This window comes from Niallia taxi (genome assembly GCF_004005475.1).
GTDB classification, from domain to species: domain Bacteria; phylum Bacillota; class Bacilli; order Bacillales; family Cytobacillaceae; genus Niallia; species Niallia taxi.
The window spans coordinates 1-57,671 of sequence record NZ_RZTZ01000006.1; the positions used below are offsets into that span (position 1 = coordinate 1).

The following is a 57,671-nucleotide window of genomic DNA, read 5'->3' on the forward strand; positions in this document are numbered from 1 at the left end:
CTGTGAAAATCTTTTTACTCATTATTTTCTCCGTCTCCATGTTTCTCTAGTTGTGTTACATAATTATACAAAAAAATACCCTATAGGTAGACTTTTTTTAAGTGTCTACTCTATAGGGTACATTTTAAAATTCTTCCGGGCTTTTATTTTTTCAAATTTATTTTGGAAAAGAGGATGAATAATATGATTAATCAAAAACCGACACTCACAAAAACCTTAAAGCTCCATCAAGTCGTCTTCATGGGCCTTGCGTGGATGACACCAATGATATTTTTTACTGTTTATGGAGTTGCATTTGAAGCGGCAGATGGCATGATGACTCCTGCTTATTTGATTGCTTTTCTAGCAATCTTTTTTACCGCCTTCAGTTACAGCCGCATGGTTAAGGCTTACCCTATTTCTGGCTCTGCTTATACGTATACAAAAAAATCCATTCATCCGAAGGTCGGTTTTTTAGTCGGTTGGGCCCTTTTATTAGATTATGTATTCTCCCCTATTATCGCTATTTTAACTTTTGGCATCTTTATGAATACAGAATTCCCCTCTATTCCGGTATTCGTTTGGATTATTATCATGAATATTGTGCTAGTTATTGTGAACATCGTCGGCATTAAATCTGCAGCCCGCATCAGCGGTATATCTGTCCTTGTGCAAATTGCCTTTATCGTGTTATTTTGTGCACTAATTGTTAAGGATGTTATTACTGGTGACACTGCTGCTAGCTCGCTCTTTTCCCTTTCACCGTTTTTAAGTGATCATAGTTCATTAAGCGCAGTATTTACTGGTGCTTCCCTAATTTGCTTCTGTTTTCTTGGCTTTGATGCAGTCACTACCATGTCTGAAGAAACAATAAAAGCAGAAAAAACCGTATCGAAAGCAATTTTTCTAATCGTTCTTATTGCGGCTGTCATGTATATTGCTATTTCTTATTTAACACAAGTTGCTTTTCCTAACTTTGCATTTTCGAATCCAGATAATGCTGCATACGCACTTGTTCAGCTTGTTGGTGGTAATCTATTAAGCTCTATCTTTATTATGGTGTTGATAATTGCCACCTTCACTCAAGGCGTTTCCTCCATGACAAGTGTAAGCAGATTTCTGTACGCTTTAGGCCGTGAATCGATTCTCCCTGTGAAGCTGTTTACAGCTATTCATCCAAAATACAAAACTCCTGTTGCTAACATCATCTTTGTTGGAGTAATTTCCTTCGCTGCTGTCTTTTTTGATCTTGATACAGCTGTAACCTTTGTCAGCTTCGGTGCTTTGACTGCCTTTACCTTTGTGAATATTTCTGTGATCGCCCACTACTATATGAAGCAAAAAGAACGGTCCTTGAAGGGAACCTTTGTCTATCTTGTTTTCCCGTTAATTGGCGCTGGTTTCATTTGCTGGCTGCTGACACTGCTTAATAAACAAACACTAATGTATGGATTGGCTTGGCTTATTATTGGCTTTATTTACATGGCCATAAGAAAAGCATGGATAACATCAAAAGATAAAAGCTCCACTACAAGGAAAAAATTGCTGCAACAAAAAACTATGTCAGATAATCTGACAGATTAGTAGTTTTTATTTTCAGAATAGTTATACTTTAGTTTATTAACAATCTAATAAAGGTTTTCACAATCACAATATCGTTGAAAACAAAAAGCTGTCTAGGGTTCCGTTTAAAGAGTTTTCTTTAAAGTCAGGTCCGAGAGAGAGCGTGCAGCACTTGCTGTATACACGGAAGGACAAAAGCCTGGGAGATGAAAATCTCTCTTTCGCTTTTGTCCTTTTATTTTTTTAAGGAGGGTCTATTTATGAATACAGTTATTAACATTCCTGGTGGCGGAAAGTGGTCTGGTGTAATCAGCCGTGGAAAAACGATTAAATTTACAGCAACTGAGGATGGTGCAAATCTTTCCCTGCTTTTGTATTCTGCTGCAGATACTGCTGAAAGGTATAATATGCCAGATACTTTAAAGGCACAGCATACTTCTCACTTAACGAAGGGAAATGTGCTGATGAGTGATAACGGCCGCGTCCTTGCAAGCATTATTGACGATTCATTGGGCTGGCATGACACTATATCAGGCTATATCTCACGCCGACTTGTCGACGAGCGCTATGGCAAAACAACTTATCAGGAATATAGAAATGACTGGCATCGCAGTGGTGAGGAGAACTTTGCTGTTGAATTGTTCCGCAACGGGATGACTGTTCGTGATCTTGTGCCTGTTGTCAACTTATTCTCTAAGGTCTATTGCACAGAGGATGGAAACATGCATTATGTCCTTGAGCATGCAAAAAAAGGCGACTTTATTGTCCTAAGAACAGAAATGGATGTCCTCGTAATTACATCCAATACACCGAATCCTTTAAATCCAAGCACTAAGTATCCTACTGTCCCGATAAAAATGGAGGTCACAGCTGCGGCTCCAGTTGGTGAGGATGATCACTGCCTAAATTATTGTCCTGAAAACAGGCGTGCCTTTGTAAACACATGGGATTATACAACACTTACGATAGGAGGAATGAAATAATGGCAGTACTTTATCGAGTTGAAAGCGAGCGTAAACAGGAAAATGCCTTTATAGCTGAAACAATTCCGGCAGGCGATGGCTGGACATACACATTAGAGCCAGGGCAGGTTCTGCGGATTGTCGATATAGAAGGAAATCAAGCTGCAGACACGCTCTTTTATGATGCGGAGAACCCTATTGACCATTACAGTGCAGTCAATACGATTACCAATCAAGGCAATGTATATTTAACGACTGGTTCTGTCCTTTTATCAGAGTCTGGCAAGGAGTTAGTGAAAATAGTCGCAGACACATGTGGTAACCACGATACACTCGGCGGCGCCTGTTCGGCTCAAAGCAATACTGTCCGCTATTCACATGACACACTGCCAATGCATAACTGCCGAGATACCTTTATGCTGCAGCTTTCAAACAATGACCCCCGCTTTACAAAACGGGACTTGGCTCCAAATGTTAACTTTTTTATGAATGTCCCCGTCACACCAGATGGCGGCTTAACGTTTGCTGATGGTGTGTCTGCTCCTGGCTATTATGTGGAAATGGAAGCAGCAGCTCGTGTGCTCGTGTTAATCAGCAATTGCCCACAATTAAATAATCCTTGTAATGCTTATAATCCAACCCCAATACAGGTGCTTGTTTGGGATAAATGATAAAGGAGTGACAATTATGTATACAAAAGTATTAATTGCCAACCGCGGAGCGATTGCTGTTCGCATTGAGCGTACTCTTCGAAAAATGGGAATTCTGTCTGTGGCTGTTTATACAAAAGCTGACCAAGACAGCCTTCATGTTGATTTGGCAGATGAAGCCATTTTGATTGGTGAAGGTGCTGCAAAGGATTCTTATTTAAATGCAGATCTTCTTCTACAAATAGCACAGGAAACAGGTGCTCAAGCAATTCATCCTGGCTATGGTTTTTTAAGTGAAAATGCTGATTTTGCACGGGCCTGCTTTGAGAAAAACATTGCCTTTATCGGGCCAACACCTGAGCAAATAGAGCTGTTTGGCTTAAAGCATTCCGCCAGGGAAATTGCCGAAAAAGCAAATGTTCCGATGCTTTCTGGTACGAAGCTTATAACAAAGCTTTCAACAGCTCTGTCAGAAGCAGCAAAAATCGGCTATCCTGTCATGCTGAAAAGCACAGCTGGCGGCGGCGGTATCGGCATGCGCGTTTGCGAGGATGAAACAGCATTAAGCACTGTTTTCGAGTCCGTTAGCAGGCTAGCGCAAACGAACTTTAACAACGGTGGCGTCTTTTTAGAAAAATATATTCAAAAGGCCCGTCATGTTGAAGTCCAAATATTTGGGAATGAATTCGGCGAGGTGGCAGCACTTGGTGAACGAGATTGCTCAATTCAACGCCGCAATCAAAAAGTCGTGGAGGAAAGTCCTGCCCCCTGCCTGTCTTCTGCAGTTCGTGAACAAATGCTGCTTGCTTCAAAACGCCTTGCAGCAGAGGTTGGTTATCGCAGTGCAGGAACAGTGGAATTTTTGTATGACCCAGACACAGAGCAATTTTACTTTCTTGAAGTAAACACAAGACTGCAAGTAGAGCATGGCGTAACAGAGGAAGTTCTTCGTATTGATTTAGTCGAGTGGATGGTCAGAGAATCAGCCGGTGAGTTACGTGGCCTTGAGCAATTATACAAAAAACCAGTTGGTCATAGTATCCAAGCAAGAATTTATGCAGAGGATTGCTTAAATGACTTCCGTCCAAGCGGTGGTCAGATAGATCAAGTAGTTTTCCCTGAAAATGCCCGGGTAGAATCGTGGGTACGTGATGGACTTACGGTTACATCCTTTTACGATCCGATGCTTGCAAAAATCATTGTGCATGGAGACACTCGGGAAGATGCGCTTCATAAGCTGGACATAGCCCTATCAGAGGCAAGATTTTATGGTATCACTACAAATCTATCCTATATTCGAGCACTTTTATCGGAGGATAATTGCCGAAACGGGCTTGTTTATACTCGTATGCTTGAAAACTTCTCTCCTGCTGAACAGGCAATAGAGGTGCTTGATGGTGGTATTCAAACTACTGTGCAGGATTGGCCAGGAAGAATTGGCCATTGGGACGTTGGTGTTCCTCCATGTGGACCAATGGACCCACTATCCTTCCGAATTGGAAACAAACTATTAGGCAATGCCGAAAACGCATCTGGTTTAGAGTTAACTTTACGCGGCGGCACATACCGCTTCCGCTTTGACACTTCCTTTTGTTTAACTGGTGCTGATATGCATGCAACTCTTGGGGATGTGGAAGTACCGATGTACACAATCATCCATGCAAAGAGAGGTCAAACGTTAACATTTGGTGAAGCTGATACAGGAATGCGGACGTATTTCCTTATTGCTGGCGGCTTGGATATGCCCCTTTATTTAGGCAGTGCCGCAACCTTTACTCTTGGTGGCTTTGGTGGACATGGCGGCAGAGCATTACGAACTGGTGACGTATTGTCTGTTAACGATGCTTCCCTGCCTGCTTATACTTACATCCATAATGACCGTAAACCAGTATTCACAAAAGAATGGACAATTGGTGTCATCCCTGGCCCGCATTGCACAACAGAGTTTTTGTTGCCAGAATATTTGGAGCAGCTGACAGAAACAAGCTGGGAGGTTCACTTTAATAGTTCACGGACAGGAGTTCGTTTAGTTGGTCCTGCTCCCCTTTGGTCACGCGTTGATGGTGGTGAAGCAGGTCTGCACCCATCCAATATACATGATAATGCCTACGCTGTCGGTACACTTGATTTAACTGGTGACATGCCGATATTACTCGGTCCTGATGGGCCAAGTCTCGGTGGATTTGTTTGCCCTGTCACAACTGCATCAGCTGAATTTTGGAAAATTGGCCAGCTTCATGCTGGTGACAAAATCCGCTTCAAGCTGATCACACTGGAAGCGGCAGAAGCGCTTCGCGACTCGCAGGAGCAATATCTTCTAAGCATTGGAGAAAAGGAAGTTGAGATTCTGCCAGCACTTACCGAGGATATAGTCCCGCTTCCTTGCGATTACCCTGTATTACTAGAACAGTCAACAGGCAGAATTCCGATGAAAATCAGAGCCGCTGGTGATAAGCATGTGTTAGTTGAATATGGTGAGATGGAGCTAGACCTGCTGCTGCGTTTTCAGGTTCATGCTTTAATGGAAGCCATTCAAAAAGAAACTGATTTGCCTATCGTTGAAATGACACCAGGCATACGTTCACTGCAGATTCATATTGATGCATCCAAAATGACAGTTAAAAAACTAAGCAACATAATTGCTTCTATCAATGACTCACTCCCACCATTAGAGGAGATTGAAGTGCCATCACGTATTGTCCGCCTTCCCCTATCATGGGATGATCCATCAACACAATTGGCTATCGACAGATACCAAAAGAATGTTAGACCTGACGCTCCTTGGTGTCCTAGTAATTTAGAATTCATACGACGTGTTAACGGATTAAATGATATGGATGAAGTGAAGCGAATTGTCTTTGATGCCAATTATCTTGTCCTTGGCCTTGGCGATGTGTATCTTGGCGCACCTGTCGCAACACCGGTAGACCCGCGCCACCGTCTTGTTACAACAAAATATAATCCTGCCCGAACTTGGACACCAGAAAATGCAGTTGGTATCGGCGGTGCTTATATGTGTGTTTATGGTATGGAAGGACCAGGAGGCTATCAATTTGTCGGCCGAACTGTTCAAGTATGGAACAGATTGCGGGAAACAGAAAGCTTTCAGGCTGGAAAGCCATGGCTGCTTCGCTTCTTTGATCAAATTTCATTTTATCCAGTCAGTGCGGATGAATTACTAGTAATGCGCGAAGACTTCCTGCGCGGAAGATTTGAAATTGATATAACCGAAACAACCTTTAAGCTTGGTGATTATTTAACTTTTCTATCCTCCATTGAGGAAAGTACAAATACATTCCGGAGCACACAGCAAGCCGCCTTCCATGAAGAGCGTGAAAGATGGCAGGAGCTTGGTTTGGCAGAATATATATCAGAGCAAGAAACAGCTGAGCCTGCAGAGGAAGTGCTTCCAGATGGAGCAGAAGCTGTGCGCAGCTCCATGCCAGGAAGTGTTTGGAAGGTACTAGTTTCATCTGGAGACCGCGTTCAAAAAGGCGATACATTAATCATTGAAGAAAGCATGAAAATGGAATTTCCACAAGTAGCTCCTTTTGATGGAACCATTGAATCTATTCATGTTGCCCCTGGTGATGAGGTATATGCAGGCCAATTAATTGTTTCTATTAAAAAAGCAGAAAGCGGTGATTTAAGTGCAGACAAATTCCCTAAAGACATTATCCATTCATGAAATTCAGGCAGGATATGAAAACGGCATGTTAACGCCTGAAGCACTTATAGAGCTTATTATCGAACGGGCTGAGGCTGATAAGGATTTCAATATTTGGATTACTCCCCCTTCCTGGAGCTTTATTCGTTCCTATATTGATAATCTCAATTTAATCGACAGAGATAAGTCACCTTTATGGGGTATTCCTTTTGCCATCAAGGATAATATTGATCTTGCAGGTGTTCCAACAACTGCTGGATGTCCTGATTTTGCCTATACACCTGAAAAAAGTGCCACTATTGTTCAGCGCTTAATTAATGCAGGTGCCATTCCGATCGGAAAAACAAATTTAGACCAGTTCGCCACTGGACTTGTCGGCACGAGAAGTCCTTTCGGAGAAACACAAAACGCATTAAGACCAGAGCTAATCAGTGGTGGTTCAAGCTCTGGTTCGGCAGTGTCTGTGGCGCGCGGTCAAGCAGCTTTTTCCCTTGGAACAGATACTGCCGGCTCTGGTCGTGTCCCAGCAGCCTTAAACGGACTTATCGGGTTCAAGCCAAGTCTTGGTGCATGGCCAGTTAAAGGGGTTGTCCCTGCATGTGCAAGCATAGATTGTGTCACTGTATTTTCTAATAATCTTCAAGACACTGTTTTAGTGGATGAAGCTGTTCGAGGCTTTGATAAAGAAGATCCTTGGTCAAAGACTGTAAAGAGAGAGCCTTCCTCTCTGCCTAAGCGCCTATTAATCCCAGCGGATTCTCCTGAATTTTATGGACCTTTTGCAAAGGAATATGAACAAGCCTGGCAAACAGCTTTAACAAAAGTTAACAGACTCGGAATCCTTATCGAAAAGATAGATGTAAGCTACTTGCTAGAAGCAGCTTCTGTTTTATATGATGGGCCATGGGTTGCAGAAAGATGGTCTGATTTAGGAGCGTTTATTGAGGAGCATCCAAACTCAAGCCTATCTGTAACGGAAGCCGTGTTACGTACTGGAGCTAAATCAGCATATACTGCCTCCTCTTTGTTTCAAGCAATGCATAAGCTACAAGCATCAAAACGGAAAGCGCATATCCAGCTCGAAGATGCAGTATTAATAATGCCAACTGCTGGAGGAACATGGACACGGGCTGAGGTTCGCAGCGATCCCCTTCAAACAAACAGTCAAATGGGGCTTTATACAAATCATTGTAATTTACTAGATTTATCTGCCATTAACATTCCTTCTGAACCTACAGAGGAAACATTGCCATTTGGAATTACTTTATTTTCAGGAGCTAATGATGAACATCTTATTACAGGGCTTGCAGAAAAATTTTTAAATGAGTCTCCTGTGCCGACGCAAACAAATACGATTACTATTGCAGTTTGTGGACTGCACATGCAAGGGTACCCCCTTGAAGTGCAAATGAAGGAGCATGATGCCAAATTTATTACAAAGGCAAAAACTTCTGCCAACTATCAGCTGATTGAATTAAATACTGTTCCAGCAAAGCCTGGTCTTATTCGTAATCCGATCATGGGAGCTGTAATTGATCTTGAATTATGGGAAATGCCTGTTCAACAACTAGGTGCTTTCTTATCACTCATTCCATCACCACTTGGAATTGGTACGATTGAACTTAAAAACGGTACGTTTGTTAAAGGATTTTTGTGTGAGCAATGGGCTGCAGATGAAGGAAAGGATATTACTCGTTTCGGTGGCTGGCATCAATATTCAGCTAGCAAGCCGTCAGCGCATTCCGTTTTATAACATAATCGAGAAGGGTTAAAAATAACCCTTCTTTTCTCATTATCTCTCTTTTTCTCCCGTTCTTTGAAAAAACCTCCCTTTTTCTCCACTTTATCTACCTTGAATCTTAAAAAGATATCAGTATAATGAAAAGTAATTATATAGCTCGAAAATGTTTTCTAGGGTTCCGCAGCAATTCTGCTGGTCTGGTCCGAGAGAAAACTCACAGCGTTTGCTGTGTCACGGAAGGACAAAAGCCTGGGAGAAACTGTTTATCAGTTTACTCCCAGGCTTTTGTTTTTTTTTCGGGCAAAAATAAATTTGGAGGTGCATCACATGAATTCCACTTGGATTCAAGTATTTATTGCAGCATTTTTTGAAGTATTTTGGGTTATTGGCTTAAAGCATTCTGATAGTTTTCTAACATGGACAGGAACGGCAATATGTATCGTTATCAGCTTTTATGTCATGATTATGGCGGGGAAAAAACTGCCAGTTGGAACGGTTTATGCTGTTTTTGTAGGATTGGGAACTGCAGGAACCATATTTACGGAAATTCTATTCTTTGGTGTTCCATTTAAGATCGAAAAAGTTCTTTTGATCTTGCTTTTGTTAGCAGGAGTAATCGGTTTGAAATTAGTAACAAAGGATAAAACGCAAAAAGGAGATGTATCTTAACATGGCTTGGATCGCTTTAATTGCAGCAGGACTTTGTGAAATGTTTGGTGTAACAATGATAAATAAATTGCATAAAGACCGAAACTGGCAGTCTGTCCTATTACTGATTCTTGGATTTGGATTAAGCTTTGTTTTCCTTGCATACGCAATGGAAACACTTCCAATGGGTACTGCCTATGCAATTTGGACAGGAATTGGTGCATCAGGCGGAGCAATACTTGGTATGATTCTTTACGGAGAGTCCAAAGACTGGCGAAGACTTATATTTATCGCAATGGTTTTAGGTGCAGCAGTTGGGTTAAAGCTGGTTTCATAGAGGAGTGTTATTAAAAAACTAGTGAAATAAATATCAACTCAAAAAACCGAACAAGTTCGTTTGTTCGGTTTTTTTCTGTATTAAAAATCAGCTTAAATATATAGAGTGTGAAGACCACTCCACTCCTGCTCTCTTGCGAATCCAAGTTTTCTCCACAGAATTTAATGCAGCTGGAAATCAAATAATATTTGTTTTTGCGAAGGATTTGTTCGTTATTTCACTTCGTCCTTATTAACTGATAACTTCCTTTTTGGCAAGGAGCTGCTTCATCAGTTTTTTTGCTAGCGTTGCGGAGCGAACACGCAAATGTAAATCTGGAGAAATTTCAACTGAGTATTGCCTGCTTTTGATTGCTGCTTTTAATTCAGTTATCGTTGAACAGTCTTGTTCTAGATCGTTTAAAACCGCACCGTACTGAAGAAATTGATGTGTATCACTTCCTGCTGTGACCGGAAGACCGAGTTTATCTGCTAGCCAATAAACATTTTCTTTATTTTCGTCAATCCCAATAGAGTAAAGATCCTTTCCATTTAAATCAAGTGCATCTAGTCTTCTTAATACACTTGGCTCATGCTGGGTAAGTGGTGTACTTGGTCTAAACGGATGTCCTCCAATTTTAATGGTTTCATAGGAATCAGCAATGTCGAGTAATGCAGCAAGTGTAATAAATTTATCTTCCTCTAAATGAGGCTGTAAGCTTTTAAACATATGTACTATTGCTTTTCGATTGCTAATCAACAGAATGTGACCAACACCCTCCACATCTACCTCCATGCCTGGAAATATCTTTAGTCCTTCTACCTCATAATAATCATCGTTATAAAGGTAATGCTGGTCTAAATAATCATAAACATCGAGAAATCTTTGTGTGTTGAAATGCTCTGTTAATGCAATGGCATCAAGGCCCGCTGCTTTTGCTTCTTTCACCATTGTTTGAAAATAATCTGGCATAAATTCCGATTTTTTTGATATTTTTACATGTGTGTGTAAATCAATTTTCATGTTAGAAGCTCCTTTTCATTTATAATTGGAAAGCCACCATATACAGGGAAATAATATAAACTATGCTAATTGTTAGAAATCCATAATCATTTCTGCCAATTTTAAGTGTTTGAAGCTTCAGCTTTTTTACAACTGGATTTTTGAATGCATTTTTGCTTCCCTTTGTTTCAAGTGCCTCTACCGTTGTCCGTGCACGTTTTGCTACACTAAGAAGCAGCGGATAAAAGGACAATACTGCAAGCCTAATGAAGTAATAGGTAATTCTCCAATAAAGAAACCCCTTCTTATCAGGCGCTCTTCCTCTTAATCGATAGGACATAAATACATGATTATACTCCTCAAGCAACAGTGGAAGCATTCTATAGCCATAAGAAATCGAAAATGAAACTTGTCCTGGCACCCCAATACTCAATAACCCAACACTTAGCTTTTCAGGACTCATGGAGCAAAAGACCGTGATACTTGCTAAAGAAATAACTGCCAGCTTCACTGTTAGCATAATTAATGGCAGTAATACAGTAATATTCCCACCAAAAAATAAGGTAGCAATAAACATATAGCCGCCTTGACCAAGTATGCCAAGAATAAGTATAAACAGAATCAACCTGCTTACTTTCGTCATAACGGTAGTGATAATTGTCGCAAGGAGCATCCCTAGTAATACAACTTGTTCATCAATAAACCATGGTGCAATTCCAAAAAAACCATACCAGATGAACAAGATACGCGGGTCTAATTTCGCAATGAAGGTTTGGTCATTCGCATATGCCGTATTCATCAGCTCGATTTTCATTTGCTCTACATTCAGCTTGTCGATCATGTTTTTTGCATAATCCATGCAGATTCCTCCTGAAAAAAATCTATAAATGAATCAATCGTATATTTAGCAGGTGTTATGTTGAGCTTATGTGATAACTCTACAATTTGCGGAGGAATAATCCCCGCCCTTCTCATCAGTAAGGAATTAGAAAATAACCCTTCCTTGTCACCATCATAAATAACTTGGCCATTGTTCATAACGACAACACGTGTAGCCCATTCACTGACAAGCTGCATATCATGTGTGGCGATCAACACTAACTCTGTTCTAACTGCCAGCTTATCAATGAATTGAGTGAGGTGCTTCCGGGTAGCAATATCCAAATTGGCAGTTGGTTCATCAAGGAGAATTATAGCTGGATTCATAGCAGCACCAATAGCAAGAGATGCTCTCCGCTGCTGGCCCCCACTCATTAGCCTGCTGTCTTTATGCTGAAGCTCGGAAAGCTGGAAAAGCTCTAGAATATGATCTACTATCTCTTCGTATCCTTGTTGTTTACGAGCCTTCAAGAAAAACTCTACATCCTTGCGCACAGAGTCCTCAATAAACATCTGTTCTGGATTTTGGTATATATATGTAACGATGTCAGCCAGTTTTTCTGGTGACTGTTTTGCTGTTGACTTCCCCTTAATAGAAACAGTTCCAGCATTAGGTTTTCGAAATCCTGTCAACAAACGAAGCAACGTCGATTTTCCAGCACCATTATTACCAACAAGCGCCACCTTTTCTCCTTTGGAAAAAGTAATATTTATATCCTGTAAAATTTGCTTATACGATCGTTCAACAGTTTGATACAAAAAATTGACATCCTTAAATTCTGCTATTGTCTCGCTGCTTTTCATAGACGGGAAATCAGTTATGGGATTTTCCTTCTTCACGAAATGCGCAAAACTGTTCCCTGCTTCCTCCAACGTAATCGGAACAGCTGCATGATTCACATTTAACCGATCGGCAGCCTGTGTTACTTGCGGAGGATATATATTTCGTGCTGTTAAATCTTCAACAGCAGTTAAAGCCTCCCGAACTGGTCTTTTCCAAACGACCCTTCCATTATCGACTAACAGAACGGTCGAGCAAAATTCGGCAATAAATTCTGTGTGATGCTCAATCACAATGATTGTTTTCTCGAATTGTTGATGCAGTTTCTTTAATACATCATACATAGATTTTGCATGGTATGGGTCTAGTTGTGCTATCGGCTCATCAAGCACGATTATCTTTGGATTTAATGCCAAACATCCTGCCAATGCAAGCAAGTGCTTCTGACCCCCGCTTAGCTGCCACACAAATTCATTCTCATAATCTTCTAATCCAACAATTCTAAGTGCTTCACGTGCTCTTTCCATATAATCAGCATAACCAAAGTGAAGTGGAGCAAATGCTGCATCTTCGATTACTCTTGCTTGAACTATCTGATTCTCAAAATCTTGATAAACATAGCCTACATGCTCGGAAAGATCTGCTACCGTATTTGAGGTTATATTCAGTCCATTAATACAAGCTTCTCCTTCAAAATCACCAGTATAATAATGGGGAATTAAACCATTCAGAAGCTTACATAGTGTTGACTTGCCGCTCCCATTCCCCCCAATAACAGCTAAGAATTCTCCCTTTTCAACAGTAATGCTGACATTCTTTAAGATTGCTTCCTCCTCATTAGGATAAGTAAAACTTACATTCTGAATATCTATTATTTTGTTCATGCTGCTTTTTTCCTTTCCTTTTTAGAGCGTTTAATAAGTACATATATAATAGTGGCAGAAACTACCGCTGCAACGCATAAGGAAATCAAGGTTAACGTTGATTCTGATATATTAGAAAATGTTGCTTCCCATTCGAAGATGTTCCATTCTGTTTCTGATAAATATTCGAACCCGAATGCAGCTACCGCCAATAAAATAACTGGAATCAAAAACCTTGGGTGTAGTATCCCGCGAATAGCATAAGCGTTATCAGGAGTACGAGGCTTCATTCCCAGCAATGGTTCTATTTTTCCGTAAAGTCTTGGCACAAGATAGAGTGTTGGCAAGAGTGCAAATAAGATACCGGAAAAAAGCACATCATTCAAGAATGAGAATCCTTCAACTACTACGACACTCTCAGCAAGCCCAGGAAGTGCTTCAAAATCATCAACCCCTACCCAAACCTTTCCAATATCGACCATCATACTTATGAGTTGATGAATAACTACGCCGGCCATTGCAGCAATACCAACTTGGCGCTTGTTCCTTGGATCCTTAACCATACTGCCAGCTAAGTACATCGCAAGGGAAAAGGAGATGAATTTCTCTAACTCTCCGAAGCCTCCGAATTGGCCAAGCATAATTTCACCAAAAATTACTTCGCCTAATGCAGCACCAATCCCAGCATAAAGGGGGTGAAACAAAATACAAAGTGTGAGTGGGATAAATGCAAAATACTCAATGGAGAATTCAACTGGACCAAGATAAATAGAAGGTACAAGTTCAGTAATCATGTTAGACAGGCCGTAAAGAGACATGGATAAAATAAATACCATCATTTTCTGTGACTGGGTAAGCGTGTAATTTGGTTTCATAGATTTGGTTCCCTCCTTCGTTCATTTCTATTACATTGTAAAAAACAAATATAAATAGCTAATATTGCAATTGTAAGAAAACCGTAAACTTTTTATCATTTTCTTTCATTTTGATATTTTTTTTGCAAGAAATGCTACGATAATAGAAAAAAGGAGAAAACCGGTGTTTAATTTAAATGAGCTGTCTTCAAGTCAATGGCGAATAGGTAACTGGATTGTCCATAATGAAGCAGAGGTCCTTATCTCTACAGAAAAGGATATTGCTGCTGCAACTGGTGTTAGCATTGCTTCTGTTTCACGGTTTTGGAAGGCAGTCGGCTTTGATAATTTGAAAGCCTTTAAGCAATTTTTAAAGGAAAAACGAGAAATTACACCAGCAAAGAAGCTGTTGAATACAATGACAGATTTAGAGTATTCCAGCTTGCAAAGTCATCATTTAAACCGAAGTATTCACCACCTGCAGGCCACATTAAACTTATTTCAAAAGGAAGCATTTGAAAAAGCCGTTGCCTCCATTTGTACATCAAATAAGCTATATATTTATGCACCAGGCCCTTCCCTTGGACTCGGTGAGCTTTTAAGCTATAGATTACGCCGATACGGTCTTGATGTGCGGATTGTAAGATGGTTTGGAAGTGAAATATTGGAGGAGCTTTTACACATAAATGAGTATTGCACTGTTATGCTTTTTAGCTTTGGAAGGCTACTTAAGGAAGCAGAGGTGCTTTTAATGCATGCTCATCAGAAAAACGGTAAAACAATTGTGATTAGTGACCAGCCTGGACTCGAAAGCCCTATTAAATATGATATCTTTCTGTATGCTGACAGAGGCGAAAAAAATGAATTTCATTCGATGATTGCCCCTCTTTTCCTAATGGAAAATCTTATTGTGGAAGTTGGAAAGGCAATTCCATCATTAGAAAATATGGAACAGCTTGATAAGCTTCGGAAAAGCTTTAAAGACTTTCTTCCTCGCTAAAAAAAACAACACCCTTTTACGCTGGGTGTTGTTACTTTATTACTTATGTGTACCAGCAAATGTAAGCATTCATCCAATCTCTGAATCCTTCATTTCATTTTCCACAAATCGAATTTTTATCATAATTTTATGAATAAATTTCGGAAAAAAGTAAGCTCCAAAAAATGCACAAATAAAGGCTTGGCTCCATGTTTTTAACCATTGTGGAAGAAAATGACTGTTATACCCAAAATTAATCGAAACAAGTATAAATGAAATAAATACACTCATGCTTAACGACATAAAGAAAGCAAAAACAAGCTGTTTATATTTTATATGAATCTTCATAACTACCCCTTAACTATACTTCTATAAGTTTGCGATTTCTATTTCTTCATATTGAGTAATCGTCTTTTTCATACTTGGTTTTTCACTGATCCCTTGCTTCCTTTGTTTATTCATCTCTTTATGCTCATTTACATGCTCTTCTCTTGACAGCCATGCAATAAAATCTTGTTTTGCCGTCCACTTTGTCACAATCGAATATTCTACAACGTCATTTTTTTCTTTTTTCCAGCATTCAGAACTTAGCAAACCAGAGACATCTTGTAATTCTGCAAACGTCTTTTTCATCTTTGCGATAATTTTAGCTTCATTCGCTTTATCCCCTTCAAAGCTCGCTTGATTAACAAACATCAAACATACCTCCATATATATTATTAAATAAATATCTTACTTACTAAGATATTAGGTATTAGTAAGGTTAACATAGATTTTTACTATTAGTCAATGAGAACTTTTCTCAATTATTTCAGCTTCTTATTTAACTTGTGAAAAACATTCAGCATTTGATCAATTTCTGTTTCTTCCAAGTCCTGCAGAAGCTCAACAAATACTGCTGCTCTATTTTCAATAATCTGATTTACAATTTTCTCTCCTTCAGCTGTTAAAGACAGCTTCACTACTCTCCTGTCTTCACTTGAGCGATATCGATTTATTAAATCATGCTTTAATAACGTATCTGTAAGAACTGTACCTCCTCCTGAAGTAATCCCTAAATACTTGGTGATTTCAGATGCTGTACAAGTTTTCACTTTATAGAGATATGTCAAAATCAGAATATGACCGTCACTTAAGTTAAAATCTGTTTTTGGAAAAAAGTCGTTTTTGGTTTTTGTTTTTCTAAAGATGCTTTCATATAGCTCTTGAAACTCTTTTAGTTTCTTATACCGTTGTTCTGAATCCATATTAACCTCGCTTCTGCGTATAATCCTAAATATTCTTCATGTATCTTATGCCTTTTTGTAAGTCTTGATAAAGGCGGTTCACTTTCTGATTTGATAGTAATTCCTTATTAGAATATAGATGTTTCCGAATTGCTACTACCAACCTTTTTATATCACATAATTCCTCATAAACCAATTCTAATTTGCCATCATCATTTTCTTTTAGATGAATTTTTATATTTACTTCATCTTTACCAACTCTATGCAGTTCCCAGTGATATTCTTCAGGCTCTTCCAATAAAGTAAAAGTTAGATAATTTCTTAGATACGGAACCGCACCTGGAAGCAGCTGACATATTGAAGCAAGAATGTCTTCTAATGGATCGGAGAACAAATACGAACAAACAAATTCAAATTTGTTATCACCTATTTTTAAATACCCCGTTGCCCATTTACTCTGGCTAATATAATCATAATGAAACACAATTTTTTTCTTCATGGAAGCTCCTTCATATCGCATTATCATAAGTCTATACCAATTAGACAAAAAAGGAACTGATCATTTGCTTGTAAATAAACAAAAGGCTGCTTTATAAAAAGCAGCCCCGTTGTTTTATAGATTCGCTCCGTTTGTAGCAATAACATCCTTGTACCAGTAGAAGGATTTCTTCTTGCTGCGGTCGAATGTTCCGCTTCCATCATCATGCTTGTCAACGTAGATATAGCCATAACGCTTAGACATTTCTCCTGATGATGCACTAACTAAGTCAATGCAGCCCCATGAAGTATAGCCCATTAACTCAACGCCGTCTTCGATTGCTTCGCCCATTGCTTTAATATGCTCACGCAGGTAGTCAATGCGATAGTCGTCATTGATAGAACCATCTTCTTCCACTTTATCGTATGCACCTAAACCATTTTCTACTACAAACAATGGTACTTGGTAACGGTCATACAGGTTGTTTAAGGAAATGCGAAGTCCTGTCGGGTCAATTTCCCAGCCCCATTCACTTGCGTTCAAGAATGGATTTTTAATGCCGCCGATAAGGTTTCCTTGTGCTTTTTCTTCGTCTGTTTTAACCTTTTTCTCTGTACGAGACATATAGTAGCTTAAGCTGATGAAATCAACTGGATATTGCTTTAACAATTCCAAGTCGCCATCTTCGATTTTCAGGTTAATGTTGTTTTCTTTAAAGTAGCGTTTAGCAAAAGTAGGGTATGCTCCTCTTACTTGAACGTCACCACACAAGTAGTTAAATACTTGCTCTTCTTTAAGTGCATGCAGGATATTTTCAGGATTGCTGTCAAATGCATATACTGGTGCATAAATTAACATACAGCCGATTTGAGCATCAGGAATAATTTCATGCCCTGCTTTAACAGCTAAGCTGCTAGCAACGAACTGGTGATGCAAGCCTTGGAAGCTGTCTTGCAGTTTTGTTTCTTGGTTTTCAGGCGAGAATCCAAGACCTAAAATAGGCATATGTGTTGCACCATTAATTTCGTTAAATGTTAACCAATATTTCACTTTATCTTTATAGCGTTTAAACAACACAGTTGCATAACGCTCAAAGAATGTAACTAGTTCACGGCTTCTCCAGCCACCGTATTCTTTGATTAAGTGAAGTGGTGTTTCATAGTGAGAAATTGTCACAACTGGCTCAATGCCATATTTAGCAAGTTCATCAAATACCTTGTCATAGAACGCAAGGCCTTCTTCATTCGGCTCAAGCTCATCACCATTAGGGAAAATACGAGACCAAGCAATACTCATACGGTATGCTTTAAAGCCCATTTCAGCAAATAGCGCGATATCTTCCTTGTAGCGGTGATAAAAATCAATACCATCATGGTTAGGGTATACATATTTAGATTTATCTATTTCGAAATCAAAACCAGTTTGTGCAATAACTTCTAAACGAATTTTGCCTCCTGGCAATACGTCAGCAAGGTTTAATCCTTTACCGCCTTCATTATATCCACCTTCTAATTGGTTGGCAGCAGTAGCTCCACCCCATAAGAAATTTTCAGGAAAAGTAAGTTTTGTCATGAGTGAATTCCTCCTAATTTAACTGGAACTAGTAATAGATTGTGTAAATCATCTAACCTAATAATACTATTAACTCGAGAAGAAAACTGGTCTGAATGAGACTAGTATTGTAATTTGCATTTTGTAAAACATTTATAAAACAGCTGTAAGTAAATATAGTAAATGGATTGTAAATAATTCTATTGTATATAATGAACGATTTTCTCCACTTTAATTCTCCGAGCCCACTGTATTGATCGTTTTGTTTTTTTTGCCAAAATAAAAAGACCAAAATAAAGATTTTGGCCTTAGGATTGTTATCATTTCTTCCTATTAAAAGTCCTCATTCACTAAATCTCCTACAACTGCTATCGCAGCTTTACTTCCTTCTGCAGCTGCAATAATCAATTGAGCAGGGGCAATAATAGAATTATCTCCACATGCATAAACTCCGGCAATTGCCGTTCGACCGGAATTATCAGTATCAATTCCTCCCATACTATTCATACTGCAGCCTAATTGTTGTGCTAATGGCGATGCCTGTTGCAAACCTGTGGTGACAAAGCCGCCTTCTCTTGCTACTTCTCTTCCACTCTTTAAAATAATTTTCCGCAATCTTCCGTCCTCTCCCTGCAGATATTCTATTTCTTCTTCTATCACTTCGATATCCTTATTTGCTAATAGCTCTCTTTGTTCACTTGACAAAACCTTTTGTCCATTTGTACACAGAACAACATCTTTACTCCAATTTCTAATCATTTTTGTCATATGAAATGCTCGCTCATTTTCTGAAATGACGACTAATGGACGGTCCTGTAATTCCCATCCATCACAAAACGGACAGCTGAACAGACTTTCTCCATAAAATTCATGGATTCCTTTAATAGCAGGAAGAATATCTGTAAGGCCAGTAGCTAAAATGACCTTTCTTGCTTCAAATGTATTGCCATCCTTCGTTAAAATAAAAAAACGATCATTTTCTGTCTTTATATCAAACACTCTTTGATTTTTGATGATTATATTAGAATACTCCTTTAAATCTTCTAAAGCATATCTTTTAAATTCAGCCGGTTTAATTTTATCTCTTGTAATAAACCCGTGAGATTCATGAGTAACAGCATTTCTTGGTTTATTATCGTCAAAAACTATGATATTCTTTTTTGCTCTTCCAAGCACAAGCGCTGCATTAAGTCCTGCTGGGCCTCCACCAATAATTACGCAATCTAATACCATATTATATCCTCTCCTATTAAATCTATTAAAGACTCCTTATATCTATTATTAAACTAAAAAAATAGTACTTTATACCAATACATTAAAGACCCTCGATATCTATAATTGATTCTAACTTAAAATAAGATATATAACAAGATATTTATCTTTTGACTAGAATATAACTTAGAAATAAATATTTATAAATTATTTCTAGTCAAAATTGCCCTAACACGATTAAAAGTACAACGCTTCCTTTCAGTCTTTACTTTCTAATAAGCTTAAGTATCCAGGGCAATACAAAACGAAAAAGAAATATGTAAAATGGAATAGAATAGAATGTCTTCCAACCTTTTAGCTTTATAAATCCAAGTTTCACTAAAGTAAATTCGATTAACAGCGAAATGACAGAAAAGATAATAACCCATGTAAACTTGTTTGATTTAGTGTAATAATTTAAGAATAAAATGGCATTAGCTGCAGGTCCGACAACGAACATAAATATGTCTGATAATCCCCCTATTGTTGGATCTCCTGAATCCATAACATCAAGCAGAAAAAAAAGGATTATATTAGACATCCAACCGCAAAAGCCAACCATGCCGAATAAAAGAATCCATTCCTTGCGTGAGATATTTTTAGTTAATATAATCGAAAGCAAAAAAAGTACCGATCCTGTTAAATAAATAAACCAGGAACCTTTCGCAAAAAGATCGAGTCTATCTAATACACCATGCCAATACATTATCATCCCTCTTTATGTTGCCTGCTTTTACGTTATTATTTTCATTACTCTAAGCATTCATTCACAAAAAGTTCTTTAACAATAAAAACTGCCTTTTATTGTCGATTTACTCGACTATGAAAGACAGTTTTTGGAGATATTCATACGTTAACACTTGTTTCTTTATCTTTTTTCAGGGCTTCCTTCTGCTTCAGCTATATCACTGGCTAAATCAGCACGATCTATATCCGCTTTGAAAAATTCTTCTGTTTCAGGCAGTCTTAAATTCAAGTACTGCTTTTTAGAAATGCGAATTGTAGCATTCTCCACTGTATAGTCAAAAACATGACCGCCGGTGCTTCTATTTTTATCAATAAAATGCAAATGATATCCAGCAACTGCGATACCATGGGCATATTGTGGAGTGCGGAAGCCAGCAATCGTTCCCTCGATGTTTTCAAAGTCAAAAATCGGCTGTGTTTTTACCGCTTCAATCATCGGCACATATGGCTTTTCCTGTACCTCAACTGTTCTCGTTTGAACCTTTTTAAAAACACCATCCATTCTAATCGCATAAAAAACATTTTTACTAGGGAGAAGTTTGTCTAATTCCTGCTCCAGTTCTTCTAATGTTAATTGGCGGTTTACACGGTGTGTAATCTCTGTTTCAAAAAATGTGATCGAGCAAAATGGTGATTTATCCTTTTCCTTAACTGGTGTTGCAGTTCCATCTGAACGGAGTCGATAGAACTCACCGTCAAACCCTATTAATTCACCATCGAGTTTATTAAAGGTGCCAATACCAAAGTCTCCATGTTCATGAATTTCCCCTAATGAAAAGTCTCCGTCATAAACACCATCCAGAAGCGCCGTCATGGTCGAAACCTGATAAACCTCCTGCTTCTGATCTTCGTTGTTCTCTATAATGTCAGCATGTAAAGTTTTAACCATTTCCATGCATCATCACCTCAATCTTAAAAAATATAATGCTTGGATGCCTTTTATGAATGCCAAAGCTCTCTTTCAACTGCTTGCTGTTTGAAATAATCCGGCCATTTTTGATTTGCCAAATCGATATTTTCGCTATAGTCAATTGGGATGTCAATGATAACAGGTCCCTCCTGCTGCAGCCCCTTTTCAAGAACCTTTGACAGCTCTTGTGGAGAGTTTACCCTAAGTCCTGTTGCACCAAAACTTTCTGCATATTTAACGATGTCAATTGGTCCGAATTCGACACAGGAATCTCGGTTATATTTCATAATCTGCTGGAAGGATACCATATCATATTTGCTGTCATTCCAAACTAAATGAACGATGTTAGCCTTCATCCTAACAGCCGTTTCAAGCTCCATAGCAGAGAACAGAAAACCTCCGTCACCAGATACAGAAACGATTTTTTTGTCTGGGTGCAATATAGCTGCACCAATTGCCCAAGGAAGAGCGACTCCGAGTGTCTGCATTCCATTTGAAATCAGCAGTGTATTTGGTTCATAGGAGCGAAAGTGACGTGACATCCATATTCCGTGTGAGCCAATATCACATGTAACAATCACGTCATCTGCAATTTGGCTTCTTAACGCATTGATTACCTGTAATGGATGGGACAGACCTTGCTTTTGAATTGGCTTTGGTGCTTCCATTTCTTCATGAAGATCTCTAAGTCTGGCAAGAAATTCATTTTTCTCGCCACTTATTTTTGCAGGCACAGAGAAAAAGTCTAATTCATCAACTGTCGAAGAAATGTCGCCAATCAATTCAAGGCTTGGCTGATAATAATGGTCAGCATCTGCCTGTATTTCATCTATGTGAATAATATTAGGATTATTATTTACGTTCCAAAACTTTGGATCATATTCAATTGGGTCAAAGCCGATTGTAAGAATAACATCTGCCTGCTCTATCAGAAGATCACCAGGCTGGTTGGCAAAAAGCCCTATCCGTCCATAATATTGAGCTTCAAGCTCTCTTGAAAGAGTGCCGGCACCTTGATATGTCTCAACAAAGGGTATGCCCAATGTACGGAGAAAGTTTCGGATTGATTTTACTGCTTTTGGTCTACTTCCTTTCATTCCTACTATGGCAATAGGAAGATTGGCGTTGTGTATTTTTGCAACGGCAGAACGGATGCTGCTATCTGCTGCTGCACCTAGTGTTGGTGCAGGCAGTGCTGCTAATGCTTGGACAGATGTTTCTTCTGTGACGACATCTTGAGGAAAGCTGATAAATGCTGCGCCTGCCTGGCCTGATTTAGCAGCACGAAAGGCATTTGTTAATGCTTCAGGGATATTCTTGACATCCTGTACTTCCACACTGTATTTTGTTACTGGTTTAAATAATGCAGCATTATCCAGCGATTGATGTGTGCGTTTCAATCTGTCAGCTCGAATGACATTACCTGCAATCGCCACAACTGGATCTCCTTCTGTATTAGCCGTCAATAAGCCTGTTGCAAGATTTGAAGCTCCAGGTCCTGAGGTTACGAGGCATACACCTGGATTTCCTGTCAGTCTTCCAACTGCTGCTGCCATAAATGCTGCATTTTGCTCATGTCTGCAAAGAATTAGCTCTGGTCCTCTGTCTTGCAGCACATCAAAAACAGCATCTATTTTTGCACCTGGTATAGCAAAAACATGTGTGACACCTTGAGCAATAAGTGTGTCAACAATTAGTTCTGCCCCTCGTCTTGTGATAATTGGTTGGTCCTGAAGGTTCATTCAGCTTCACTCCTTAAATTGAATTCCTTATAAAATTTGGAATTTCATGATATGATTTACTATACATTTCACATGATATTTTTTCCAATATCCATTAATCGTGGGATTGATATGTATTACGAATGAATCAGTAAGGTGGTTATAAACATGGAGCTTAGACACTTGCAGTATTTTAAAACAGTGGCAGAGGAGCTTCATTTCGGAAGGGCAGCTGCAAAACTTAATATGACACAGCCTCCGCTCAGCCAGCAAATAAAGCAATTAGAGGAGGAATTGGGCTTTCCCCTCTTTCATCGCTCCAGTCGGGCTGTGGAATTAACAACTGCCGGAAATGTTTTTTTAGGACAAATAACTTCTGTATTAAATCAATTAGACAGAGCCGTTGATACAGCGCGCCATACAGCAAGAGGTGAACTTGGAAAGATTATAGTCGGATTTGTCGGTACAGCAACATATGAAATTTTGCCGCCAGCCATAAAGGAATTCAGAGCTGTTTTTCCGTCGATAGATATTGAATTACGCCAATTATCTGCCCCAAATCAGCTAACCGCGTTATTAAATGGCGATATTGATGTAGGTTTTTCACATCCTCCTGTTACTAACTATGAACTAATCAGCAGAAGTCTTAAAACTAGTGAATGTGTTTTTGCCATCCCCAAAAATCATCACTTGGCAGAAAAACCTGCCATTTCCATGTCTGACATTAAAAATGAGCCAATCATTTCATTGTCAAAAGAAGCATGGCCCTCTCTGTACGAGGACTTTATCCAAATATGCAATAAAAATGGCTTTCATCCGAATATCGTGCAGGAATCAACTGAATATCAAATGGTCATTGGACTAGTCACCGCTGGCATCGGGATTGCCGTTGTACCTGATTCAGCTAAACGCCTGTTTAATTTAGATGTACTGTACAAAAAATTCGCACAAGACCAATTAACAGCAGAATGGATTCTTTCCTACAAAAGAGAAAATCATAATCCAGCCCTGTTTCATTTAGTCCATCATGTGTTAGAGCGCACAGACTTATTTTAAAGGGGAGAAATTCCATAAAGTTAAAAGAGCTTAGGACAATAAGTAACTAAGACCAATCACAAACCACCTATTTAAGTATTTCTGAATAAAAGTTCTTTCAGTATCTAAACTTCTTAGTGAAATGGAGCGTAGGCCACTCGACTCCAGCGGGAAATAGAGGAAAGGATGAGACCCCGCAGGCGAAGACGAGGAGGCACCATCCCTCCCCGCGGAAAGCGAATGGCAGAATTGCAATGAAACGAACTAATCTCAAGGTCCATCATTACAATTTTGAAGAAATTATTTATTAGTCGGGTGTAGATAGCTTATATTTTTCTTTATCCCAACCCCTTCCTCATAAGCAAAAAGGAGAAAGGCAATCCTTTCTCCTTTAACCATGAACACCACTATCCTTTATCGTTCTATGTATCCGCTTCAAAAACTCTCGTAATATCCTCGATAGCCCATTATTTGCATTATAAAAATATCCGAAGGAATACGTTTTATAATGAGGAGAAGCAAAGTTAATGACTACATACTTATCACTTCTAGACAAACCTGCATCTGTTTTAAATGCATAGTCAAACCCTATATTTATCGCTGTATTATTTTCCAAAGTATGCCGTATTGTATCGACATTATTTGTAGTAAATAAAATATCAAAAGGCAGTGAGCTGAAGCCTTTCATGAATTCGTTAATGTAGACATCATTATATAATACGATTGGCTGATCAATTAACATCTCTGCAGTTATTAGTTTATTTTGTGCCAATGGCGAATTTTTGTTTACCGCCACAACCATATGGCCATCGAGCAGCTTTTTGAATACAAGATTCCGATATTTCTTTTCTTCTTTTTCTGTATACGTAATAAAGCCAACATCCACCTCCCCTTCTAGCACTTTCTCAATTATATGCTCTGTACTGTTTTCATAAATAGATGCTTTAATATTAGGATATTCCCTTTTAATGTCTGAAATAAGATTAACGAGGATTTCCATTGGTCCGGGATATGTCGCTATCTTCATTTCACCATTCATCGTATTGGTGTAGGCTTCTGCCTCCTCCATAAACTCCTGAAGCTTCTGCAAAACAGAATTTGCCTTTTCTACTAGCTTATGACCTTCTTCTGTCGGAACTGATCCTCGTCTTGATCTGTGGAAAATACTAATATTTAATTCTTTTTCAAGATTTTTTATCGATTGACTCAATGCTGGCAATGTTATATGTAAATTTTCTGCCGCTTCCTTCAAGGAGCCTGTCCGAGCAATTTCAACCATATATTTTAATTGTTCAATATTCATATAAACCTCATATTTTTAGTTAAGCTGTCCTTAACCTTAGTTAATATTAACTAAATTTATCATAAGTGTTGTTAGCTGTATACTAATATATGTAAATAAACTACATAAGGGGTTGTTTTTTAGATGAAAGCGTTAAGATGGCATAATCAAAAAGATATTCGCTTGGAGGAAATAGACGAGCCGAAATTAAATCCAGGTCAAGTAAAAATGAAAGTGAAATGGTGCGGTATATGCGGCAGTGATTTACATGAATACTTAGGCGGACCAATTTTCATACCAGTTGATCAGCCTCATCCACTTACGAACGAGGTTGCACCTGTAACACTTGGTCATGAATTTTCTGGCGAAGTTGTTGAGGTTGGAGAAGGAGTAAACAATTATAAAGTTGGCGATCGTGTCGTTGTAGAACCGATTTTTGCTACACACGGACATCAAGGTGCATACAATTTAGATGAGAACATGGGATTTTTAGGACTTGCCGGTGGTGGCGGAGGTCTTAGTGAATATGTTGCTGTTGATGAGGAGCTCCTATTTAAGCTTCCAGATGATTTATCCTATGAGCAAGGTGCATTAGTTGAACCAGCAGCAGTTGCTTTATATGCTGTACGCTCTAGCAGAGTAAAAGCTGGTGATAAAGTGGCTGTATTTGGCTGTGGTCCAATCGGCTTGCTTGTTATCGAAGCATTAAAAGCTGCAGGTGCGACAGATATATATGCTGTTGAGCTTTCTCCTGAACGACAAGCGAAAGCAACGGAACTAGGAGCCATCATCATTAACCCTGCAGAGGTTGAAGATACAGTTGCGGAAATTGCAAGATTAACAGACGGCGGGGTGGACGTTTCATTTGAAGTCACAGGTGTGCCAGTCGTCTTGCGTCAAGCAATTCAATCTACTGGAATTGGCGGAGAAACAATAATTGTTAGCATCTGGGAAAAAGGCGCTGAAATTTTGCCAAATGACATTGTTATTAAAGAAAGAACTGTCAAAGGTATAATAGGCTACCGTAATGTCTTCCCAGCAGTGTTGTCACTAATGCAAAAGGGCTATTTCTCAGCAGAAAAACTAGTAACGAAAAAAATTGCCTTAGACGATGTTATTGAAGAAGGCTTTGAAAGCTTAATCAAAGAAAAGAACCAAGTGAAAATACTGGTTAAATCGGAACAATAAGTTTACTAGAATAAGGAAGCCACTGAATTCTTCAGTGGCTTTGTCCAATTTAATGTTCCTATTATACAGTCAGCTCAATTAAATTGCCTTCTGGATCTTCCATTACACTTTCATAGTAGCCATCACCCGTTAGACGCGGCCCATTATTATGACGGTAACCATCATTAATTAATCGCTCTGTCATTTCGTTAACAGCTTCTTTGCTTCCTAAAGAGATAGCAATATGTGCCCAGCCAATCATTTCACTTGCAGCTGCTTGATTAATACCTGACTTTCGCATGATTTCTAATCTTGCACCTGATTCAAATGCTAAAAAATAAGATTCAAAGCCTTTCACTTGATTATGGTACTTACTGTTTGCCTTGCCGTTAAAATAAGTTTCGTAAAACTCTTTCATCACTTCTAAATCCTTGACCCAAATAGCCACATGCTCGATTTTCAAGTTTTCCACCTCATCTTCGGAATTAATGTTTGTTATCCTTCAATATGCTTAATAATTCTTGCTGGGTTTCCGCCAACCACTACATTATCTGGTACATCCTTCACGACAACAGCACCTGAAGCAATCACAGCATTATCCCCTATAGTAACTCCTGGATTTATGATTGCACTTCCTCCAATCCAAACATTGTTTCCGATTGTGATTGGTTTCCCGTATTCTCTGCCAGAATTTCTATCTGCAGCATTCAATGGATGTGTCGCTGAATAAATTTGCACACCAGGTGCAAGCATACAATTATCTCCAAATCTTACTTCACAAACATCTAATATAGTGCAGTCGAAGTTTGCATAAAAGTTTTCTCCGACATATATATTGCCCCCATAATCAAAGCGTATATTCGGCTCCATATAAATGTTTTCGCCAGTAGAACCGAGTAATTCCTTCAGAATCTTAGTACGTTTTTCGCCTTCTGTCTCTAATGTCTGGTTATAAAGCCTAACCATTTGTCTTGATTTATTACGTTCTTCTGCCAACAAAGGGTCAGCTGGATTATACATTTCTCCAGCTAACATTTTTTCTTTTTCCGTTTTCATATTACTACCTGCCTTTTATATAAATATTAAGCTTTTAAACTAGTATCTTTTCCAATAATCTTTTTATAAAGTAAGCGATTTAAATTTTCAGTGCTTAACAGCATTGCTGCGGCAAAAATCAAAATGCATACAGGGAAAATACCTATCGTGAAATAAGACGATATAAATCCTAGCATTGGCGGTAAAAATGTAGTTCCTGTGTAAGCAACCGCCATTTGATACCCCATAATGGACTGCGAATGTTTTTTCCCGAAATGTGTTGGTGTTTCGTGAAGCATACACGGAAATATTGGTGCCAATCCTAATCCAATAATGATAAAGCCTACAAGCGAGAAAATGGATGGCAAAGGCAAAAACAGAATAATAGCACCAACTGCTGCTATTAATTGTCCAGATCGAATGAGCGCACGATTTGTCATTTTGAAGGTAATAAAGCCCGTGATAAACCTGCCAACAGTTATTCCAGCATAGTATAATGACACCCACTGGGCAGCAGCTGCCGCACTCAGCCCCTTCACATTAACCAAAAAACTGCTTCCCCACAGCCCCATCGTTGCTTCGACGCCGCAATAGAACAAAAAGGATGCAAGCGCAAGCTTTACCCCTTTCACTTGCAATGGTTTCAGCTCATTATTTTCTTCATGCCGAACAGCATTTGTTTCCATTATTTCATTTGAAGCAGCATTGTTGTTGTTATGTGTCACTCTCTTCCATAAAGGTAGTGTGATAAGGAGAATAAGCACTAACGCAAATTGAATACCAGAAATGGTAAGATACCCATTTCTCCATGAAGTCCCCTCCGAAATAAACTGTGCCATAATGACTGGACCAAGTGTTGCTCCAACTCCCCAGAAACAGTGCAGCCAACTCATATGATGCGCTTTATAATTCGTTGCAACATAATCATTTAATCCAGTATCAACGGCACCAGCACCCAATCCAAGGGGAATAGCGCAAAGTACTAACCAAGCAATGGATGGAGCAAATTGAAACCCTAATAAAGCACCGGCCGTCATGAAGACGCTCACAAATGTTACTTTACTAGTTCCAAATCGTTTAAGAACCTTTCCGCTTACTAAACTCGAAATAATGGTGCCGCCTGCAATCATCATAAACAGAAATCCAGCAGTTTCAAGGGGAACTCCAAGATCAGATTGCATAACAGGCCAAGCAGCTCCTAACAAGGAATCAGGCAGACCTAAACTGATAAAAGCTAAATAAATAATGACCAAAAGAAGTGTTGCCATTTTTTAACCTCACCATCATTAAATTGTGCTTACTAACCTTTTCTATTTTCCGTATACACACTTATTAAATCTTTTAAATAAGTATTTAATAACTTATTAAATTACTTTAATAAGAGACACATCCAATATAACATATAAAATTATCCAATTCAATTGCGTTTATAAAAAGCAAATGTTAATTAGTTTATATAATGCTCCATTAAAGTAACTAGTTAACATTTAACACATAGAAAAAGCTGCAAGCAGCAGCCGAAAATACCATCCTTAGAAATCCTACACTACTTTATGATAGCACTTTCCTTTCTTAATCCAGCCTGTTTTATTTCAGTGTCAAAATGTATACTTATTTTTGCCTTAGCAAAGCCTTCATCCCAATTGTCCCGATATTTTTTAAAATGTTTATAATCTTGATCTTTTAACCTCTCTCCTAAGCCAAAAATATCTGCATTATATTGCTCTCTGATTGTTTTGACAGTATCCAATATTTCTTGTTCCATTTTTTTATTAATACGTTCTTCATAACCCTCAAATGCGTGTGCTTTAGCCATATTTGTTAAGCATTCATTGTTTTGTAGACTTCCTTCTGTCTTAATGTTTATTGTAAAAGACGGTACACCGCCTTCTTCTGTTGCTATTACGTTAGTTTTCGATGTTGTTACGCGGAAGCCCATTTTTTTATCACCACTGCCACATGGAGAGGTTATCACTGTACTTTGTAAATTATTTTGGACCCAGAGCATATTTCTGACATCATAAATACTTATATAGCCAACTAGTTTACCGCCTTTTATAATGCCTAAAGAATCAACATCCACTTTATTTTCGGGTGTGACCGTTTTCATATTTTCTATATTGCCCCCTTTTTTTGGGTCACCTTTAACCTTCAATGCAACTAATACAGGAGTTTGCCCATCAGATTTATATATTCGAATAAAGTCATTGAGTCTAAGTTTCGGTGCACCGCCCCAATCTTTATAAATCGACACGAGCTGTGTATATATTTTTAATGAGGCACTTTTTTTGTACATATTATTTGTTTTTAAAACACTGGCAGCTTTACCGTCTCTTGCAATCACAATATCAAAATCATCACGAATTTCCCTGTTTCTGTCCATGAAATCCATGAATTCCATCATGCCTTTTTCTGCAACCTCTTCACCTATAACTAATACTCTCATATGAGATAGAATCATACTTTGTTCACTGATTACATTAAACTTATGGGTAAGTTCTGCAATCGTATTGCCCTCTAAAGTTTGTACATTTGCTGGCGCAAAGCCTTCAGCATTTCGCGGATTCACTTCTGAAGCAGCAGTAGTTTCCACCGTGAGTTTATATTTCTGATGTTCGCCTTTATCAACTGCCATTCCTGTAACAACAGAAACATTTCTCAATTCTTTACGATCCCAACAACCACTTAGTAGACATACTATTACTATCATTAATATTATTATTATACCTCTCAATTGAATCCCTACTTTTATACCTTTAGAGTAAGCCGCTATCTCTTATTTTGTTTCTTATTTCAGGTTCTATACGGTCATCTTTTTTATCATTTATTGCATGTGCTGCAGCGAGGTTGTAAAACAAAAAAGCTGTACTGGTGATTCAATCTAATCACTAATACAGCTTTATATTGAGTCTATTGTCTTCAACCTCTTATAAATCCACCTTCTGAATGGATTGTTTGACCTGTTATCCATCTTGCTTCCTCGCTTACAAGGTAAGCAATAGTACGAGCAACATCCTTAGGTAGCCCTATTCGTCCCATAGGAAATTTCGGAAGCAGCCCCTCTCGTATTTCATCTGTCATCCAAGTTGAATCGGTTGGACCTGGATTGACTGCATTAACAGTAATTCCTATAGATGCTAGCTCCTGTGATAAAGATCTAGTGAAAGCAGAAATAGCACCTTTGGTTGCCGCATACGCTAATTCATTTGGCATTGGACCAAGCTCCTGTCCTGATGTCATATTAACAATACTGCCTGCCTCTAATTCAGCCACTTTAAACCGCCGGGCAAATTCAACACAAAGCAGAAAAACGGTTCTCATATTGACTGCATAATGATCATCAAGAATTTTCCCATTAAGATTTTGATAGCCATCATTTGTAGAATGTGCTGCATTATTTATTAAAATAGCTGGAGTTCCTAGCTTTAATTCGACTGTATCCAAAATTGTATAAGCAGCATCTGGATGTGATAAATCAATTTTTAAGCATTCACATTGGCAGCCCATGTTCTTAATTTCTTGGCGGAAATTCTGTGCCCATAAATCATCAGAATTCCAATGTGTAAAGAATATATTTATGCCTTGTGAAGCTAATTTCCTGCAGATAGCTGTACCAATATCTCGTTCAGTGCTTGCTCCTGTTATAATCGCGTATTTATTATTTAGCATCATATTCTCCCCGCTCAGAAGGATACACAGATATGGAATAAGAGAGATGTATTATTTCAAAAAACAAAAAGACAGACCTCTGAGGTATCTGCCTAGTTAATGGAGATATTTAATTCCACACCACGCATCCTTTTAATGATATAAATTTCAAATTATAGACATAAATCTCCTGCGAACACTAAAGTTATATAGCTATTTATTTGTTTCATTTATTCATTAAAAAGTTAGCCACATGTAGAATATCAATTCCCCTTTCCTTCCATCTCTAATATTATTATAATGCTTTATGCGCTTACAATCCATTTATTATTAGGAATTTTCAGTCATATAAAAACCAATTTTTCCATAAAACATGGAATTATAAATAGAGGATGACTTAACAATTAGTTCGTTTCATTACGCTACACCCACTCGCTTTCCGCGGGGAGGAAGCTGAGCCTCCTCGTCTTCGCCTGCGGGGTCTAAGCCTTTCCTCTATTTCCCGCAGGAGTCGATTGGCCTCCGCTCCATTTCACTAAAGTTTATAATTATTGTTTAAAATTTAAATAATAAAAAAACATTCTATTAAAGATTAAATAGTTCTGTTTTAATTAGACTTAGTCACTTATGTCCCAATCTCTCCAACCTTTTTTTTACTTTTCACAGTAAGCCTTTGTTAAATGCTTTATACACAAATGATATTTAGAGATACTTCCTTTTAAACTAATACATTATTTTAAAAAGTAACCAAACCAAAAAGGTATGTTTATCCTTTTCGTATAATATAGTATTTTTATTAATAATATTATCTTGTCCACAATGGATAATTGGCTGTTTCTATTTGTCAGTGTATCCTCTGTTCTTTTCGAAAGCTCAGCCAGATAATTTGAAATCTTTATAAACCCTATGAATGAAGATGAAATTGCTTTTGGATTCCATTCACCAATACCATGTTCAGCAGTATATACTGAGAATGATTTTTTATTTATATCTATAAAGATTGGATCTCCTGATTCATCATGATATCCTATAACAAACCAATTTTCTCTCCATTCTCCATGATTTGTTCCAACTAGCGACCTTCCGTTACTGTCCATACTATAGCCTAACTGCATATCCTCTAAATGCATATTTCTTGAAATAGTAAAACCAGCATACCCAAGAGAAATTTCTCTTTCATTTAGCTTATTTAGAAAATGATGTATCTCATCTCGCCGGTTTTCATTTATTCCTCCAAAGTTAATCCATTTATGGTCAATTTATTATTGTTATTTAGTAAATCAGTATGACGTAAGAGCCCTTACCACATTTTTTCAAAGCCTTGTTTAAACTACAGGAATACAGATTAGTAATTTAGAGAACAATTTTTAAAAGCCTAATAATATGAACCAATAATACGGCTCAAAAAAGCATCCTTTCATTACTTAAGCAAAGAAGGATGCTTTGTTTCTATTTTCTTTGGTATATGTATATATATTATAACTCCGATGCATATTTATTTAATTGCTTGCTCATCGCTTCGATTTCGGCAATAAAGCTTGAAATTTCCTCTGTAGAAGCTTCTTGCTTTTGTCCTACGTCCACAATTTTTTGGATGGATGCATTGATTTCATCCATTGATATTTGTATATTTGACCATGTTTGGCGAATTTTTTCTGTGGAGACTGCTGTTTCTTGTGAAAGCTTTCTTATTTCATTTGCTACTACTGTAAATCCGTCACCTTTTTCTCCTGCCCTAGCTGCTTCAATCGCTGCATTTAATCCTAATAGATTTGTTTGATCAGCGACTCGTTTTATTAGCTGGAGCATCTCATTCGACTTGTTCAGTTCCGATTTTGCACGTTCAGATTTTGATAATAAAAGATTGCTAATTTCTGTTAATCCTTCTGCTCCTTCCGACACAATAGACACCTGGCTATTTGCTTGTTCAAGTGACTGTACAATTTGCTCGGATATATTTCGAAGTTCCTTTTCATTTTGTTTTTGTAATTGAATAGCCATTGCACCTATTACTTGACCACCTTCCATAATTGGTGCAGCCAAACCAGTAAATGGAACGCCGAAGAAATTTGCCGGAATTTCTTCTTCTATAGACTTATTCTCTTTTATAGCACTAGCTAAAGGCTCATTTGGATTAATTTTCATTCCAGCCTTCACACCAATATCGATTTTGCTGCCTGCATAATAAACTAACCATTCTTCTGTATTTACTATCCCGATAGAAATATCAGGTAACATTCGTTTAAATATAGGCAATACATCTACATATTTCTGTAATGTTGGATGTGTCAAAACATTCATCGTTTTCATATCGTTTGTTTTCCATCTTTCCTAATTAATTTTTAAAAAATTCTAACGATTAAGAGCAAAAATATATAAGAAAAACAAGTGAATAATTTTAACCCTTCAACAAATATAGTACTATCTTCCTAATTTATTTTCAATAATATTGTACTAATATATTAATAAATATAGAAATTTTGTTTAATTCGCAATGAAACTGAATATACAAAACCCGTACTATCAATTGGAAATCGATAATAGTCCGGGTTTGAATCAGAGCCACATACTTAGCTTCCAGCCCCTAACGTTATAATTACTTTAGCTCAACTCTTATCCTTCTTTTCAGTGCACCCTTTTTTTGTATTTTAGCAATGGAAAAATTGCCAATTTCATTTGTGTTTTTGAGATGTGTCCCACCACATGCTTGCTCGTCAATATCCTCTATTGTCACGATTCGGACTTCATCAAGAGAAGCTGGCAGTAAATTTATGATTGTTTTTATTGCCCCTTCCTTTTGTTCTGCCTCCTGTCTGCTTACTGTCTTCGTCTCAACATGATGAGGTTGCGCCAACACCTTTTGAATTGCTTGCTCTAATTGGTCAAACTGGATTTCTTCTATTATTTCTGGAGGAAATGCTATTTCTAATCTCCCATAATCGGTTTCAATTTGACTGCTTGTAGCCATGCCCTTGTAATTTTCATATAAATATCCTGCTATAACATGTAGTAACGTATGGTAGCGCATGTTTTTCATCCGCCATTTCCAATCGATCTCCATCAAAACTGGTTCGTGTATGTTCTGTAATGGACGATCTAGCTCATGGATTATTTCACCTTCAGATTTTTTTACATTCATTACTTCATATGTTTCATTGCCATGCTTAATTATTCCTTTATCACAAGGCTGACCACCGCCGCCAGGATAAAATATTGTCTGTTCAAAAACTACAGTATTGCCCTTAACTGATCTAATATTTGTCTCACATTCCTTTATATAAGCATTGTCTTTATATAACTCGATTGTCATTTCCTTCATCTCCAATTAGTAAATTCGCGATGATACTTAGATGCTTACTGCTTTATATTTCGCACAATATAAGTTAGGAGATCATCGCCTTGCCAGATGGAATCAAGTGCAGCATCGCCGATTTTCTCACTCACAGTTTTCATCATCATATCGTGGCGAATATATTCCTTCGCCAAAAGGACAAGCATCGGTTCAGCCGTCTGAATTGCTTGCGGTATTTGTCCTGTAATAAAGCCTGCTATTAGTACCTCGGTATTGTCTTGAATCACGATAGTTAATCTTTGCTCCATTCTGTTTTTTTCAATAGAGGCTGTATCGTTACGATGATAAAATGCCTTACCGAAAGATTCCGTCTCTTCATTTGTAAACAGCATGGAATATAGTCTTTTTCCTTTTCTCGTTTGTTCTTCCGCCGTTCCTCGTAAGTCTTCCATTTCCTCTTCCCATAAAGACAGCCAAATTTCGTCATTGGCTTCATTCATAAGCTTCTGAACTGCCTGTACGATTTTATCCCTGCCCTCCATATGCTTGATTACATTTATTTCAACTGGCTTTTCGATAACTTGCAGTTCCTTTTCTAAAAATGATAGTGTTTCCTCTGTTTGTCGTTTTTGATTTAATATAAGCTCTTTAACTGAAATTGGTGTATAGGTTGGTGGTTCTGTTCGTAATTCAACTATTGCTTCTTTTGAAACTAGCTTTGCAATAACTGTATACACCATTGAACGGGGCACACCGCTTCTTTTACTAATTTCATATCCGTTTAATGCTGGTTCGCTCAACAAAGCCATATAAACCTTCGCTTCATTTTTAGAGAAGCCAAGCCTTTCAAACTGCTCAATTATTTGTTCCATATCTTCCTCCCAGTATTAATAGTAGTAATATATATTACCACTATAAGGAAACTAACATTTTTCGTCAATACGAATAAATGTATAAGAGATATCTAATTTATCAAACAAAACCTTTTTATAAAAAAAATAGACCTGAGCAGAATCTATCTGCTCAGGTCTATTCCTTTATTAAGCGTGTTTTACTTTTCGATAAATCATTACAACTATCCCAGAGACAAGTAATAGTCCGCCAACCAATATCATTGTGTACATATTTGTAGCTGTATTCGGTAATGTATTTCCTGCATTATTTGATGTACCTGGTTTGTCTGTGTTAGATCCTTGATTTTGAGTATTTTTGTCTGTATCAGATGACCCGTTATCTTTGTTGTCATCTACAGCTCCTGCATTATCATCTGAATCATCTGATGTGTTGTCATCAGTTACAGGTGTTTCTGTTCCATTATCATTATCTTGGTTATTTTCATCATCCGTAACTGGTGTTTCTGGTTCTTCAATAGGAGTTTCTGGTTCTTCACCAGGTGTTTCCGGCTCTTCTCCAGGTGTTTCTGGTTCTTGTCCAGGAGTTTCTGGCTCTTGTTCTTTACCTAGTGTATCAATGATGCGTCCTTCAATTTGGGGATTGACATCACCATTTAAGTCTTGGACCATATAGTCACGAAGCTGCTCCCAGTCAATTGCACCGATATCTTGAACACGGCCTTCTTGGTATGCTTTCGCAAATACCTCATAACCGTCTCCACCTTTTGCGGTGAAGTTGTTTGTTGTTACTAAGTAAGTTTGACCTGCTTTAATATCCTCATACTGACCATTTACTTTTACTTGCATTGTCAATACACGAGAACCAGCCTCTTTTGTGCTGTCGTAAGTAAATTTCATACCAGCAACATGCAAGAATCCGCCGCTTTCAGCTGGTGCTAAACGAACACTATATTCTAGAATTTGTTTAATTTCATCACCAGTCAGTTGAACCACCGCTGGGTCATTACCAAATGGCAATACAGCGATAACTTCGCCTGTTGTAATCGGACCTTCGTCGATTGCAGCACGGATTCCACCGCCGTTTTGCATGGCAATAACAACATTTTCATTTCTTTCCTTTGCTTTTGCAAGCATTGCATCTGTTACAAGATTTCCTAGTTCTGTTTCGTTAGAACGCACACTTACAGCACTATCAGTTAAACGTGGGTTTGTTAATGCTTTTTTAGCAGTTGCACCTGTTTCTTGATTTGTTAAGCTATCAATCTCAGATTTGTATGGTGCTAATACTGCAGCAGCTTCAGAATCTGCCGCTTTTGAAGCAACATCGATTAATTGGCCAGTTTGACCAACGACAATACCATTTTCGTCAAAGTCTACTTTCAATTCCCCCAAATTTTGAGAATACTGATATGCTTGGACAATGACTGTTTTATCTTTTGCAGCACCGTTTTCATCTTGATCCACAACGACAGGTGCAGTTAATTGTGTATGAGAATGTCCGCCAACAATAACATCAATTCCATCAACATATTTAGCTAACAGCAAATCGTTACCTGTTTCTGGATTACTGTCATAACCGATATGTGTTACAGCAATAATTTTATTAATTCCCATATCTTCAAATGCAGCAACAGCTTCATTTGCTTTTTCAATATAGTTTTGGAACTTCACATTAACAGGACTAGAAATATTAGCAGTATCTTCTGTCGTTAATCCGAAGATCCCGACCTTTTCGCCATTTACTTCTTTAACCATACCATTATAGACAATTCCATCTTCTGGAGTTTCTGTGTATGTATTATTTTGTTTACTAGCCATATAAGCGTCACCAGAGAAATCTACGTTAGCACTTAAGAATGGAAAGTTTGCCTTAGCTGCAAATTCAGATAAAGACTTTTGTCCATTTTCTCCTGAACCTAAGTCAAACTCATGATTCCCAAAAACCATTGCATCAATATTCATCATATTTAATAGAGCTAAATCTGCTTGTCCTATAAATTGATTGAAATAAAGCGTTCCTGAAAAAACATCTCCTGCATTAAATAATAGTGCATTTGGATCTTGTGCGCGAACCTCTTTAATCGCTGTTACCATGTTTGGCAAAAGGTCAGCATGTGCGTGTGTATCATTCATATGCATAATCGTTAAGGAATAATTTTCCGCAGATTCCGCTTTTGTACTAGTTGGTAGTATAATAGATACCGATAATGCTAATGTTGAAAAAATACTTGCTAAAAAAGCCGCTTGTTTCCTTCCCCTCATTCTATCATTTCCTCCTTTGTGTTTGTTGTTGACATGAATCGAAAAGAAACGAATAATCGCATAATTTGTCAACAATACTTCTCCATTGTAGATTTAATGTATTAACCTATTGTTAAGAATATGTAAAACTACTTAAATCTACAATTTCTTTTAAAATATTCTCTATAATACGACCTTTTTCCTCCCTTATATTCTATTAATTAAATATGGTAATATAAATGAATGACTAAAATAATAAGTGGCAAGTAACCTCAATCGTGAAAGCTTAGGAGTGTATAAAATCATGAACAAGAAAGACGTAGGAAACATTCGCAAGCAATTTAAGATAAACAATGATAAGTTGAAAATATCTGATATTTTTAATGTGTATATTATGAAGGAATCAAGCGAAATCTTTCATTCGCAAAGCACCCCATTCGCAATGCTAGATCAAGATCAGCAAGAGCTGTTTTTGAGCAGCTTTAAAAAAATGCTGGCAGGTCAAATGGATGAGAAGCTCTTTGAACTAAAATTTAAGAGAGATGCAGAAAACAGCAGCCAGCTTATACTCCATCAAGGCTTGCTCAGCAATGAGGTGGAAGACTGGAAAGAGCAAATGCTTAAGATGGTAGAAAAAATGCTCGCTATTAGACAATACGAAAAAGATATTGTCGTCACCTTTATTCGTGGCGAATATATAAAACCGATGAAACGCAGTAGCGGTGAATCAGACGAGCATGAACGTGATACTGTTTTCTCCCACGCCTTTATTCTGAGCAGTATTAATAATACTCAGGATCCTAAAAAAGAGCTATTGTTTGACTATGTTGATAGAGAGTTTAAATACAATATTGTGCTAGATCCAATCATTAATCTGCAAGCACCAATGGGAGGCTTTCTATTCCCTTGTTTCACAGACAATGCAGCAGATGTTAATCACATTCTTTATGCATCTGGCAAGGTACACGAGCCAGACTATGCCTTCATTGAGGATGTGTTAAACGGCGAAGAAATCATGACAGCACAGGATGATAAGATTGTGTTCGAAGAAATTATTAAGGATGTTACAGGCGATCAATTAAATACCGGCACCCTTTCGAACGTGTATGAAGAAATTAACCGAATGATAACGGAAAACGAAGAAGAAGAACCGCCTAAGTTAGATTCAAAAGACGTGGAACAGGTGTTAAAAATGAGCGGGGTTGAAGATATAAGTACAGAAAAGGTCGAATTTGCCTTTAAGAAGATTATTGATGACGACAAATATGAGCTTAAAGCAAGCAATATATTACCTAAGTTCACCTCAAAATCTATTAAAATCAGTACGAAAATTGCCAATATCGCCATAAGTCCTCCAGACTTACGATACGTAAAACAAGTAGAGTTCAGCGGCAAACGCTACCTTATGATTGAAGTCGAGGAAGATACCGTTATTGAAGGGTTTACGATGATTCCAGAGGCGCTTTTTGGAAATCAGAAGGATGAATAAGGAATAAAAAAGAGGCTGGGACATAAGTATATAAATCAGCATAAAAACCGAACTATCCATTCGAATATTAATTAGATAGTTCGGTTTTTTGTTTTTTAGTTTTAATACTACAATAATTAGAAATCTTAGTGGAATGGAGCGGAGGCCACTCGACTCCTGCGGGAAATAGAGGAAAGGATGAGACCCCGCGGAAAGCGAGTGGGTGTAGCACAATGAAACGAACTAATTTTAACTCCATATTCTATTTAGTCACAAGCTTCATTTCAAATATTGATATAATTTTATTATTCGTGTTTAGAAAGGTTATCTTTTGTTTTGTCCCAGCCTCTTTCTGTTAATTTCCAAAAAGGATTGTCTACGCCTTTAGCCTATTTCACCAACAAACCATATTTCCCCCACGCGTAAGTCACCTTCTTCCACATCATTTATTATTTGTTTATATCCTCTTAAAACCAACCCTTTTGGTACACGTAAATGCCATTCTTTGGCGATATCACGATCTGATGGCAATGGAATCCAGCGCAGATATTCAGACTCTCTAATAAAAAACCTATTAAAGGATTCGTCGTCAAAAAACACAATCATGGTTGAATCAAAATAGTCTGGCAAACAAATGGATGTTAAGATCCGATAATCCTTTTCCTTTTCTGTCTTCAAACTAATTAAATACTCGACTCGGTCTATCGTTGCTTGCATACAGAACCTGCGCACTGAATTAGGCGTGTTTGCAGAGTCGATATATGTTTTACTAAGAGACAAATGCGAATACCAGTAGTTCCTATAAGGATCTTTTTCAGGATTTGGAATTGCTTCCGTATCTTCATTAAGATATTTAGAGAAATGACGAAAGCGTCTTCCTAAGCCTCGCAGTTTTTTCTTTGTACCACTATCAAATTTCCATCTATGCATGTAAATTTGTCCTCATTTCGTTCATACTTCGTTCATTAAACATGTTGTAGAATTATACTTTTTTAATGAATTCTCTTTCTTGTATGAAAAGGATACAATGACGCATAAAGATTTGCATTAAAGTAGAATGAAAATTTGATGTTTTAAAACGGTTATTTCATCGTGATTAATGCTCGAATAATTTCATCCCAATAGTACTTAAAATCTTTGTCCTTTACCTCCTTCTGTCCTGGATTGTTTGATTTGCTGTTACTCATTTCCTCGTCTCCTCTCACTATTTAAGAATTTATGGTTGTTGTTTATTTTTTCCTATTCTATAATATAGACATCAATCATTACAGATGAACATTCCGATGTAATCAATCGATTTAAACGATTAATAGAGGTGAGATAAAATAGAAATCAAACAGCTAATCACATTTAAAACCGCTGCTGAACATTTAAATTTTACCTATACAGCGAAGATTTTAAATTTTGCTCAGTCAAGTGTTACGGCGCAAATAAAAGCACTTGAAAATGAGCTAGAAACCCCTCTGTTTGAGCGCTTAGGCAAGCGGTTAGTTCTAACAGAACAAGGAAAAGAATTTAAAATCTACGCAGATAAAATGATTCAACTGACGAAGGAAGCTAAAAATGCTGTAAGCGGGGTGGATGAACCGGCGGGAACACTTACAATCGGAGCATCTGAAAGCCAGTGTACCTACAGGCTGCCTTCCATTCTGAAAGAGTTTAAGGAGCAATTCCCAAAGGTTAAAGTTATCTTTAAACCAATTTACTCTCAAGAGCAGACAAGAGCACAGCTGCTTGATGGATCGCTGGATATCGCATATACAATGGACCCGATTCAGCATCAAGACTCCTATTTGAAAGCACAGGGACTTATCGAGGAAAAGCTGAAAATTGTGGCGTCTCCTGAGCACCATTTAGCAGATAAAGGGAAAATTCAATTAAAGGATTTTGAAAATGAGACGCTTTTATTAACGGAAGCAGGATGCTCCTATCGAGTAATACTCGAGGATCTATTTCGTCAATCGGGAATTTGTGCACCAAATAAATTTGAGTTTGTTAGTGTGGAAGCAATTAAACAGTGCATAATGTTAGATTTAGGAATTGCCGTACTGCCGGAAATGGTCGTTAAAGCGGAAATCGAAAAAGGAGTATTAAAAGAATTAGTTTGCAAGGAAATCGCCGCACCTGTTCATACACAAATGGTTTGGCATAAAGATAAATTTATGTCACTTGCCCTGCAATCATTTATTCAATTATCGTGTAATACTTTTGGTTTGAAATAATTCTTATTATGAATAAGAGCTCAAGGTTAGCTTGCTGCCTTGAGTTCTTTATTTATAATCAAGCTTCACTTCATTAAAATCTCTCGCAATAATATAAGACCCTCCAAACAGCAATATTTTACACTCGCTGCAAGGTGGAGTCACATCACTAGGTAATAAAGAAGTTTTTAATCCATATATGTTTAATACTTCTTCATAAACCTGCATTAATTCAGTCGGTCCTTCGGCAAACAGGCCTTGCTTTGCACTTAACAGCCATTCTAAATCACCAAAAGCATGGTCTTCTTTATATGTATTAATATACTGAACGAACGGTATTAATCCTTCAGTTAAATGCTGATGCCTTATGAATAAATCGGCTATTATCCCTTTTATATTAGTCGTTTCGCCTCGAAAAAAAAGATTCGCAGTCTGCTTGTTATAATCCCATAACAAGCAGTGATTATCTAAAAGATCTACTGTATCAAAATCCGAATATCTCAAATTATACTCTTGCACACCACCGCAAGTAACCTGCCATTTCTGAATGATTTCTTCTTCATCTTGTGATAATTCGATAAAGATAGAAAAAGTTAAAGTAATAGTATTCCCAGCCAACTCATAACTAGTTAGCAGTACATAAATATCACTTTCATATATCTCATTCTCAATGGCTTCCTTCATTTTTGTAATCAACGTAAACAACCTCGCTTCTTTTCTGTAAGATGTTGTCAGCTCTTAAGCATTAATAGCTCAATTAATCTTCATCTTCATCGTCCAATTTTTTAAAAAGAAACATTTCATCTCTCGTATTTCCGCGATTTTCGCCCCTTTTTTCGTCAGGATATGTATTAGGAATACAGTCTTCCACGTCATAAATCATCCAGGTGATATAAGGCGTTGGCTCACATATCATCTCTTCTATAGCTACATTCATCTGTTCCTTGGTATCGAAAATAAACCACTGAAAAAAAAAGCTTATATCAAAGCTTTCCCAATATTTTTTTACTTCAACGGTTTTTCCGATAATGATGTTACAATTGCCTTTACGTCCAAACACCATCCAACAAGCTGAATATGGTTTATTTTTTGTATTAATCATTTCATTTTCGAAAATTGCTTTTTCCAAAAACATACCACCTCCTCATTTAACCTTAATTAATTCTGTTAAAATCAGTAAAATCCCTGCTACAACTTTCCCTTTTAAGACAATCTACATTTTCTATAGTCCACTTTCTACGCTTGACAAATCGAGAATTCTAGATATACAATTGTTCTCATGGAACCTATAAATGTATTCAAGGCGCTCTCGAATGATACAAGATTAAAGATATTGGAGTGGTTAAAGGAACCAGAGAAGCATTTTCCTAAACAAGGCGCTCACCTTCCTAAGGAGGTAAGCTACAAGGGTGGAGTTTGTGTTGGGGATATTCAGGAAAAAGCAAAAGTTTCTCAATCTACCGTTTCTAGCTACTTGAACATGATGCAAAAAGCTGGACTGCTTGAATCGGTTCGTCATGGTCAATGGACTTACTATCGCCGTAATGAAGAGTTTATTCAACAGATAGCTAAATATTTTAAAACGGAAATCTAGTTTTCTGTTGATTTCTGTTTTTTTTACGAGTTTTATATCTGTTTTTCTAGATATATAATTATTTAAAAAAGGAGTTATTTCTATGCGCTATATTTTTTACGTGCTTGCTTTATTAGCTGGTGCAGCTCTTAGCTTTGAAGGAGCAATTTATGCAGAGCTTGGCAAAACAATCGGACAATTAGAAACAAGTTTTTATAACTTTTTTATGGGCTCTATCATAATGGGACTATTATGGCTTTTTTTCGGAAAAGGAAAGCTGTCATATGCGGTTGAAGCACCGAAATGGACCTTACTTGGGGGACTTCTTGGTGTTGTATACTTAACTGCAATTGTTGTTAGTGTTCCATTTGTTGGTGTTGGTATATCAATGGTTGCTGTCATTATCGGCCAACTTATAATGAGCATGATAATTGAGCATTTTGGCTGGCTTGGCAGTAAAAAAACAAAAATTAATAAAGAGAAAATTTTCGCCGTACTTTCCATGATTATCGCACTTATACTAATAAACTAAGGAGGACCGTTTTATGGGTCTATTTATGATTTTATTCACATTAATTGGTGGTATTACATTAAGCGCACAGTCCTCTATAAATGGGACATTTAGCCGCAAAGCAGGAACAATTGAAACAACATTATTAACCTTTTTAACTGGCACCATGTTTCTTACTGTTTTCATTGTATTTTTTGGTAAAGGAAATATTCTTGCCCTTTTAGAAGCTCCTAAATGGCAATTGAGTGCTGCATTCCTTGGAACAATGTATTTACTGTTAACTGTTATGGCAGTACCTAAGATTGGAGTTATTGCAACTAATATTGCTGGTATAGCTGGTCAGCTTGTTATTGGTGTCATTATTGACCATTTTGGCTGGTTCAATAGTTTAGTCATTGAATTAGATGTGAAACGCGTATTAGCATTAGTTTTTATGATTATTTCGCTGTATTTCATTTATAAAGGCAATAAAAAGTCTGCTGAAGGAAACCAGGCATAGCTTAAAATGGAGAACTTTTCTACTAGAGAGGAGTTCTCCATTTTTTTATATTCATACTGAAAACACTCTAGAATACTCATTGTAATCTTCCGTGCTGAATACATTAAAGATAATCTTTTCAAAAGAATTCGGGTTCTCTGCTAACCATTGATTAACTGTATTTACAGCAATATATGCTGCTTCTGTTTTTGGGAAACCAAACACACCTGTTGATATGGCACAAAATGCAATACTGTTTATATGCTCCAGTTGACTAGCTAAATCAAGACAAGAAGTATAACAAGCTGCTAATTCGTCCCGTTGCTTACTTGTTAATCCTGTTCCTTGTGGCACGATAGGTCCAACTGTATGCAATACAAAATGGGCGGGTAGATTATAAGCCCTCGTAATTTTGGCAGTACCTGTTTCCTCAAGTTCACCTTGTATTGACATTATCTTTTCACAATCATCTCTTAATTGGGGACCGGCAGCCGAATGGATCGCATTATCAATACACGCATGCAATGGCTGAAAACACCCTAGCATTTGACTGTTCGCAGCGTTTACAATTGCATCTGCATTTAATCGTGTAATATCCCCTTGCCATAAAACAAGCTTTTCAGACTGTATATAAGGATTTTTAGGAAAGATGCTTGCAATAGTTTCAAGTTTTTCCACGTCGACAATTTGTTTCTCTATTAATTCTGATTGTAAAAGACAGTCTATCTCTTCCGATAAAATTGGATCTGTCAGCTTCGGTTCCCTTATATTTAACAAAGCTTTCACCAAATTTCTTTTACCTGGAAAATCCTTTGGCATAATAATATCCTTAGGTGCATCAGGTTCCTGTAATAGCTTGCTCATTATGCTTTCAACCAGTTCTTCCTTATAGCTTGCAGCAGGCTTTTTGGGTTGATTGGCTCTTGCAGATAAATCAACTCCGAATAATCCTGTAAAGATATTTGGGTCATACCATATCCCTCCTTTTACTTATTAAGCTCTAATAGAACCGAGAGTATATCCTCCGTAAAGGCAATCGTCTTTTCCCTATTTTCCTTAGGACCATTCGGATGCTCCATGTTAAAACGAATTAATTTAGTATGCTCATTTTGATAGGTCATTTGTTCAAATGGATAGCGGATAATTCCTGGTGTATTAAAGCCAACACCAAACTCCAGCAAAAGGAGGTTTTTTCCTTTAGACTCGTCAATAAAGCAGTCATATGCATCATTGGATTTATTCCACGCTTCATTTTGGACAAAGTATGGATTAATTCTTAAATGTGGATCCATTTTCCCTCCACACTCTGGACATTGTGGGACAAGGTTTGAAGGAATCCTGCAATTCTCCCTATTAGCGATCATTTCATTCACTAATAGCTTGTTATCATATAAAGAGTGATGACAACCTTTTGCACATTGCAGATTACCATAATTCCCTTGAACCTCAAAGATATTTTCCGGTGGAAAGTCTGCTAGCTCAAACTGACTATCAACATTTGTCGTAATGACAAAGTAATTAGCTTTTTTCACTAATTGAAGCAAGTTTTCATAAAGCTTAGTCGGTCCGACTTCATAACGGTTTAAACTAATATGCTTTGCCCAATATGCCCATCTCTCTTCCTCTGCTGGAAAGGAATAAAAGCCTGAGGTATACATATCCGTTAATCCATATTTTTCAATGAAAGGAGCGAAATTATCGGTAAATCTCTGCCCTCCATACTGAATACCAGCTGACGCAGACAGCCCAGCTCCAGCTCCAATGACAATATAATCTGCCTTATTAATTAAGTCCTTTGTATAGGTAATTCGATTTAGATATTGTTTATCCATATCCTATCCTCCCTCCATTAAAAACCGACCTTTTCTACAAAGGTCGGTTTTCTGGTCATACAATTGTTAATTCCTCTTCCTTATTCTGCTTCTCCAACAACAGAAAAACGTTTGTTGATGAATTGTGGATTTTCGATTTCATCTAGGACAGCGATTGCGTAATCAGCATAGCTAATATAGCTATCCCCTTTTGAGTTAAGCGTTAATACGTCTCCGCCTTTTTGGTATGCTCCAGTACGTTTCCCCGCTGGATTAAAGAAGCCTCCAGGACTAATATATGTCCATTGAATTCCATTCGTATTTTGCAGTTCTTCCAGGTTTTTACCCATGTTTGAAGCAGTTGGGTAATATTCTTTCGGAAAATCAGGTGTTTCAAATACTCGTGTTGTTTTGGCTTCATCCACGAATAGGCTTCCTGCTCCTCCAACTACAACTAATCTTGTGTTAGCTGCACCTTTTAATGCTTCAATAAGGACTTTACCAACTTCAATATGCTGCTCTTCTTGCCCAGGTGCAGAATTAAATGCATTTACAATGACATCCACCTTCGCAAGATCTGCTGATGTAAGATTAAAAACATTTTTTTCGACTACATTAATTTGTGCATTTTGAACTTTTGCAGCATCTCTGACGATTGCTGTTACCTCATGTCCGCGCTCAATCGCTTCATTTACTAGTAAACTTCCTGCTTTCCCAGTAGCACCAATTATTCCAATTTTCATGTTCATTTCCTCCTAAGTTATACTTATTAAACTACTTGTAATTGCAACGATTACAATAAGGGTAATTACTTATTCAAACAAAGAATTCACTTTTTTTCTAATTTCCTCTAACATTTCTTTTCTAGCTGTATCATCTACTGAAGGCACACTACCAAATGTTAAATGGCCGACACTTTCAATCCCACAAAATTCAAATACTCCAGTAGTAGCTGTTTTTATTAATGCTTCGGTCATACCGATTGAGTCGTAAATTTCCTTTGGCGTTCCATGTGTATTAATGATAAGTCCTTTTTTTCCTGACAGAAGCTTATCAATGCCGCCTTCTGCATTGTATTGATAAGCAAATCCATAAGAGTAAACTCTGTCTATATATCCTTTTAAGATCGCAGGCATACCTGTCCACCAAATTGGATAGATGAATGTTATAGCATCTGCTTTACTAATCAATTCCTGTTCAGTGATAACCTCTTGTGAAGCTTCCCCTTTGCCGTCAAACCTCAAAACTGGATCTAATCCTATTGCATATAAGTCTCTTACAGTGACCTCATGTCCTTTACCTTGTAAAGACTCTACTACTGTTTCCAAAATGGCATGATTGAAGCTCTCTGGATTTGGATGTGCATAAACAACTAAATGATTCATTTCATATTGTCTCCTTTATTCTAATTGTAATTGAAGTTAACTTGTAATAATCTCGGTTACAAGTAATAATATAAATTACATGTAACCATTTTGTCAACAGGTGAGTGAAAACTCTCGGACTTTTTTTAGGAATTAAGGTATACTATACTTGTAACCATAACAATTACATTGTCTAAATAAATTTCTAAAGAAGGTGCTAAACATGTCTATAAGCAGTCGTTTTGCAGTTGGTATTCATATATTGACTCTTATTGAAATAAATAAATCAGGCGTTAACACATCTGAGTATTTAGCAAGCAGTGTAAATACAAATGCTGCTGTTATCAGAAAAATAATGGGGATGCTTAAAAGTGCAGGTTTAGTTAATGTTCGTCCAGGTATTGCCGGGGCACAGCTGGCAAAAGACCTTTCAGAGATTACTTTGTTCGATGTGTACAAAGCAGTTAATGTAGTTCAAGAGAAAGAATTATTTAGTATCCACGACCATCCGAACCCTGATTGTCCTGTAGGAAGGAACATTCAAGACACCGTAATGCCAATATTTTCGGTTGCCCAATCCGCAATGGAGAAGGCACTTAGTAACGTAACACTTGCTGATATTGTGAATGATATTTTGGAAAAAGAGAAGGCAGTGGGTAAATAGAAGGATATTATGTATGGAGAAGTTTGGCTGTCCGCTAAACTTCTTTTTTTGCATTATTATATCTGCTAATGGCACAAAACTATGTTTTTGCTAGTGGCACCAAATATATTTTCCTACTTATCAAAAGTAATCACCCAATAGGCATCACCGCCAGCCGGCGCAGAATTCCTAACTTGTCCACTAAAATAGATTTTCACTTCTTGTCCTTGCGAAAATTCTTTCAATATCCGCTCCGGAATATACGAGGGCAGTTGAAATACGATTCCTTGATACTTATATTTTTCATATAGCTCATCATCTGATTTATTTTTTATATTATGTGCTGAAGCTTCCACAACCCAAATACTCGATTTATTGACTTCCAAAATTACACCAGTAAAACTTGGAGTACTCGTGAAAAAAAATAACACACTCAATGCTGTTATAATTATTAAAGATGTAATGATTAACAGAAGACGCTTCATTATTTTATTCAACTTAACTCGCTCCTTCATATATCCATTCTCTCTCTAATATATTCTCGAAAATTTTTTTAAGTCCTTCCCTTCTAAGCAGCCCGATTAATCCTTTTATTATGAATAAAAAACCCAAAATTATTGAAAATAATAACAGCAATATACTAACTATTAAGGAGATTTTTGATGAAAAAAATAATGATCATGAGCTGTATTTTACTATTTTCATTAAGCATGGTGACTGGAACTAACACTTACGCTAAACCACAAGAAAAATGCGTTAGTCAATCACAGGTGGATTTTGAAAATAATTTCCGGAAGCTTTGGATAGACCATGTTTTGTGGACAAGTAATTATATTACAAGTGCCACTAATGCTGGAGCAGAAGATCAAAAACAGGTACTTACTAGACTTCTGAAAAATCAGGAGGATATCGGAAATGTTATAAAGCCAGTGTATGGCGAAAAAGCTGGAAGTAAATTAACAGAGCTGCTTAAGGAGCATATTGTTATAGCAGGTAAGATTGTTGATGCTGCTAAAAGCGGCAATAAAACCACCGTTAGTCAGCTAAACAAAGAATGGTACAGAAATGCAGATGATATTGCTGCTTTTCTCAGTGAAGCCAATCCGTTTCTTAAAAAGGAAAATCTAAAGAAATTATTAGCCATGCATCTCCAATTAGTCACAAATGATTTAACTGCAAGCCTAGCAAAAGATTGGAATAAAAGAATTGTTTCGATTGACGAGGGTGTTACACATATAATTATCATGGCAGATGCTATTTCAGCTGGAGTTGTCAAACAATTCCCTGACAAATTTAAATAATAATGGAATAGACACCTCCATTTCTATTGGAGGTGTCTTGTTATAATCTAATAGTGTTTTCTTGCCTGAAACAAACTAGTAGCTAGTAGCGACGCAATTAGAATAACTTCAGATAAATTCGTAAGCGCCCCACTGTTAACAGGTATCTTAACAGCATTCATAATAATCATAACCAACGAACCAATAAAAAACCAAACCCATTTTTGCTTAACAAGCACAATGATAGATGCAATCAGTAGAATTATCGCTACAATAATCACCATTAATGGAGGTCCACTACTGCCTACGGAGCTATATGTCAAAACACCGTATTCCCATTTAGGTGCTATTTGCAGGCTGATTACTTCATTATATAGTTCTATTATTATTAAAATAGCAGTTATTACATATGGAGCTATACGAAAGACCAGACTCCTCGTTAAAGAAATATTTGTCTTTTTAACAACAGCCCATGCGTAAAAAGTTAGAAACGGTGTAAAAATGGCATGAAGTAGAAAGCGTAATAGGTTCAATTGCTCGTTGAGATTACTTTCTCCTAAAAACCTCCCCAGTGTAATGACCGCATTATCGTATAAAAGGCCAATTACAACCGGTAATAGGAAAAGCAGACTAAGTACAGGGGATTTTTTTATGTTAATAACAATAATTATAAGACTAACAAAATAAATAATCGTATACAGCAAAAATAATAAACTGTCCATACTATAGTCCCCCTCTCTAATTATTTATAGTTTTAATTTCATTATTTATTCCCGAATTTATTTGCTTCCACCCAGTCCTCAATTGTTTTAACTATAATATCTTGCTGTTCCTTTACAGAAATATTGGCTTTATTATCACCTGGTTGCTCTCCATACACACCAAATTGGGCATGATTTCCGCCTTTAATTTGAAAATACTCTGTTGTACTTGGCAGGAGATTCTTCTTTTCCTTTATTTTTTCAGGTGTGCTTAAACCATCCTCTGACCCGCTTATAGATAAAACCGGCAGGCTAGATTTAAATAAAGACTCATTGTCAGCGGCATAGGAACCTAAAAAGATCAAGCCCTTCACTTTATCCATGTTTTTATCAACATACATTGCTGCTGCAGCACCACCCATTGAATGCCCGCCGATTAACCAATCTACATCTTTATATTTTGTTATCATTTCGTCCGCTTTTTTGTAATCAAAGATAGCTAAATTTAATGTTAGCTTTGGAATTGCCACTATCATATTATCCTTTGCCAACTCCTGTGCCAAATAACCATAAGCTTCAGGCTCCACCTTTGCTCCTGGGTATAGAATAATTCCTGTTGTACTGCTTTTATCTCCATAAATAAGCCAATCATCTTCTTTAACATAGTTACTATCCATAGAAATAGCTGGATCTTCCGCTGCTTTATACGTCATCTGTGTCCATCCAAAAAATATCCCAATCGCAAGTACTAAAACGATAACGACTGCTAAAATACTCTTTTTATTAATTATTTTTTTCATTGTTTCTTTATACCTTCTTGCACTGAAGCCACTTACTAAACTTTGCCACAGAGCAATTCCCTTTCTTATTTATAGTTAATATTTCCTTTAGTCCAATAACTAAACAGTTTATGGCAAATCAATGGACCAGACATCTCTCAAATACTCCCTTTATCAGAATTAACATATGTCTAAAATGACATATGTTAATATTATATTACTAAGCTTTATTCAAATTAGTCAAGTTAGTATGATATAATGCAAAAATATATAAACAATTGAAAAGAGTGGTATACGTGAGTTTACGGTATGCTTTATTAGGAATCATTTCCAAGAAACCGGTTAGTGGCTATGAGGTAGTTAGTATTTTCAAGGAGCAAGTCGTTTACTTTTGGAATTCTACGCATAGTCAAATTTATACGGAGCTGCATAAATTAGAAAAGGAAGAATTGCTTGAACACGAACTTATTATTCAAAACTCGCTGCCTAATAAGAAAATCTACACGATAACAGAGCTAGGAAAAAAAGAATTAATTAACTGGATTCTTAACCATTCTGTGAAGCCTGCCAAAATAAAAGATGAGTTCCTTATTAAAGCAGCTGCTTTTGATATTTTAACAATAGACGAAATAATTACTTTGTTAGATGAGGTAATTGCTCGAGAAGAAAGAATCTTAAGTATGACAAAAGAGTGGAAAGAGCATTTCACAAAGGAAACCTCCAAGCAGAATTTAGGTGCCATCATTACGTCAGAATACGGCATCCGCTATGCAGAAATGTATGTAAATTGGTGCAAATGGGTGAAGGAATTTATAAGCAGCAATCCGCCTGTTTAAAAAAATATACAAGCAGCTAATACTATTTGGCGACAACAAAAAAAGCACTCATAAACATGAGTACTTTCTTTTGTGTGCTATTTCCTTGTAAATAAACCACAGTTCTTTTTGGATGACAGCAATCTCATGAATTTCCTTTTTTACTTCAAATAAGGAATCCTTCAGTAATGTGTTTTTAGATTGCACCTGAAAGTCCTTAATAATTATTAGTGCGTCCTGTCTTTTATTAGCAATTACTTTATTTAACCGATTAATCTCAGTAAGAATCACCCTTTTCATGATTATCACCTCACTTCCAGCTGCTTTGCTTAACCAAAGCAGTATTTTCCCTTTTCTCTATCATTAATTATGTTAGAAAGGGAAAAAAGGGACAAATAATATCGTTCGTCAATTAACGACAAACATGTCTCTTTTAGCGAACAAATAGAGGTAAATGAGTTTATCATCATGATTCTCCGCAATTTGTGCCGACTTTTATTATATGCTGTGCATGAACTTTAATCATTTCTTCGTCTATTTCGGTGCTATTAGTCTTGTAGGGTTGCCAACTGCAGTATGTTTCGCAGGTACATCCTTAAGGACTAGTGTCAATGCGCCGATTTTTGCCCCTTCTTCGACGGTGATTGCCCCTAAAACTGCCGCACCTGCGCCTATAAAAACATGATTGCCTATCTTTGGATGACGTCTTCCCGGTTGATTATTAACACCCCCAAGTGTAACTCCTTGGTAAATAACAACATCATCACCAATTACGGTCGTTTCTCCGATAATTACTCCTGTGCCATGGTCAATTAACAGTCTTTTTCCAATTGTAGCAGCTGGATGAATCTCTACACCTGTCAGTACACGAGCAAGCTGAGAAATTAACTGGGCGGCTAGGTGAAGCTGCTTTATCCACAATATATGTGATAACCGGTAAAACCACACTGCATGTAATCCAGAATAAGTGAGAATCACTTGAAGATTTGACGTAACAGATGGGTCATAATCACGCACCATTTTAATTTCTTCTGAAAAGGCAGACCATTTCTTTCTTATTATTTTCCTTGTATCCACTTTAACTAGCTTCATAATGTATTCTCGACATCTGTTATGGCTTGATCAAGCATGGAAATTCCTTCGTCAAGCTCTTCATAACTAACTGTTAGCGGAGGTGCAATTCGGAAAACACCTCCCATACCAGGCAAACAGACAATATTCATATGAAGGCCTAATTCAAGGCATCTTGCTGTGATACGATCGCCTATTGCTTCTGAGCGCTCTTTACTTGTTTTATCCTTAACAATCTCAATACCTTGCAGCAATCCACGCCCTCTCGCATCACCAACAACCTCGTGTTTTTCCACAAGTCTTTTAAGTGCGGCTGCTAAATAATCCCCTTTTTCGCGTGCTGCCACTATAAGGTTCTCTTTTGCAATCACATCCATCACCGTACAGCCAACGGCAGCTACAAGCGGATCATTAACATGCGAAGTGTAAAATACGAACCCTTTGTCATAAGCCTTTTGTTCAATCTCTGCTGTCGTGACAAGGGCTGCGAGCGGCAGTCCTGCGCCGAGGGTTTTTGATAATGTCAAAATGTCAGGTGTAACACCATCATGCTGAAATCCATACCATTGTCCTGTACGTCCAAAGCTTGTTTGGGCTTCATCAAAGATTAGCAGCATATCTCTTTCACGACATTTTTTCTTTAACGCAGCTAAATATCCAGACGGAGGAACAAGAATGCCGCCCCCGGATACAATAGGTTCTACAATACATGCTGCCAAGCTGCCGACAGATTGAGCATCGACCATCGCAAAACCGTAGTCCAGCTGCTTCTGCCAGTCAAGCTTCCCATCTCTGTCTACAAAATCCGGGCGATACTCATATGGAGTTGGAATGGCCAATTGTCCAGGTGTACCAGGCAATCCGCTTTTACGAGCTGAAGCATATGTTGCCCCTGCACTTGCTTCAGTTAAACCATGCCAAGACCTGTTAAAGGAGACAACCTCAAACTTTCCTGTTACCTGCTTTGCCATTCTTAATGCCGCTTCATTTACTTCCGAACCAGTTGACAACGGGATTACCTTCGTTAAAGGATCTGTTACTGTCTCAGCAATATGTGTGCAAAGGTTGATGCTTGGTCTTGATAGCATACCACTGAACAGATGGTCAAGGCGGCCAGCAGATTCCTGTAAGGTTGCCACAACTTCAGGATGAGAATGACCAATCGTCGATGACATCTGTCCTGAAGTAAAATCTAAAATCCGTCTTCCCTCCTCCGTATAAACATAGCTTCCTTTAGCATGGTCAATAATCTCCGGAATAAAGAAAGGTGCACCATATCTTCCAACATGTCTTTCAACGTCTCCCCATGGATTGCTTCTTTTTTCGTATGGATCCATCAGCTTTTACCTCTCTCCTTTAATTAAATTGCTCTTTATAAGCTTAATGTTTATTATTAGTTAATAATAAACATTAAACAATCAAGTTTTCCTTAACAATTTGTTTAGTAATTCTTAAAAGGAGAATTCATATGCTCAACACTTGGCGATTACAATTACTAGTTCAATTTGAAACCTTAGGAACGATGCACAGGGTTGGAGAAGTGATGTACATTAGTACAGCGACAGTTTCTCAGCAGCTTAGCATCTTGGAAAAGGAAACCAATACTAGACTTTTTGAAAAGGTTGGCAGGAGAGTTCAATTAACACATGCAGGTCGTACTCTAGCCAAACAAGTCAGACCAGTGCTTAATCAGCTTGAACAAATTGAAATCGCACTTAATGACACTTCTGACATTATTCAGGGAACTGTCCGTATTGCCTCCTTCTCAAGTGCCTTACGTTCTATCGTAATCCCTGTAGTATCACAATTAGTGAAGCAATTCCCGCGTCTTCAAATTAGATTAACAGAATTAGAGCCTGATAAGAGTCTTCCAGCACTTGATTCCCATCAATTTGACTTAGCAGTTGTCGCCTACTTTGAAAAGCCTCAGATACTAAAGCAAAATGATCGCAGTCTCGTTGAACTTGGAAGTGATCGTCTGATGGTTTTAGTTGGGGAAGAAAATCCACTAGTACAGCAATCTGCTGTATGCATCACTGAACTCTCAGAGGAAACTTGGGTAATGGAGCCTGATGCTACTTACCTTTCTGAATACACGCAAAATCTATGCAGTAACGCTGGATTCCAGCCCCATGTTTTAAATGTCTTTCAAAGCTATTCAGCCATACAAACAGCTGTTGCAAATAATCTTGCGATTGGAATTCTGCCGAAGCTGGCAGTAACAGAACAAGCAGAAGGTGTTCATCTTCTTGATTTACAGCCAGAATCAACACGGCATATATATCTTGTCGCCCGCAAGCCTCAGGCATCTAACCGCTCTATACAAGTTGTAATGGAAGCGATAAAAGCTCAAGCGAGCCTAGTGTTTGCTGACGGTTAACAGAATAATAAGCATAAAAATAGACAACGAGCCACAAAAGTCGTTGTCTTTTAAAATAGCTACAATTATTTATTGATTGATATATGATGAATATTCAAATGCTGTTATCCCAAACACACTTTTAAAATGTTTATTTAGATGGGCCAAATCAACAAATCCACATTCTGCTACTGCTGCATAAATGTCTTTGTTCCTTTCTATCAGCTGCTTTGCCCGCACTATTTTACAATTAAGAAAGTATTGATATGGCGAAATTCCAGTATGAGCTTTAAAGAAACGAATAAATTGGAATTTAGATAATTGCAGTTCACAACTGATTTCGTCCAGCTTCGGAATAGTCATAAGATTTTCATAGAGCATTTCCTTTGCTTTCTTGATAAGAGCATTATCTTTCTTAAAATCTTTCGAGAGATCTGTCTTAATAAGACTTTCAGTTAGTGAAAAGAACAGCTCACTGCACAAGTCATCATCCTTTTCTGTCAAGATTGCCTCAGATAAGCTTACTATTTTTTGTTTAAGCAGATTATCATAAACAATTGGATCTGAAAATCTGATGATGTCCTTTTTTTCCATAACCTCTAAAAGCAATTGGGGATCCATATAAAGCATCACATATTCTAAGCCTTCCTTATCATGTGCCATGCCATCATGAGCCTGCTCTGGATTAAACAGCATAACACCATTCCTATGCGAAAGCTGTAGGCTGCCATCTAAGGTATAATGTTGAATTCCTCTTAATGTAACACCAATAGCATACTCCATATGAGAATGCTTTTTATACGTAAAATCTGTCATGCTTGCCGCTAACGCCGTTATGCCAACTGATTTTTTATAGATAAATTTGTCCATTATATCCCTCTACTCTCTACATCCAAATCATGAAAGTCGAATACACTAAGAATAGTGCCATCAGCACATTCACCATTTTTTCGTGCTGCTGTAAAAAGCTTTTAAATAATGCTCCAAAAAGCACCCATGTAATAAATGCTAAAAATCCAATTACAGTGATTGTTATTACACTTAAAATAATCTTAGATAAGGAAACATGGTATGGCATAATAAAGGTTGGAATGACTGTTAATGTAAATAACAAAACTTTAGTATTCAAAAACTGCATGAGGAAACCAGATAGAAACGTACCTGTTTGTTTTTCCATTGACTTTGGTTTATCTTTATTTGTTTTATACACCTGGTAAGCGAGAAAAAGCATATATATACTTCCAATAATCTGCATTAGTATTAAAATTTTTGGGATAAAGGCTACTAATATAGAGTTCAATACAGCAGAAACACTTAATAAAAAACCAAATGCAATGGTTGCACCATATGTGTATTCCAGCGCTTTTTTTGTTCCTTTTTTGTGCACTGTTGATAATATAACAATATTAGTAGGTCCTGGTGTAAATGTTACGATAAAGCAATATAGTATAAAAGACGCAATATTCATGAGATACACTCCATTCTTGATATTCTCATAAAATATTACACTGACCATAACAGAACATATAGTATATTATTGCAAGAAATAAAGACTTCTGTAAATATACAACAGCCTTTCCTCCACGTCCTATTCTCTCTCTTTTAAATAAACATCATAAACCCCATAAATCTGGGATACTCCTTTTATCAATGTTTTTATACACTAAATATGTGATTGGTCTAGTTTTATAACATGCAATAATGATAAAGAAAAACAAATTCACAACATTAAGTTAAGGCAAGAGAGAGAGGCGTGGTTTATTTGGCAAAAAAAGATATTATTGTGGTTGGCGGATATGGACATGTAGGTAAACTTATCTGCAGACAATTAGCAGATTATTATCCAGGCGATGTATATGCTGCTGGAAGAAGCCAAGAAAAAGCAGAGAGGTTTTCAGCTTCCACAAATGGAAAAATCAAGCCAATGGTACTTGATATTAATCAAAAGGTACCAGCAAATATATTAGCTACCGTAAAACTCATCATCGTTTGTCTCGAACAGGAAAGCGTGACCTTCGCAGCCTCCTGTCTAGAATCTGGCATTGATTACATCGATATATCTGCTTCTTATTCGTTTTTGCAGAAACTGGAGGAGCTGCATCAATTAGTTGTACAATCAAATGCTGCAGCATTATTGAGTGTAGGTCTTAATCCAGGAGTGACAAATTTACTCGCAAAATCGGTTTCTGAAAAAATGGATATAACTGAAAGTGTCGATATCTTTTTGATGCTTGGATTAGGGGATAAACACGGACATGCTGCAATAGAGTGGACGATCCACCAGGCAAAAACAGACTTTCACAAGTGGGAAAATGGACAGCGAGTACTAAAAAGGAGCTTTGTCGGAAAGCAGACAGCATATTTTGGCAAAAAGCTTGGTTGGAGAAATGCTTACCCCTTTAATTTTGCTGATCAGCATGTATTGCCTAAAACAATAAACGTAGATCCAGTCAACACTTTTCTTTGCTTCGATTCACGATTAGCGACTAGTTCCTTCTCTATCATGAAAAAGCTTGGACTTATACGGTTTCTGCCAGATAAGTTGACAACGGGAATTTTTAAACGAATTAGCATCGGTGAGCCTATGTTCCATGTGAAAGTAAGAGGGAAAGGCATAAAAGATGGCAAGGAAATTGTTTTGGAAACAGATGTTTCCGGACAAGAAGAAGCAAAAATAACTGCCTTTGTGACCACATGGGCTGCCCAATTTTTATATGAGCACAATACACGTAAAGGAGTATTCCATTTAGAAGAAATTGCTGATTGGTCGTCTGTTTATGAGGCCATAAAAACAGATATTGTCTGGGAAATATCTGGAGACTAATAAAATAAATATTATTATTAAATTTTTCTTACCCGCCAAAACTAAATTCATCGAATAACAATGGTGAATTTAACCAAACTAATCCTATAAGGCGGTGGAGTTATTGAAAAAAATAGGGAAATTCCAGGCAATAATGTGGAGTATTGCTCTGCCAGGATTTAGTCAATTATTAACTGGTCAATATTATAAAGGAACTTTATATGTTTTAACTGAAATACTGATAAATGTCTACAGTCATTTTAATACTGCTATTATGTACAGTTACCTAGGAGAATTTACAAAAGCGGAAGAAGTTATTAATTATCAATGGCTATTATTTTATGCTTGTTTGTATTTTTTTGCTATGTGGGATGCATACCAATATGAAATGCCTGCTAGTGAAGAGTTGTCCTTTCTTCCCTTCCTATCCGCCGCTGCATTTGTAACGATTGGACTTATTTATTCTAGTAAAATAAAACTTTTTGGCCACAC

Annotated in this window: 60 protein-coding genes and 2 riboswitches (1 of these 62 running past the window's edge); of the genes, 21 read left to right on the forward strand and 39 right to left on the reverse strand. The window is 37.4% G+C overall.

Annotated features, from left to right (window positions below; translation table 11 throughout):
• The first annotated feature begins 183 nt into the window (after nt 1-183).
• The 7 genes from EM808_RS15585 to EM808_RS15615 all read left to right on the forward strand — a co-directional run bounded on the left by EM808_RS15585 (nt 184) and on the right by EM808_RS15615 (nt 9,547).
• The gene (locus EM808_RS15585) at nt 184-1,563 is read left to right on the forward strand and encodes an APC family permease (RefSeq protein ID WP_164849679.1); all 1,380 of its coding nucleotides are present in this window, start codon (nt 184-186) and stop codon (nt 1,561-1,563) included.
• 81 nt (nt 1,564-1,644) lie between these two features.
• A riboswitch (guanidine-I (ykkC/yxkD leader) is annotated at nt 1,645-1,750 on the forward strand.
• A gap of 52 nt (nt 1,751-1,802) precedes the next feature.
• Nucleotides 1,803-2,525 carry an urea amidolyase associated protein UAAP1 gene (locus tag EM808_RS15590; protein WP_127739142.1) on the forward strand — a complete coding sequence of 241 codons (723 nt, stop codon included), beginning with the start codon at nt 1,803-1,805 and terminating at the stop codon, nt 2,523-2,525.
• A complete protein-coding gene (locus EM808_RS15595; protein WP_127739143.1) occupies nt 2,525-3,175 on the forward strand; it encodes an urea amidolyase associated protein UAAP2 in 651 nt (216 codons plus the stop codon). The genes EM808_RS15590 and EM808_RS15595 overlap by 1 nt, the downstream gene beginning before the upstream one ends.
• A gap of 16 nt (nt 3,176-3,191) precedes the next feature.
• A complete protein-coding gene (uca, locus tag EM808_RS15600) occupies nt 3,192-6,842 on the forward strand; it encodes an urea carboxylase (protein WP_127739144.1) in 3,651 nt (1,216 codons plus the stop codon).
• On the forward strand, nt 6,805-8,574 hold the full coding sequence (gene atzF / locus EM808_RS15605) for an allophanate hydrolase (protein ID WP_127739145.1): 1,770 nt from the start codon (nt 6,805-6,807) through the stop codon (nt 8,572-8,574). The genes uca and atzF overlap by 38 nt, the downstream gene beginning before the upstream one ends.
• A 147-nt stretch (nt 8,575-8,721) precedes the next feature.
• Nucleotides 8,722-8,820: riboswitch (guanidine-I (ykkC/yxkD leader) on the forward strand.
• A gap of 69 nt (nt 8,821-8,889) precedes the next feature.
• The gene (locus EM808_RS15610) at nt 8,890-9,231 is read left to right on the forward strand and encodes a DMT family transporter (protein WP_127739146.1); all 342 of its coding nucleotides are present in this window, start codon (nt 8,890-8,892) and stop codon (nt 9,229-9,231) included.
• A 1-nt stretch (nt 9,232) separates the two neighbouring features.
• Entirely contained in the window at nt 9,233-9,547 is a 315-nt protein-coding gene (locus tag EM808_RS15615; RefSeq protein WP_127739147.1) for a DMT family transporter, read from the forward strand.
• Nucleotides 9,548-9,778: 231 nt separating this feature from the next.
• Here EM808_RS15615 and EM808_RS15620 read toward each other — a convergent pair whose 3' ends face one another.
• Genes EM808_RS15620 through EM808_RS15635 form a run of 4 tightly spaced genes read right to left on the reverse strand, consistent with a single transcriptional unit; the run spans nt 9,779 to nt 13,926 of the window.
• Nucleotides 9,779-10,549 (reverse strand): PHP domain-containing protein, encoded by a 771-nt coding sequence (locus EM808_RS15620; protein WP_127739148.1) that lies wholly within the window; start codon nt 10,547-10,549, stop codon nt 9,779-9,781.
• Between the two features lie 19 nt (nt 10,550-10,568).
• Nucleotides 10,569-11,387 (reverse strand): energy-coupling factor transporter transmembrane component T family protein, encoded by an 819-nt coding sequence (locus EM808_RS15625; protein ID WP_127739149.1) that lies wholly within the window; start codon nt 11,385-11,387, stop codon nt 10,569-10,571.
• Nucleotides 11,366-13,072, reverse strand: a complete 1,707-nt coding sequence (locus EM808_RS15630; RefSeq protein ID WP_127739150.1) for an ABC transporter ATP-binding protein — start codon at nt 13,070-13,072, stop codon at nt 11,366-11,368. Before EM808_RS15630 ends, EM808_RS15625 begins: the two co-directional genes overlap by 22 nt.
• A complete protein-coding gene (locus EM808_RS15635) occupies nt 13,069-13,926 on the reverse strand; it encodes a cell division protein FtsQ (RefSeq protein ID WP_127739151.1) in 858 nt (285 codons plus the stop codon). Before EM808_RS15635 ends, EM808_RS15630 begins: the two co-directional genes overlap by 4 nt.
• Before the next feature lie 163 nt (nt 13,927-14,089).
• Between EM808_RS15635 and EM808_RS15640 the strand changes: the two genes are divergently transcribed.
• A complete protein-coding gene (locus EM808_RS15640) occupies nt 14,090-14,905 on the forward strand; it encodes a MurR/RpiR family transcriptional regulator (RefSeq protein WP_164849680.1) in 816 nt (271 codons plus the stop codon).
• 69 nt (nt 14,906-14,974) lie between these two features.
• Here the strand turns inward: EM808_RS15640 and EM808_RS15645 are convergent, their stop codons facing one another.
• From EM808_RS15645 to alsS, 9 genes are all read right to left on the reverse strand, one after another.
• Complete coding sequence (locus EM808_RS15645; RefSeq protein ID WP_127739153.1) at nt 14,975-15,232, reverse strand: DUF2798 domain-containing protein; 258 nt, start codon at nt 15,230-15,232, stop codon at nt 14,975-14,977.
• Nucleotides 15,233-15,253: 21 nt separating this feature from the next.
• Entirely contained in the window at nt 15,254-15,580 is a 327-nt protein-coding gene (locus tag EM808_RS15650; RefSeq protein ID WP_127739154.1) for an antibiotic biosynthesis monooxygenase, read from the reverse strand.
• 110 nt (nt 15,581-15,690) lie between these two features.
• Nucleotides 15,691-16,131 carry a MarR family winged helix-turn-helix transcriptional regulator gene (locus tag EM808_RS15655; RefSeq protein ID WP_127739155.1) on the reverse strand — a complete coding sequence of 147 codons (441 nt, stop codon included), beginning with the start codon at nt 16,129-16,131 and terminating at the stop codon, nt 15,691-15,693.
• Nucleotides 16,132-16,156: 25 nt separating this feature from the next.
• Nucleotides 16,157-16,609: a hypothetical protein gene (locus EM808_RS15660; protein WP_127739156.1), complete on the reverse strand. Its 453-nt coding sequence runs from the start codon at nt 16,607-16,609 to the stop codon at nt 16,157-16,159.
• A gap of 114 nt (nt 16,610-16,723) precedes the next feature.
• Nucleotides 16,724-18,160, reverse strand: a complete 1,437-nt coding sequence (locus EM808_RS15665) for a glycoside hydrolase family 1 protein (protein WP_127739157.1) — start codon at nt 18,158-18,160, stop codon at nt 16,724-16,726.
• Nucleotides 18,161-18,472: 312 nt separating this feature from the next.
• On the reverse strand, nt 18,473-19,372 hold the full coding sequence (locus EM808_RS15670; RefSeq protein WP_127739158.1) for an NAD(P)/FAD-dependent oxidoreductase: 900 nt from the start codon (nt 19,370-19,372) through the stop codon (nt 18,473-18,475).
• 244 nt (nt 19,373-19,616) lie between these two features.
• Nucleotides 19,617-20,096, reverse strand: coding sequence for a hypothetical protein (locus EM808_RS15675; protein WP_127739159.1), 480 nt, complete (start codon nt 20,094-20,096; stop codon nt 19,617-19,619).
• Nucleotides 20,097-20,258: 162 nt separating this feature from the next.
• Nucleotides 20,259-21,026, reverse strand: coding sequence for an acetolactate decarboxylase (budA, locus tag EM808_RS15680; protein ID WP_127739397.1), 768 nt, complete (start codon nt 21,024-21,026; stop codon nt 20,259-20,261).
• 50 nt (nt 21,027-21,076) lie between these two features.
• A complete protein-coding gene (gene alsS / locus EM808_RS15685; protein WP_127739160.1) occupies nt 21,077-22,789 on the reverse strand; it encodes an acetolactate synthase AlsS in 1,713 nt (570 codons plus the stop codon).
• 147 nt (nt 22,790-22,936) lie between these two features.
• On the opposite strand from alsS, the gene alsR reads away from it, so the two are divergent.
• Entirely contained in the window at nt 22,937-23,824 is an 888-nt protein-coding gene (gene alsR / locus EM808_RS15690; protein WP_127739161.1) for an acetoin biosynthesis transcriptional regulator AlsR, read from the forward strand.
• Between the two features lie 370 nt (nt 23,825-24,194).
• Here the strand turns inward: alsR and EM808_RS15695 are convergent, their stop codons facing one another.
• Nucleotides 24,195-25,106 carry a LysR family transcriptional regulator gene (locus tag EM808_RS15695; protein WP_127739162.1) on the reverse strand — a complete coding sequence of 304 codons (912 nt, stop codon included), beginning with the start codon at nt 25,104-25,106 and terminating at the stop codon, nt 24,195-24,197.
• Between the two features lie 123 nt (nt 25,107-25,229).
• On the opposite strand from EM808_RS15695, the gene EM808_RS15700 reads away from it, so the two are divergent.
• Nucleotides 25,230-26,273, forward strand: a complete 1,044-nt coding sequence (locus tag EM808_RS15700) for a 2,3-butanediol dehydrogenase (protein WP_127739163.1) — start codon at nt 25,230-25,232, stop codon at nt 26,271-26,273.
• Between the two features lie 61 nt (nt 26,274-26,334).
• Here the strand turns inward: EM808_RS15700 and EM808_RS15705 are convergent, their stop codons facing one another.
• From EM808_RS15705 to EM808_RS15750, 10 genes are all read right to left on the reverse strand, one after another.
• Entirely contained in the window at nt 26,335-26,715 is a 381-nt protein-coding gene (locus tag EM808_RS15705) for a VOC family protein (RefSeq protein ID WP_127739164.1), read from the reverse strand.
• Between the two features lie 32 nt (nt 26,716-26,747).
• The gene (locus tag EM808_RS15710) at nt 26,748-27,308 is read right to left on the reverse strand and encodes a maltose acetyltransferase domain-containing protein (RefSeq protein ID WP_127739165.1); all 561 of its coding nucleotides are present in this window, start codon (nt 27,306-27,308) and stop codon (nt 26,748-26,750) included.
• Nucleotides 27,309-27,334: 26 nt separating this feature from the next.
• A complete protein-coding gene (locus EM808_RS15715) occupies nt 27,335-28,555 on the reverse strand; it encodes an MFS transporter (protein ID WP_127739166.1) in 1,221 nt (406 codons plus the stop codon).
• A 278-nt stretch (nt 28,556-28,833) separates the two neighbouring features.
• Nucleotides 28,834-29,997, reverse strand: coding sequence for a Ger(x)C family spore germination protein (locus EM808_RS15720; RefSeq protein WP_225314724.1), 1,164 nt, complete (start codon nt 29,995-29,997; stop codon nt 28,834-28,836).
• 209 nt (nt 29,998-30,206) lie between these two features.
• A complete protein-coding gene (locus EM808_RS15725; RefSeq protein ID WP_127739168.1) occupies nt 30,207-30,959 on the reverse strand; it encodes an SDR family oxidoreductase in 753 nt (250 codons plus the stop codon).
• A gap of 707 nt (nt 30,960-31,666) precedes the next feature.
• Entirely contained in the window at nt 31,667-32,032 is a 366-nt protein-coding gene (locus EM808_RS15730; protein WP_225314716.1) for a copper resistance protein, read from the reverse strand.
• A 379-nt stretch (nt 32,033-32,411) separates the two neighbouring features.
• Nucleotides 32,412-33,245, reverse strand: a complete 834-nt coding sequence (locus tag EM808_RS29665; RefSeq protein WP_164849681.1) for a methyl-accepting chemotaxis protein — start codon at nt 33,243-33,245, stop codon at nt 32,412-32,414.
• A gap of 286 nt (nt 33,246-33,531) precedes the next feature.
• Nucleotides 33,532-34,245: an alanyl-tRNA editing protein gene (locus EM808_RS15740; RefSeq protein ID WP_164849682.1), complete on the reverse strand. Its 714-nt coding sequence runs from the start codon at nt 34,243-34,245 to the stop codon at nt 33,532-33,534.
• A gap of 44 nt (nt 34,246-34,289) precedes the next feature.
• Nucleotides 34,290-35,099, reverse strand: coding sequence for a TrmB family transcriptional regulator (locus EM808_RS15745; RefSeq protein ID WP_127739171.1), 810 nt, complete (start codon nt 35,097-35,099; stop codon nt 34,290-34,292).
• Between the two features lie 168 nt (nt 35,100-35,267).
• On the reverse strand, nt 35,268-37,343 hold the full coding sequence (locus tag EM808_RS15750) for a 5'-nucleotidase C-terminal domain-containing protein (RefSeq protein ID WP_127739172.1): 2,076 nt from the start codon (nt 37,341-37,343) through the stop codon (nt 35,268-35,270).
• Nucleotides 37,344-37,626: 283 nt separating this feature from the next.
• Between EM808_RS15750 and EM808_RS15755 the strand changes: the two genes are divergently transcribed.
• On the forward strand, nt 37,627-38,811 hold the full coding sequence (locus EM808_RS15755; protein ID WP_127739173.1) for a DUF4317 domain-containing protein: 1,185 nt from the start codon (nt 37,627-37,629) through the stop codon (nt 38,809-38,811).
• 363 nt (nt 38,812-39,174) lie between these two features.
• On the opposite strand, the gene EM808_RS15760 is transcribed toward EM808_RS15755, so the two are convergent.
• Nucleotides 39,175-39,720, reverse strand: a complete 546-nt coding sequence (locus EM808_RS15760) for a DUF3916 domain-containing protein (RefSeq protein ID WP_127739174.1) — start codon at nt 39,718-39,720, stop codon at nt 39,175-39,177.
• 395 nt (nt 39,721-40,115) lie between these two features.
• Between EM808_RS15760 and EM808_RS15765 the strand changes: the two genes are divergently transcribed.
• Nucleotides 40,116-41,012, forward strand: a complete 897-nt coding sequence (locus EM808_RS15765; RefSeq protein ID WP_127739175.1) for a LysR family transcriptional regulator — start codon at nt 40,116-40,118, stop codon at nt 41,010-41,012.
• Nucleotides 41,013-41,060: 48 nt separating this feature from the next.
• Here the strand turns inward: EM808_RS15765 and EM808_RS15770 are convergent, their stop codons facing one another.
• Both EM808_RS15770 and EM808_RS15775 read right to left on the reverse strand, forming a co-directional pair.
• A complete protein-coding gene (locus EM808_RS15770) occupies nt 41,061-41,687 on the reverse strand; it encodes a hypothetical protein (RefSeq protein ID WP_127739176.1) in 627 nt (208 codons plus the stop codon).
• Between the two features lie 61 nt (nt 41,688-41,748).
• The gene (locus EM808_RS15775) at nt 41,749-42,120 is read right to left on the reverse strand and encodes a hypothetical protein (protein WP_127739177.1); all 372 of its coding nucleotides are present in this window, start codon (nt 42,118-42,120) and stop codon (nt 41,749-41,751) included.
• Between the two features lie 150 nt (nt 42,121-42,270).
• Here EM808_RS15775 and EM808_RS15780 point away from each other — a divergent pair, with 150 nt between their 5' ends.
• The 3 genes from EM808_RS15780 to EM808_RS15790 all read left to right on the forward strand — a co-directional run bounded on the left by EM808_RS15780 (nt 42,271) and on the right by EM808_RS15790 (nt 43,574).
• Complete coding sequence (locus EM808_RS15780; protein WP_127739178.1) at nt 42,271-42,585, forward strand: ArsR/SmtB family transcription factor; 315 nt, start codon at nt 42,271-42,273, stop codon at nt 42,583-42,585.
• An 82-nt stretch (nt 42,586-42,667) separates the two neighbouring features.
• The gene (locus EM808_RS15785; protein ID WP_127739179.1) at nt 42,668-43,096 is read left to right on the forward strand and encodes a DMT family transporter; all 429 of its coding nucleotides are present in this window, start codon (nt 42,668-42,670) and stop codon (nt 43,094-43,096) included.
• Between the two features lie 13 nt (nt 43,097-43,109).
• Nucleotides 43,110-43,574 carry a DMT family transporter gene (locus EM808_RS15790; protein ID WP_127739180.1) on the forward strand — a complete coding sequence of 155 codons (465 nt, stop codon included), beginning with the start codon at nt 43,110-43,112 and terminating at the stop codon, nt 43,572-43,574.
• 51 nt (nt 43,575-43,625) lie between these two features.
• Here the strand turns inward: EM808_RS15790 and EM808_RS15795 are convergent, their stop codons facing one another.
• The 4 genes from EM808_RS15795 to EM808_RS15810 form a co-directional block, all read right to left on the reverse strand.
• On the reverse strand, nt 43,626-44,417 hold the full coding sequence (locus EM808_RS15795) for a protein-ADP-ribose hydrolase (protein ID WP_127739181.1): 792 nt from the start codon (nt 44,415-44,417) through the stop codon (nt 43,626-43,628).
• Nucleotides 44,418-44,539: 122 nt separating this feature from the next.
• Nucleotides 44,540-45,385, reverse strand: coding sequence for an SIR2 family NAD-dependent protein deacylase (locus tag EM808_RS15800; RefSeq protein ID WP_127739182.1), 846 nt, complete (start codon nt 45,383-45,385; stop codon nt 44,540-44,542).
• A gap of 80 nt (nt 45,386-45,465) precedes the next feature.
• A complete protein-coding gene (locus EM808_RS15805; RefSeq protein ID WP_127739183.1) occupies nt 45,466-46,107 on the reverse strand; it encodes an NAD(P)-dependent oxidoreductase in 642 nt (213 codons plus the stop codon).
• 69 nt (nt 46,108-46,176) lie between these two features.
• Nucleotides 46,177-46,749: an NAD(P)H-dependent oxidoreductase gene (locus tag EM808_RS15810; RefSeq protein WP_127739184.1), complete on the reverse strand. Its 573-nt coding sequence runs from the start codon at nt 46,747-46,749 to the stop codon at nt 46,177-46,179.
• Nucleotides 46,750-46,951: 202 nt separating this feature from the next.
• Here EM808_RS15810 and EM808_RS15815 point away from each other — a divergent pair, with 202 nt between their 5' ends.
• A complete protein-coding gene (locus EM808_RS15815) occupies nt 46,952-47,392 on the forward strand; it encodes an Rrf2 family transcriptional regulator (RefSeq protein WP_127739185.1) in 441 nt (146 codons plus the stop codon).
• A 113-nt stretch (nt 47,393-47,505) separates the two neighbouring features.
• On the opposite strand, the gene EM808_RS15820 is transcribed toward EM808_RS15815, so the two are convergent.
• Complete coding sequence (locus EM808_RS15820; RefSeq protein ID WP_164849683.1) at nt 47,506-47,868, reverse strand: DUF3221 domain-containing protein; 363 nt, start codon at nt 47,866-47,868, stop codon at nt 47,506-47,508.
• Between the two features lie 165 nt (nt 47,869-48,033).
• Between EM808_RS15820 and EM808_RS15825 the strand changes: the two genes are divergently transcribed.
• A complete protein-coding gene (locus EM808_RS15825; RefSeq protein WP_127739187.1) occupies nt 48,034-48,672 on the forward strand; it encodes a glycosyltransferase in 639 nt (212 codons plus the stop codon).
• Between the two features lie 47 nt (nt 48,673-48,719).
• Here EM808_RS15825 and EM808_RS15830 read toward each other — a convergent pair whose 3' ends face one another.
• Together EM808_RS15830 and EM808_RS15835 are read right to left on the reverse strand one after the other, a co-directional pair.
• Complete coding sequence (locus EM808_RS15830) at nt 48,720-49,373, reverse strand: hypothetical protein (RefSeq protein WP_127739188.1); 654 nt, start codon at nt 49,371-49,373, stop codon at nt 48,720-48,722.
• Between the two features lie 41 nt (nt 49,374-49,414).
• Nucleotides 49,415-50,152, reverse strand: coding sequence for an alpha/beta family hydrolase (locus EM808_RS15835; protein WP_127739189.1), 738 nt, complete (start codon nt 50,150-50,152; stop codon nt 49,415-49,417).
• A gap of 275 nt (nt 50,153-50,427) precedes the next feature.
• Between EM808_RS15835 and EM808_RS15840 the strand changes: the two genes are divergently transcribed.
• On the forward strand, nt 50,428-50,967 hold the full coding sequence (locus tag EM808_RS15840) for a PadR family transcriptional regulator (protein WP_127739190.1): 540 nt from the start codon (nt 50,428-50,430) through the stop codon (nt 50,965-50,967).
• A 48-nt stretch (nt 50,968-51,015) separates the two neighbouring features.
• On the opposite strand, the gene EM808_RS15845 is transcribed toward EM808_RS15840, so the two are convergent.
• The 3 genes from EM808_RS15845 to EM808_RS15855 all read right to left on the reverse strand — a co-directional run bounded on the left by EM808_RS15845 (nt 51,016) and on the right by EM808_RS15855 (nt 53,354).
• A complete protein-coding gene (locus EM808_RS15845; RefSeq protein WP_127739191.1) occupies nt 51,016-51,246 on the reverse strand; it encodes a hypothetical protein in 231 nt (76 codons plus the stop codon).
• A gap of 234 nt (nt 51,247-51,480) precedes the next feature.
• Nucleotides 51,481-52,038 (reverse strand): serine O-acetyltransferase, encoded by a 558-nt coding sequence (cysE, locus tag EM808_RS15850; RefSeq protein WP_205685863.1) that lies wholly within the window; start codon nt 52,036-52,038, stop codon nt 51,481-51,483.
• A complete protein-coding gene (locus EM808_RS15855; protein ID WP_127739192.1) occupies nt 52,035-53,354 on the reverse strand; it encodes an aspartate aminotransferase family protein in 1,320 nt (439 codons plus the stop codon). The genes cysE and EM808_RS15855 overlap by 4 nt, the downstream gene beginning before the upstream one ends.
• Before the next feature lie 131 nt (nt 53,355-53,485).
• Here EM808_RS15855 and EM808_RS15860 point away from each other — a divergent pair, with 131 nt between their 5' ends.
• Nucleotides 53,486-54,397: a LysR family transcriptional regulator gene (locus tag EM808_RS15860; RefSeq protein ID WP_127739193.1), complete on the forward strand. Its 912-nt coding sequence runs from the start codon at nt 53,486-53,488 to the stop codon at nt 54,395-54,397.
• Between the two features lie 69 nt (nt 54,398-54,466).
• Here the strand turns inward: EM808_RS15860 and EM808_RS15865 are convergent, their stop codons facing one another.
• Together EM808_RS15865 and EM808_RS15870 are read right to left on the reverse strand one after the other, a co-directional pair.
• Nucleotides 54,467-55,246 (reverse strand): AraC family transcriptional regulator, encoded by a 780-nt coding sequence (locus EM808_RS15865; protein WP_127739194.1) that lies wholly within the window; start codon nt 55,244-55,246, stop codon nt 54,467-54,469.
• Nucleotides 55,247-55,262: 16 nt separating this feature from the next.
• Nucleotides 55,263-55,844: a LysE family translocator gene (locus EM808_RS15870; protein ID WP_127739195.1), complete on the reverse strand. Its 582-nt coding sequence runs from the start codon at nt 55,842-55,844 to the stop codon at nt 55,263-55,265.
• A 294-nt stretch (nt 55,845-56,138) separates the two neighbouring features.
• On the opposite strand from EM808_RS15870, the gene EM808_RS15875 reads away from it, so the two are divergent.
• Both EM808_RS15875 and EM808_RS15880 read left to right on the forward strand, forming a co-directional pair.
• The gene (locus EM808_RS15875) at nt 56,139-57,200 is read left to right on the forward strand and encodes a saccharopine dehydrogenase family protein (RefSeq protein ID WP_164849684.1); all 1,062 of its coding nucleotides are present in this window, start codon (nt 56,139-56,141) and stop codon (nt 57,198-57,200) included.
• 103 nt (nt 57,201-57,303) lie between these two features.
• On the forward strand, nt 57,304-57,671 hold the 5' portion of the coding sequence (locus EM808_RS15880; RefSeq protein WP_127739197.1) for a hypothetical protein. The gene runs 112 nt beyond the window's last position; only the first 368 of its 480 coding nucleotides appear in the window; it begins with the start codon at nt 57,304-57,306; the stop codon falls past the right edge of the window.

Excerpts from the sequence above, each read along its gene's own strand:
- EM808_RS15670 (WP_127739158.1), bottom strand. The coding sequence starts at position 19,372 with ATGGTATTAGATTGCGTAATTATTGGTGGAGGCCCAGCAGGACTTAAT.
- EM808_RS15760 (WP_127739174.1), bottom strand. The coding sequence starts at position 39,720 with ATGCATAGATGGAAATTTGATAGTGGTACAAAGAAAAAACTGCGAGGC.
- EM808_RS15725 (WP_127739168.1), bottom strand. The coding sequence starts at position 30,959 with ATGATGCTAAATAATAAATACGCGATTATAACAGGAGCAAGCACTGAA.
- EM808_RS15805 (WP_127739183.1), bottom strand. The coding sequence starts at position 46,107 with ATGAAAATTGGAATAATTGGTGCTACTGGGAAAGCAGGAAGTTTACTA.
- alsS (WP_127739160.1), bottom strand. The coding sequence starts at position 22,789 with ATGAACCTTCAGGACCAACCAATTATCACAAGACGAGGGGCAGAACTA.
- EM808_RS15590 (WP_127739142.1), top strand. The coding sequence starts at position 1,803 with ATGAATACAGTTATTAACATTCCTGGTGGCGGAAAGTGGTCTGGTGTA.
- alsR (WP_127739161.1), top strand. The coding sequence starts at position 22,937 with ATGGAGCTTAGACACTTGCAGTATTTTAAAACAGTGGCAGAGGAGCTT.
- EM808_RS15700 (WP_127739163.1), top strand. The coding sequence starts at position 25,230 with ATGAAAGCGTTAAGATGGCATAATCAAAAAGATATTCGCTTGGAGGAA.
- EM808_RS15855 (WP_127739192.1), bottom strand. The coding sequence starts at position 53,354 with ATGGATCCATACGAAAAAAGAAGCAATCCATGGGGAGACGTTGAAAGA.
- EM808_RS15650 (WP_127739154.1), bottom strand. The coding sequence starts at position 15,580 with ATGTTTGTTAATCAAGCGAGCTTTGAAGGGGATAAAGCGAATGAAGCT.
- EM808_RS15720 (WP_225314724.1), bottom strand. The coding sequence starts at position 29,997 with ATGATAGTAATAGTATGTCTACTAAGTGGTTGTTGGGATCGTAAAGAA.
- EM808_RS15625 (WP_127739149.1), bottom strand. The coding sequence starts at position 11,387 with ATGGATTATGCAAAAAACATGATCGACAAGCTGAATGTAGAGCAAATG.
- EM808_RS15800 (WP_127739182.1), bottom strand. The coding sequence starts at position 45,385 with ATGGATAAACAATATCTAAATCGAATTACCTATACAAAGGACTTAATT.
- EM808_RS15620 (WP_127739148.1), bottom strand. The coding sequence starts at position 10,549 with ATGAAAATTGATTTACACACACATGTAAAAATATCAAAAAAATCGGAA.
- EM808_RS15790 (WP_127739180.1), top strand. The coding sequence starts at position 43,110 with ATGGGTCTATTTATGATTTTATTCACATTAATTGGTGGTATTACATTA.
- EM808_RS15615 (WP_127739147.1), top strand. The coding sequence starts at position 9,233 with ATGGCTTGGATCGCTTTAATTGCAGCAGGACTTTGTGAAATGTTTGGT.
- EM808_RS29665 (WP_164849681.1), bottom strand. The coding sequence starts at position 33,245 with ATGAAAACGATGAATGTTTTGACACATCCAACATTACAGAAATATGTA.
- EM808_RS15730 (WP_225314716.1), bottom strand. The coding sequence starts at position 32,032 with ATGGACAGTAACGGAAGGTCGCTAGTTGGAACAAATCATGGAGAATGG.
- EM808_RS15630 (WP_127739150.1), bottom strand. The coding sequence starts at position 13,072 with ATGAACAAAATAATAGATATTCAGAATGTAAGTTTTACTTATCCTAAT.
- EM808_RS15740 (WP_164849682.1), bottom strand. The coding sequence starts at position 34,245 with ATGACAATCGAGTTATATAAAGACAATGCTTATATAAAGGAATGTGAG.
- cysE (WP_205685863.1), bottom strand. The coding sequence starts at position 52,038 with ATGAAGCTAGTTAAAGTGGATACAAGGAAAATAATAAGAAAGAAATGG.
- EM808_RS15645 (WP_127739153.1), bottom strand. The coding sequence starts at position 15,232 with ATGAAGATTCATATAAAATATAAACAGCTTGTTTTTGCTTTCTTTATG.
- EM808_RS15610 (WP_127739146.1), top strand. The coding sequence starts at position 8,890 with ATGAATTCCACTTGGATTCAAGTATTTATTGCAGCATTTTTTGAAGTA.
- EM808_RS15830 (WP_127739188.1), bottom strand. The coding sequence starts at position 49,373 with ATGGACAGTTTATTATTTTTGCTGTATACGATTATTTATTTTGTTAGT.
- EM808_RS15865 (WP_127739194.1), bottom strand. The coding sequence starts at position 55,246 with ATGGACAAATTTATCTATAAAAAATCAGTTGGCATAACGGCGTTAGCG.
- EM808_RS15750 (WP_127739172.1), bottom strand. The coding sequence starts at position 37,343 with ATGAGGGGAAGGAAACAAGCGGCTTTTTTAGCAAGTATTTTTTCAACA.
- EM808_RS15715 (WP_127739166.1), bottom strand. The coding sequence starts at position 28,555 with ATGGCAACACTTCTTTTGGTCATTATTTATTTAGCTTTTATCAGTTTA.
- EM808_RS15845 (WP_127739191.1), bottom strand. The coding sequence starts at position 51,246 with ATGAAAAGGGTGATTCTTACTGAGATTAATCGGTTAAATAAAGTAATT.
- EM808_RS15825 (WP_127739187.1), top strand. The coding sequence starts at position 48,034 with ATGAAAAAAATAATGATCATGAGCTGTATTTTACTATTTTCATTAAGC.
- EM808_RS15660 (WP_127739156.1), bottom strand. The coding sequence starts at position 16,609 with ATGAAGAAAAAAATTGTGTTTCATTATGATTATATTAGCCAGAGTAAA.
- EM808_RS15785 (WP_127739179.1), top strand. The coding sequence starts at position 42,668 with ATGCGCTATATTTTTTACGTGCTTGCTTTATTAGCTGGTGCAGCTCTT.
- EM808_RS15835 (WP_127739189.1), bottom strand. The coding sequence starts at position 50,152 with ATGAAAAAAATAATTAATAAAAAGAGTATTTTAGCAGTCGTTATCGTT.
- EM808_RS15585 (WP_164849679.1), top strand. The coding sequence starts at position 184 with ATGATTAATCAAAAACCGACACTCACAAAAACCTTAAAGCTCCATCAA.
- EM808_RS15635 (WP_127739151.1), bottom strand. The coding sequence starts at position 13,926 with ATGAAACCAAATTACACGCTTACCCAGTCACAGAAAATGATGGTATTT.
- EM808_RS15665 (WP_127739157.1), bottom strand. The coding sequence starts at position 18,160 with ATGACAAAACTTACTTTTCCTGAAAATTTCTTATGGGGTGGAGCTACT.
- budA (WP_127739397.1), bottom strand. The coding sequence starts at position 21,026 with ATGGTTAAAACTTTACATGCTGACATTATAGAGAACAACGAAGATCAG.
- EM808_RS15695 (WP_127739162.1), bottom strand. The coding sequence starts at position 25,106 with ATGAATATTGAACAATTAAAATATATGGTTGAAATTGCTCGGACAGGC.
- EM808_RS15815 (WP_127739185.1), top strand. The coding sequence starts at position 46,952 with ATGTCTATAAGCAGTCGTTTTGCAGTTGGTATTCATATATTGACTCTT.
- EM808_RS15870 (WP_127739195.1), bottom strand. The coding sequence starts at position 55,844 with ATGAATATTGCGTCTTTTATACTATATTGCTTTATCGTAACATTTACA.
- EM808_RS15810 (WP_127739184.1), bottom strand. The coding sequence starts at position 46,749 with ATGAATCATTTAGTTGTTTATGCACATCCAAATCCAGAGAGCTTCAAT.
- EM808_RS15595 (WP_127739143.1), top strand. The coding sequence starts at position 2,525 with ATGGCAGTACTTTATCGAGTTGAAAGCGAGCGTAAACAGGAAAATGCC.
- EM808_RS15675 (WP_127739159.1), bottom strand. The coding sequence starts at position 20,096 with ATGTATTGGCATGGTGTATTAGATAGACTCGATCTTTTTGCGAAAGGT.
- EM808_RS15860 (WP_127739193.1), top strand. The coding sequence starts at position 53,486 with ATGCTCAACACTTGGCGATTACAATTACTAGTTCAATTTGAAACCTTA.
- EM808_RS15795 (WP_127739181.1), bottom strand. The coding sequence starts at position 44,417 with ATGAGCAAGCTATTACAGGAACCTGATGCACCTAAGGATATTATTATG.
- EM808_RS15655 (WP_127739155.1), bottom strand. The coding sequence starts at position 16,131 with ATGGATTCAGAACAACGGTATAAGAAACTAAAAGAGTTTCAAGAGCTA.
- uca (WP_127739144.1), top strand. The coding sequence starts at position 3,192 with ATGTATACAAAAGTATTAATTGCCAACCGCGGAGCGATTGCTGTTCGC.
- EM808_RS15710 (WP_127739165.1), bottom strand. The coding sequence starts at position 27,308 with ATGAAAACGGAAAAAGAAAAAATGTTAGCTGGAGAAATGTATAATCCA.
- EM808_RS15745 (WP_127739171.1), bottom strand. The coding sequence starts at position 35,099 with ATGGAACAAATAATTGAGCAGTTTGAAAGGCTTGGCTTCTCTAAAAAT.
- EM808_RS15780 (WP_127739178.1), top strand. The coding sequence starts at position 42,271 with ATGGAACCTATAAATGTATTCAAGGCGCTCTCGAATGATACAAGATTA.
- EM808_RS15755 (WP_127739173.1), top strand. The coding sequence starts at position 37,627 with ATGAACAAGAAAGACGTAGGAAACATTCGCAAGCAATTTAAGATAAAC.